The organism is Campylobacter sp. CFSAN122748, from assembly GCF_045277125.1.
Lineage (GTDB): Bacteria > Campylobacterota > Campylobacteria > Campylobacterales > Campylobacteraceae > Campylobacter_D > Campylobacter_D jejuni.
On the sequence record NZ_CP116953.1, the window covers coordinates 1,094,994 to 1,152,664 of the forward strand.

At 30.2% G+C, this 57,671-nt stretch carries 58 protein-coding genes and 5 pseudogenes (2 of these 63 cut by a window edge); 20 read left to right on the forward strand and 43 right to left on the reverse strand.

Translation table 11 applies throughout. From position 1 onward, the window contains the following. The 3 genes in view from pglK to OT390_RS05780 are tightly spaced (at most 58 nt apart) and all read right to left on the reverse strand, a layout consistent with a single transcriptional unit that may run on beyond the window. Nucleotides 1-1,185, reverse strand: partial view of an ABC-type lipopolysaccharide transporter PglK gene (pglK, locus tag OT390_RS05770; protein ID WP_002867213.1) — the 5' portion only. The gene continues 510 nt to the left of window position 1, outside the view; the window shows 1,185 of its 1,695 coding nt (coding positions 1-1,185); it begins with the start codon at nt 1,183-1,185; its stop codon lies off the left edge, out of view. After that, entirely contained in the window at nt 1,179-2,165 is a 987-nt protein-coding gene (gene galE, locus OT390_RS05775) for a UDP-glucose 4-epimerase GalE (protein ID WP_032587260.1), read from the reverse strand. Before galE ends, pglK begins: the two co-directional genes overlap by 7 nt. Before the next feature lie 58 nt (nt 2,166-2,223). Next, complete coding sequence (locus tag OT390_RS05780) at nt 2,224-3,018, reverse strand: 3'-5' exonuclease (RefSeq protein ID WP_002860221.1); 795 nt, start codon at nt 3,016-3,018, stop codon at nt 2,224-2,226. A 66-nt stretch (nt 3,019-3,084) separates the two neighbouring features. On the opposite strand from OT390_RS05780, the gene waaC reads away from it, so the two are divergent. From waaC to OT390_RS05805, 5 genes are all read left to right on the forward strand, one after another. Continuing rightward, complete coding sequence (gene waaC, locus OT390_RS05785) at nt 3,085-4,113, forward strand: lipopolysaccharide heptosyltransferase I (protein WP_002859241.1); 1,029 nt, start codon at nt 3,085-3,087, stop codon at nt 4,111-4,113. Further along, nucleotides 4,103-4,990, forward strand: coding sequence for a lipid A biosynthesis lauroyl acyltransferase HtrB (htrB, locus tag OT390_RS05790; RefSeq protein WP_002871713.1), 888 nt, complete (start codon nt 4,103-4,105; stop codon nt 4,988-4,990). The genes waaC and htrB overlap by 11 nt, the downstream gene beginning before the upstream one ends. Further along, entirely contained in the window at nt 4,987-6,534 is a 1,548-nt protein-coding gene (locus tag OT390_RS05795) for a glycosyltransferase (RefSeq protein WP_032586274.1), read from the forward strand. The genes htrB and OT390_RS05795 overlap by 4 nt, the downstream gene beginning before the upstream one ends. Before the next feature lie 3 nt (nt 6,535-6,537). Further along, the gene (locus OT390_RS05800; protein WP_032586271.1) at nt 6,538-7,707 is read left to right on the forward strand and encodes a glycosyltransferase family 2 protein; all 1,170 of its coding nucleotides are present in this window, start codon (nt 6,538-6,540) and stop codon (nt 7,705-7,707) included. Between the two features lie 69 nt (nt 7,708-7,776). Then, on the forward strand, nt 7,777-8,820 hold the full coding sequence (locus OT390_RS05805; protein WP_032586269.1) for a beta-1,4-N-acetylgalactosaminyltransferase: 1,044 nt from the start codon (nt 7,777-7,779) through the stop codon (nt 8,818-8,820). Here OT390_RS05805 and OT390_RS05810 read toward each other — a convergent pair. Further along, nucleotides 8,806-9,711 (reverse strand): glycosyltransferase family 2 protein, encoded by a 906-nt coding sequence (locus OT390_RS05810; RefSeq protein ID WP_002852740.1) that lies wholly within the window; start codon nt 9,709-9,711, stop codon nt 8,806-8,808. The genes OT390_RS05805 and OT390_RS05810 overlap by 15 nt on opposite strands. Nucleotides 9,712-9,799: 88 nt before the next feature. Between OT390_RS05810 and OT390_RS05815 the strand changes: the two genes are divergently transcribed. The 7 genes and pseudogenes from OT390_RS05815 to OT390_RS05845 all read left to right on the forward strand — a co-directional run bounded on the left by OT390_RS05815 (nt 9,800) and on the right by OT390_RS05845 (nt 15,260). After that, on the forward strand, nt 9,800-10,675 hold the full coding sequence (locus OT390_RS05815; protein WP_002878823.1) for an alpha-2,3-sialyltransferase: 876 nt from the start codon (nt 9,800-9,802) through the stop codon (nt 10,673-10,675). Next, the gene (gene neuB / locus OT390_RS05820; RefSeq protein WP_032587257.1) at nt 10,676-11,716 is read left to right on the forward strand and encodes an N-acetylneuraminate synthase; all 1,041 of its coding nucleotides are present in this window, start codon (nt 10,676-10,678) and stop codon (nt 11,714-11,716) included. It abuts the gene before it with no gap. Beyond that, a complete protein-coding gene (gene neuC / locus OT390_RS05825; protein WP_002859249.1) occupies nt 11,713-12,837 on the forward strand; it encodes a UDP-N-acetylglucosamine 2-epimerase in 1,125 nt (374 codons plus the stop codon). The genes neuB and neuC overlap by 4 nt, the downstream gene beginning before the upstream one ends. Beyond that, nucleotides 12,830-13,328 (forward strand): annotated as a pseudogene (locus OT390_RS05830) (beta-1,4-N-acetylgalactosaminyltransferase); the annotation flags it as partial. The gene neuC and the pseudogene OT390_RS05830, both read left to right, overlap by 8 nt. Nucleotides 13,329-13,395: 67 nt before the next feature. Beyond that, nucleotides 13,396-13,776 (forward strand): hypothetical protein, encoded by a 381-nt coding sequence (locus OT390_RS05835; RefSeq protein WP_186821394.1) that lies wholly within the window; start codon nt 13,396-13,398, stop codon nt 13,774-13,776. Beyond that, the gene (locus OT390_RS05840; RefSeq protein ID WP_002935341.1) at nt 13,773-14,438 is read left to right on the forward strand and encodes a cytidylyltransferase domain-containing protein; all 666 of its coding nucleotides are present in this window, start codon (nt 13,773-13,775) and stop codon (nt 14,436-14,438) included. Before OT390_RS05835 ends, OT390_RS05840 begins: the two co-directional genes overlap by 4 nt. Nucleotides 14,439-14,561: 123 nt before the next feature. Continuing rightward, nucleotides 14,562-15,260, forward strand: a complete 699-nt coding sequence (locus OT390_RS05845; RefSeq protein WP_228589016.1) for a CatB-related O-acetyltransferase — start codon at nt 14,562-14,564, stop codon at nt 15,258-15,260. On the opposite strand, the gene OT390_RS05850 is transcribed toward OT390_RS05845, so the two are convergent. Then, a complete protein-coding gene (locus tag OT390_RS05850; RefSeq protein ID WP_406611465.1) occupies nt 15,252-16,064 on the reverse strand; it encodes a glycosyltransferase family 2 protein in 813 nt (270 codons plus the stop codon). The genes OT390_RS05845 and OT390_RS05850 overlap by 9 nt on opposite strands. Before the next feature lie 58 nt (nt 16,065-16,122). Here OT390_RS05850 and OT390_RS05855 point away from each other — a divergent pair, with 58 nt between their 5' ends. Then, complete coding sequence (locus OT390_RS05855; RefSeq protein WP_002853794.1) at nt 16,123-17,073, forward strand: glycosyltransferase family 9 protein; 951 nt, start codon at nt 16,123-16,125, stop codon at nt 17,071-17,073. Here OT390_RS05855 and OT390_RS05860 read toward each other — a convergent pair. The 5 genes and pseudogenes from OT390_RS05860 to gmhB form a co-directional block, all read right to left on the reverse strand. Beyond that, a pseudogene (locus OT390_RS05860) lies at nt 17,059-17,822 on the reverse strand (glycosyltransferase family 25 protein). The gene OT390_RS05855 and the pseudogene OT390_RS05860 sit on opposite strands and share 15 nt — an antisense overlap. Next, nucleotides 17,822-18,382, reverse strand: coding sequence for a D-sedoheptulose 7-phosphate isomerase (gene gmhA, locus OT390_RS05865; protein WP_002787744.1), 561 nt, complete (start codon nt 18,380-18,382; stop codon nt 17,822-17,824). Before gmhA ends, OT390_RS05860 begins: the two are co-directional and overlap by 1 nt. Beyond that, entirely contained in the window at nt 18,379-19,764 is a 1,386-nt protein-coding gene (gene rfaE1 / locus OT390_RS05870; protein ID WP_002853608.1) for a D-glycero-beta-D-manno-heptose-7-phosphate kinase, read from the reverse strand. The genes gmhA and rfaE1 overlap by 4 nt, the downstream gene beginning before the upstream one ends. After that, nucleotides 19,757-20,710 carry an ADP-glyceromanno-heptose 6-epimerase gene (rfaD, locus tag OT390_RS05875; protein WP_002860242.1) on the reverse strand — a complete coding sequence of 318 codons (954 nt, stop codon included), beginning with the start codon at nt 20,708-20,710 and terminating at the stop codon, nt 19,757-19,759. Before rfaD ends, rfaE1 begins: the two co-directional genes overlap by 8 nt. Continuing rightward, nucleotides 20,711-21,273, reverse strand: a pseudogene (gmhB, locus tag OT390_RS05880) (D-glycero-alpha-D-manno-heptose-1,7-bisphosphate 7-phosphatase). Between the two features lie 80 nt (nt 21,274-21,353). On the opposite strand from gmhB, the gene OT390_RS05885 reads away from it, so the two are divergent. Further along, the gene (locus OT390_RS05885; protein ID WP_002852762.1) at nt 21,354-21,656 is read left to right on the forward strand and encodes a cytochrome c; all 303 of its coding nucleotides are present in this window, start codon (nt 21,354-21,356) and stop codon (nt 21,654-21,656) included. A 22-nt stretch (nt 21,657-21,678) separates the two neighbouring features. Here the strand turns inward: OT390_RS05885 and ccoS are convergent, their stop codons facing one another. After that, nucleotides 21,679-21,885, reverse strand: coding sequence for a cbb3-type cytochrome oxidase assembly protein CcoS (gene ccoS / locus OT390_RS05890; protein ID WP_002852798.1), 207 nt, complete (start codon nt 21,883-21,885; stop codon nt 21,679-21,681). Beyond that, on the reverse strand, nt 21,882-24,239 hold the full coding sequence (locus OT390_RS05895) for a heavy metal translocating P-type ATPase (protein WP_079346721.1): 2,358 nt from the start codon (nt 24,237-24,239) through the stop codon (nt 21,882-21,884). The genes ccoS and OT390_RS05895 overlap by 4 nt, the downstream gene beginning before the upstream one ends. Nucleotides 24,240-24,347: 108 nt before the next feature. Here OT390_RS05895 and rho point away from each other — a divergent pair, with 108 nt between their 5' ends. Together rho and OT390_RS05905 are read left to right on the forward strand one after the other, a co-directional pair. Further along, nucleotides 24,348-25,646, forward strand: coding sequence for a transcription termination factor Rho (gene rho, locus OT390_RS05900; RefSeq protein WP_002852852.1), 1,299 nt, complete (start codon nt 24,348-24,350; stop codon nt 25,644-25,646). A 3-nt stretch (nt 25,647-25,649) separates the two neighbouring features. After that, nucleotides 25,650-27,179, forward strand: coding sequence for a DNA polymerase III subunit gamma/tau (locus OT390_RS05905; RefSeq protein WP_002873531.1), 1,530 nt, complete (start codon nt 25,650-25,652; stop codon nt 27,177-27,179). Here OT390_RS05905 and OT390_RS05910 read toward each other — a convergent pair. From OT390_RS05910 to OT390_RS05945, 8 genes are all read right to left on the reverse strand, one after another. Next, nucleotides 27,176-27,403 carry a DUF2165 family protein gene (locus tag OT390_RS05910; protein WP_002873530.1) on the reverse strand — a complete coding sequence of 76 codons (228 nt, stop codon included), beginning with the start codon at nt 27,401-27,403 and terminating at the stop codon, nt 27,176-27,178. The two genes, OT390_RS05905 and OT390_RS05910, sit on opposite strands and share 4 nt — an antisense overlap. Before the next feature lie 118 nt (nt 27,404-27,521). Beyond that, the gene (locus OT390_RS05915; protein ID WP_394535903.1) at nt 27,522-27,695 is read right to left on the reverse strand and encodes a DUF2165 family protein; all 174 of its coding nucleotides are present in this window, start codon (nt 27,693-27,695) and stop codon (nt 27,522-27,524) included. A 71-nt stretch (nt 27,696-27,766) separates the two neighbouring features. Next, a complete protein-coding gene (copA, locus tag OT390_RS05920; RefSeq protein WP_061099818.1) occupies nt 27,767-29,866 on the reverse strand; it encodes a copper-translocating P-type ATPase CopA in 2,100 nt (699 codons plus the stop codon). Further along, on the reverse strand, nt 29,866-30,060 hold the full coding sequence (locus OT390_RS05925) for a heavy-metal-associated domain-containing protein (protein ID WP_002902625.1): 195 nt from the start codon (nt 30,058-30,060) through the stop codon (nt 29,866-29,868). Before OT390_RS05925 ends, copA begins: the two co-directional genes overlap by 1 nt. After that, nucleotides 30,050-31,000, reverse strand: a complete 951-nt coding sequence (gene czcD, locus OT390_RS05930; protein WP_002867391.1) for a CDF family cation-efflux transporter CzcD — start codon at nt 30,998-31,000, stop codon at nt 30,050-30,052. Before czcD ends, OT390_RS05925 begins: the two co-directional genes overlap by 11 nt. A gap of 75 nt (nt 31,001-31,075) precedes the next feature. Further along, complete coding sequence (locus tag OT390_RS05935) at nt 31,076-31,339, reverse strand: zf-TFIIB domain-containing protein (protein ID WP_002902628.1); 264 nt, start codon at nt 31,337-31,339, stop codon at nt 31,076-31,078. A gap of 69 nt (nt 31,340-31,408) precedes the next feature. Then, nucleotides 31,409-31,903 carry a threonine/serine exporter family protein gene (locus OT390_RS05940; protein ID WP_002853757.1) on the reverse strand — a complete coding sequence of 165 codons (495 nt, stop codon included), beginning with the start codon at nt 31,901-31,903 and terminating at the stop codon, nt 31,409-31,411. Beyond that, entirely contained in the window at nt 31,900-32,676 is a 777-nt protein-coding gene (locus OT390_RS05945; RefSeq protein WP_052800193.1) for a threonine/serine exporter ThrE family protein, read from the reverse strand. The genes OT390_RS05940 and OT390_RS05945 overlap by 4 nt, the downstream gene beginning before the upstream one ends. A 66-nt stretch (nt 32,677-32,742) precedes the next feature. On the opposite strand from OT390_RS05945, the gene OT390_RS05950 reads away from it, so the two are divergent. Continuing rightward, nucleotides 32,743-33,669 carry an L-lactate dehydrogenase gene (locus OT390_RS05950; RefSeq protein ID WP_052800192.1) on the forward strand — a complete coding sequence of 309 codons (927 nt, stop codon included), beginning with the start codon at nt 32,743-32,745 and terminating at the stop codon, nt 33,667-33,669. Here OT390_RS05950 and OT390_RS05955 read toward each other — a convergent pair. The 5 genes from OT390_RS05955 to OT390_RS05975 form a co-directional block, all read right to left on the reverse strand. Beyond that, a complete protein-coding gene (locus OT390_RS05955) occupies nt 33,666-34,268 on the reverse strand; it encodes a DedA family protein (protein ID WP_002822507.1) in 603 nt (200 codons plus the stop codon). The genes OT390_RS05950 and OT390_RS05955 overlap by 4 nt on opposite strands. Before the next feature lie 80 nt (nt 34,269-34,348). Next, entirely contained in the window at nt 34,349-34,576 is a 228-nt protein-coding gene (locus tag OT390_RS05960) for a hypothetical protein (RefSeq protein WP_002822505.1), read from the reverse strand. A gap of 10 nt (nt 34,577-34,586) precedes the next feature. Continuing rightward, nucleotides 34,587-36,035, reverse strand: coding sequence for a DUF3373 family protein (locus tag OT390_RS05965; protein ID WP_406611466.1), 1,449 nt, complete (start codon nt 36,033-36,035; stop codon nt 34,587-34,589). 154 nt (nt 36,036-36,189) lie between these two features. Further along, on the reverse strand, nt 36,190-36,672 hold the full coding sequence (locus tag OT390_RS05970; RefSeq protein ID WP_002825322.1) for a peptidylprolyl isomerase: 483 nt from the start codon (nt 36,670-36,672) through the stop codon (nt 36,190-36,192). A gap of 9 nt (nt 36,673-36,681) precedes the next feature. After that, nucleotides 36,682-37,389 (reverse strand): YebC/PmpR family DNA-binding transcriptional regulator, encoded by a 708-nt coding sequence (locus OT390_RS05975; RefSeq protein WP_002787769.1) that lies wholly within the window; start codon nt 37,387-37,389, stop codon nt 36,682-36,684. 108 nt (nt 37,390-37,497) lie between these two features. Between OT390_RS05975 and OT390_RS05980 the strand changes: the two genes are divergently transcribed. Together OT390_RS05980 and OT390_RS05985 are read left to right on the forward strand one after the other, a co-directional pair. Then, on the forward strand, nt 37,498-37,839 hold the full coding sequence (locus OT390_RS05980) for a multidrug efflux SMR transporter (RefSeq protein ID WP_002884435.1): 342 nt from the start codon (nt 37,498-37,500) through the stop codon (nt 37,837-37,839). Then, nucleotides 37,839-38,147, forward strand: coding sequence for a multidrug efflux SMR transporter (locus OT390_RS05985; RefSeq protein WP_002780599.1), 309 nt, complete (start codon nt 37,839-37,841; stop codon nt 38,145-38,147). The genes OT390_RS05980 and OT390_RS05985 overlap by 1 nt, the downstream gene beginning before the upstream one ends. A 17-nt stretch (nt 38,148-38,164) precedes the next feature. Here the strand turns inward: OT390_RS05985 and argS are convergent, their stop codons facing one another. The 17 genes and pseudogenes from argS to cetC all read right to left on the reverse strand — a co-directional run bounded on the left by argS (nt 38,165) and on the right by cetC (nt 55,710). Beyond that, a complete protein-coding gene (gene argS / locus OT390_RS05990) occupies nt 38,165-39,757 on the reverse strand; it encodes an arginine--tRNA ligase (protein ID WP_394535904.1) in 1,593 nt (530 codons plus the stop codon). A gap of 11 nt (nt 39,758-39,768) precedes the next feature. Continuing rightward, a complete protein-coding gene (locus tag OT390_RS05995) occupies nt 39,769-40,008 on the reverse strand; it encodes a twin-arginine translocase TatA/TatE family subunit (protein ID WP_002852866.1) in 240 nt (79 codons plus the stop codon). Between the two features lies 1 nt (nt 40,009). Beyond that, nucleotides 40,010-40,633, reverse strand: coding sequence for a guanylate kinase (gene gmk / locus OT390_RS06000; protein ID WP_002860253.1), 624 nt, complete (start codon nt 40,631-40,633; stop codon nt 40,010-40,012). Next, nucleotides 40,630-42,273 (reverse strand): hypothetical protein, encoded by a 1,644-nt coding sequence (locus OT390_RS06005; RefSeq protein ID WP_052800189.1) that lies wholly within the window; start codon nt 42,271-42,273, stop codon nt 40,630-40,632. Before OT390_RS06005 ends, gmk begins: the two co-directional genes overlap by 4 nt. A 56-nt stretch (nt 42,274-42,329) precedes the next feature. After that, nucleotides 42,330-43,097: a flagellar biosynthetic protein FliR gene (fliR, locus tag OT390_RS06010; RefSeq protein WP_002859266.1), complete on the reverse strand. Its 768-nt coding sequence runs from the start codon at nt 43,095-43,097 to the stop codon at nt 42,330-42,332. Next, nucleotides 43,084-43,719 (reverse strand): ABC transporter ATP-binding protein, encoded by a 636-nt coding sequence (locus OT390_RS06015; RefSeq protein ID WP_002867385.1) that lies wholly within the window; start codon nt 43,717-43,719, stop codon nt 43,084-43,086. Before OT390_RS06015 ends, fliR begins: the two co-directional genes overlap by 14 nt. 12 nt (nt 43,720-43,731) lie before the next feature. Beyond that, a complete protein-coding gene (gene tsf / locus OT390_RS06020) occupies nt 43,732-44,805 on the reverse strand; it encodes a translation elongation factor Ts (protein WP_038401480.1) in 1,074 nt (357 codons plus the stop codon). Further along, on the reverse strand, nt 44,805-45,596 hold the full coding sequence (gene rpsB, locus OT390_RS06025; protein ID WP_002853455.1) for a 30S ribosomal protein S2: 792 nt from the start codon (nt 45,594-45,596) through the stop codon (nt 44,805-44,807). Before rpsB ends, tsf begins: the two co-directional genes overlap by 1 nt. Nucleotides 45,597-45,711: 115 nt before the next feature. Next, nucleotides 45,712-46,873, reverse strand: a pseudogene (locus OT390_RS06030) (class I SAM-dependent methyltransferase). A 127-nt stretch (nt 46,874-47,000) separates the two neighbouring features. Next, nucleotides 47,001-48,125: a cytochrome c1 gene (locus OT390_RS06035; protein ID WP_002871683.1), complete on the reverse strand. Its 1,125-nt coding sequence runs from the start codon at nt 48,123-48,125 to the stop codon at nt 47,001-47,003. Continuing rightward, the gene (locus tag OT390_RS06040) at nt 48,122-49,372 is read right to left on the reverse strand and encodes a cytochrome bc complex cytochrome b subunit (RefSeq protein WP_406611467.1); all 1,251 of its coding nucleotides are present in this window, start codon (nt 49,370-49,372) and stop codon (nt 48,122-48,124) included. The genes OT390_RS06035 and OT390_RS06040 overlap by 4 nt, the downstream gene beginning before the upstream one ends. A 1-nt stretch (nt 49,373) precedes the next feature. After that, entirely contained in the window at nt 49,374-49,877 is a 504-nt protein-coding gene (gene petA / locus OT390_RS06045; RefSeq protein ID WP_002852880.1) for a ubiquinol-cytochrome c reductase iron-sulfur subunit, read from the reverse strand. Between the two features lie 90 nt (nt 49,878-49,967). Continuing rightward, entirely contained in the window at nt 49,968-51,254 is a 1,287-nt protein-coding gene (locus OT390_RS06050) for an arsenic transporter (RefSeq protein WP_052775754.1), read from the reverse strand. After that, nucleotides 51,255-53,114 carry a tRNA uridine-5-carboxymethylaminomethyl(34) synthesis enzyme MnmG gene (gene mnmG, locus OT390_RS06055; protein WP_011049896.1) on the reverse strand — a complete coding sequence of 620 codons (1,860 nt, stop codon included), beginning with the start codon at nt 53,112-53,114 and terminating at the stop codon, nt 51,255-51,257. An 87-nt stretch (nt 53,115-53,201) separates the two neighbouring features. Further along, nucleotides 53,202-53,699, reverse strand: a complete 498-nt coding sequence (gene cetB / locus OT390_RS06060; protein ID WP_002777340.1) for a bipartate energy taxis response protein CetB — start codon at nt 53,697-53,699, stop codon at nt 53,202-53,204. A gap of 17 nt (nt 53,700-53,716) precedes the next feature. Then, complete coding sequence (cetA, locus tag OT390_RS06065) at nt 53,717-55,096, reverse strand: bipartate energy taxis response protein CetA (RefSeq protein WP_002853772.1); 1,380 nt, start codon at nt 55,094-55,096, stop codon at nt 53,717-53,719. Nucleotides 55,097-55,215: 119 nt separating this feature from the next. Further along, a complete protein-coding gene (gene cetC / locus OT390_RS06070) occupies nt 55,216-55,710 on the reverse strand; it encodes an energy taxis response protein CetC (protein WP_002854044.1) in 495 nt (164 codons plus the stop codon). Nucleotides 55,711-55,979: 269 nt separating this feature from the next. On the opposite strand from cetC, the pseudogene OT390_RS06075 reads away from it, so the two are divergent. Continuing rightward, nucleotides 55,980-57,355 (forward strand): annotated as a pseudogene (locus tag OT390_RS06075) (cation:dicarboxylate symporter family transporter). On the opposite strand, the gene OT390_RS06080 reads toward OT390_RS06075, so the two are convergent. Then, nucleotides 57,352-57,671 carry the end of an inverse autotransporter beta domain-containing protein gene (locus OT390_RS06080; protein WP_002859274.1) on the reverse strand. The gene runs 487 nt beyond the window's last position, so the window shows 320 of its 807 coding nt (coding positions 488-807); its start codon lies beyond the right edge, outside the window; it ends in the stop codon at nt 57,352-57,354. The pseudogene OT390_RS06075 and the gene OT390_RS06080 overlap by 4 nt on opposite strands.

Here is a 57,671-nt window from a genome sequence, read left to right on the forward strand (position 1 = left end):
GATAAGATCTACTAAGGTACTTTTTCCGCAACCACTCTCCCCTATAAAAGCGATTTTTTCGCCTTTTTTAATGTTTAAGTTAAGATTTTTAAATAAATATTTTTTTCCCTCATAACCAAAGCTAAGGTTGTAAATTTTAAGCTCTTGATTAAAGCTTAATTTTTCCTCGCCCAAATTTTCTTCTTCTTGTCTTAAATTTTGATAAATAATATCCAAAGAAGAATGATAATAAAGCAAATCATGATAACTTGTAATAATACGATTTGCACTTGGCATTAAGCGATAAAGTGCTAAAACAAAAATAGAAATCGTGGATAAAATACCTGAAATATCACTTTCATTTTTCAACACCAAAAATACCACGATAAAAACAAGTACACAAAAACCTATTCCTTCAAGATAAATTCTAGGCACCGCAGCTACACTTTCGTTGGTAATATTTGCTTTAGAAAAAGCTTCACTTTGCGCTTTAAAAAGACTTAATACTCCATCTTCTTTGGTTTTAAGCTTAATAAATTTGAAATTATTTAAATTTGTATTTAAAATTTCAAAGAAATTTTTCATCGCTTCTTCGCGTCTTACTCCTGCTTTTTTAATGATAGGGCTTAAAATTTTCACTAAAATAAAGGCATTTAACACCATAAAAATACTTAAAAATAAAGTGATTTTATAATTAATCAAAAGCATTAAAGCATAAAGCAAAAGCACTACAAAAATTTCACTCATCAAAAGCAAAAATGATGAAATCATAGTGCTTAGATTATAAACTTCCCCTGTAATGGACTTTAAAATTTCAGATTGATTTTTTTGAGTAAATTTTTCATAATTAATATTTAAAAATTTAGAAAAAACCTTATAAGCGATCACATGATAACGCCCTTTAGAAAATCTTGCTAAAAGATGAAAATAATACGCATTTAACAAAGCTCTAAACACATAAAAAACAATAAGCCCCACCCCAAAATAAACAATGATTTCAAAAACAGGGATATTAAGATATTCTTTTAAGCTGATTAAATATTTATTACGATCAAAATAAGAAAAATCACTGGCCAAAGTGATAAAAGGCATCACCAAAGAAATCGCAAAAGTTTCTATAAAAGAAACAAATACTGAAAAAACAAGCAAAAAAAATAAAAAATTTTTATCTTCCTTACTTAAAATAAAAAAAAGTTTTTTTAACACTGTTTTTCCCAATCAAAAGCAGATTTGCAAATAAGCTCTAAATCATCATATTTAGGCTGCCAAGAAGTAAGATTTCTGATTTTACTTGCATCAGAAATCAACACACTAGGATCACCTGCACGGCGTGGGGCAAGTTCTACTTTAAAATCCACTCCACTAACTTTTTTCATCGCTTCAATCACTTCTTTGACACTAAAACCATGCCCATAACCTACATTAAAAATATTACTTTCATTCTCTTGTAAATAATCCAAAGCCGCTAAATGCGCACTTGAAATATCATCTACATGGATAAAATCTCTTATGCAAGTACCATCTTTTGTATCATAATCATCGCCAAATATGAAAAGTTTATCACGTTTTCCTGCGGCACATTCAGCTGCAACTTTTATGAGTAAGGTTGCTTTTGGATAGCGTTGTCCTAAAGTATAATCCATACAAGCACCTGCAACATTAAAATATCTTAAAATACAATGCTTAAATTCAGGATTTGCCATACTTGCATCACGCAAAACCTCTTCACTCATAAGCTTACTACGCCCATAAGGATTAATAGGTGCTAAAGGGCTTGTTTCGCTCACAACAGGAGTTTGTGGTTCGCCATAAGTGGCTGCCGTTGAAGAAAATATAAATTTATTTACTCCAGTTTGCAAACAAGTTTCGATGAGATTTGTCGTATTAACAGTGTTGTTCATATAATATTTTAAAGGATTTTGCATACTTTCAAAAACTTCAATGCTTGCTGCAAAATGCACAATAGCGTCAAATTTTTCTCTCTCAAACAATGCTTTTACGCCTTGAAAATCACTTAAATCTTGTTCGAAAAATTTAAAAGCTCTTATTTTTTGCAAATCTTCTATTGCGATTTTAGAACCCTTAGAAAGATTATCTAAAACACAAATTTCATGATCTGTTTTTAAAAATTGTCTTAAAGTATGAGAACCTATATAACCTGCACCACCGCTAATAAGAATTTTCATCATCATTCCTTTTTTTAAAAAATGTCAAAAATAAATTTTAATATATTTTCTTAAATACTTAAGATTGAACTTTTGAAATTTCACTCTCACAAGCTTTTGCAAAAACTTCTGTATAGGAACGATCTGATTTTTTTTCACGCAAAAAATCTCTCATATAAGAAAGAAAATCAACATAATCTTCTTCACTAACATTAGCTTTAATAAGTTCATATTTTAAAAAAAGCATATAGGTGTTTAAAACATCACTTTCACAATATTCGTGAATTTTTTCAAGTTCATTTTCATAAAAAAGTTTCATCACCTCATCGCCATGCACATCATATTTTCCTGGCAAACCCACCATAGAGCAAAGTGTATCAAGCTTTATTCCACGCCCATTAGATCCTAAGGATTCTAATAAATCACAATGTTTTAATTCTGAAAATCTTGTTTTATAATTATTCCATTTATCGCTTTGAGTATCTAAATAAGTTGCTGCTTTTAAATTGTATTTTAAAGCCCTTAAAACAAGAACAGGCATATCGAAATTTTTACCATTAAAGCTGACTAATTTTGGCTCATAATTTTCTATAAAATTGAAAAAATTCTCAATCATTTCTTTTTCATTTTGCCCATCAATTTTATTTACTTTGATAAATTTTCCAAAATTATCACTTAAAACCGCACAAATACTGATGATTTTATGATAAGGCAAAGGCAAAAACTCACTCCCGCTTTGTTCTTTTTGCCACTGAAGTGCTTTTAAACTTACCTCCAAATCACTTCCTTCAAAACCTAAAGTTTTGCGGATAAGCTCAACATCTGGCACACTCTCACAGTCAAAAACACAAATATAACCTTCATTTTTTGCCATTTTTTAACCTTTTTTTAAATAATTTCGCTAAAATCATAGCAAAAATTTTAAAATATTAGGCTTTTAATGAAAATAGCAATTGTTCGTTTGTCAGCACTTGGTGATATTATCCAAAGTGCCGTGGTTTTGCAATTTATCAAAAATTTTAAAAAAGATATAGAAATTCATTGGTTTGTAGATGAAAAATTTGAAGGCATACTTAAAAACCATCCTTTAATAGACAAACTCTATGCCCTGCCCTTAAAAGACAAAAAAATTTTAAAAAGCCTAAAAATTCTTCTTAAAGCAAGAAAAAACAACTATAATGCAGTAATAGATCTACAAGGGCTCATAAAATCTGCTATTGTAAGTCGAATTTTAAGTAGAAATAATTTTGGTTTTGATAAAAATAGTCTTAAAGAAAGTTTTGCTCATAATTTCTACAACCAAAAACTTGAGTTAGATTACAATGAAAATGTATTTGTAAGATACTTAAGTCTTACCTCCTTTATGTTAAATACTGATTTTAATGTCAAAAATTTAGCCTTTAAACAAGATATTTTTAGCGTAGATGAAAATTTAAAACAACTCTTAAATAATAAACTCAAACTCGACAAAAACGAAAAAAACATACTCATACATGTGGGCTCAAGTGTAGAAAATAAAATCTATCCTAAAACCAAACTTGCTATACTTTGCAAACTTTTAATCAATGAATTTCAACAAGCAAAAATTTGGCTCGCTTGGGGAAATGTAAAAGAATACGAATTTGCCAAAGAGGTTTTAAATCTTAGTGGTATTGATGAAACACATATAGAATTAGCACCAAAATTCAGCCTTGAAGAGCTAATGGCTTTTACAAAAATGATGAATCTTATCATAGGAAATGATAGTGGTCCAACACATTTGGCTTTTGCTTTAAATAAGGCATCTATTACGATTTTTGGTGCAACACCAAGCTACCGCAATGCTTTTCAAACTCATATCAATAAAATCATTGATGCAGGTAAAAAAATCCAAAATGCCAAGCATATCGATAAAAGTGATTTTTGTATCACGCGTATAGAAGAAGAAGATATCTTCAAACTTGCCAAAGGCTTACTTAATGAAAAATAGTGATAGAATATATCTTAGTCTTTATTATATTTTAAAATTTTTTGTTACTTTTATGCCTGAGTGTATCTTGCATTTTTTAGCTTTGATTGTAGCAAGAATCACTTTTTATCTTAATAAAAAACATCGCAAAATCATCGGTACAAATTTGCAAATCTGCTTCCCTCAATACACTCAAAAAGAACGCGATAAATTGTCTTTGAAAATTTATGAAAATTTTGCTCAATTTGGAATTGATTGTTTGCAAAATCAAAACACCACCAAAGAAAAAATTCTCAATAAAGTAAATTTCATCAATGAAAATTTACTTATAGACGCTCTAGCTTTAAAGCGTCCTATTATCTTCACAACTGCACACTATGGAAACTGGGAAATTTTAAGCCTTGCTTATGCAGCTAAATATGGTGCGATTGCCATAGTAGGGAAAAAGTTAAAAAGTGAAATTATGTATGAAATTTTAAGCCAAAGTCGCACCCAATTTGACATAGAACTTATCGACAAAAAAGGCGGCATAAGACAAATGCTAAGCGCTCTAAAAAAAGGGAGAACTTTAGGAATTTTAACCGATCAAGACTGCGCAGAAAACGAAAGCGTAAGATTAAAATTTTTTAACAAAGAAGTGAATTATCAAATGGGAGCAAGCCTTATCGCACAAAGAAGCAATGCTTTGATCATCCCTGTTTATGCCTATAAAGAAGATGGTAAATTTTGCATAGAGTTTTTTAAAGCAAAAGATTCTCAAAATGCAAGCTTAGAAGAACTGACACTTTATCAAGCACAAAGTTGCGAAGAAATGATTAAAAAAAGACCTTGGGAATACTTTTTTTTTCATAGACGCTTTGCAAGTTATAATAAGGAAATTTACAAGGATGCAAAATGAATCTAAAGCAAATAAGTGTTATTATCATCGTAAAAAATGCAAAACAAACCTTGCTTGAATGTTTAAATTCTTTAAAAGATTTTGATGAAATTATTTTACTTAACAATGAAAGTAGTGATAATACCCTAAATATAGCTAATGAATTTAAAAAAGATTTTGCTAATTTGCACATTTACCACAGTGCTTTTATAGGTTTTGGAGCTTTAAAAAACCTTGCTTTAAGTTATGCAAAAAATGATTGGATTTTAAGCATTGATGCTGATGAAGTGCTTGAAAATGAGTGTATTAAAGAGCTTAAAAATTTAGAACTTCAAGAAGATAATATCATCGCACTTAGTCGTAAAAATCTCTATAAAGGCGAATGGATAAAGGCATGTGGTTGGTGGCCTGATTATGTTTTAAGAATTTTTAATAAAAATTTCACTCGTTTTAATGATAATTTAGTACATGAAAGCCTTGTTTTGCCAAGTAATGCTAAAAAAATTTATCTTAAAAATGGATTAAGGCATTATGCTTTTAGAGATATTTCCCACCTAATTGACAAAATGCAGTACTACTCAAACCTTTGGGCAAAACAAAATATACACAAAAAAAGTGGTGTTTTAAAAGCAAATTTAAGAGCTTTTTGGACTTTTTTTAGAAATTATTTTTTAAAAAATGGCTTTTTATATGGTTATAAGGGTTTTATAATTAGCGTTTGCAATGCCTTAGGGACTTTTTTTAAATACATGAAATTATATGAACTTCAAAAGCAAAAGCCAAAAACTTGCGCTTTAATAATAACAACTTATAATCAAAAAGAACGCCTTAAATTAGTGCTTGATAGTGTTAAAAATCTAGCCTTTTTACCCAATGAAGTTTTAATCGCAGATGATGGTAGCAAAGAAGATACAGCAAGGCTTATTGAAGAATATCAAAAAGATTTTCCTTGCCCTTTAAAACACATTTGGCAAGAAGATGAGGGTTTTCGTACTGCAAAAAGTAGAAATAATGCTATTAAAGCTTCTAAAAGTGAATATATAATTTTAATTGATGGTGATATGATTTTAGAAAAAGACTTTGTAAAAAATCATTTAGAATTTGCGAAACGCAAAGTAATTTTACAAGGTTCAAGAGTAATTTTAAATAAAAATGAAAGCGAAGAAATCTTAAAAAACAATAATTATAGTTTAGCTTTTAATAAAAAAGATTTTAAAAGTTCTAAAAATTCTTTTTTAGCTAAAATTATCTATAAATTTTCAAAAATAGAGCAAAAATTTTTTGATACAAAGGAAATAGTAAGGGGCAGTAAAACCTGTAATATGAGTTTTTTTAAAACTGATTTTGATGAACTTGATGGTTTTAATGAAAATTTTATTGGTTGGGGTAGAGAAGATAGTGAATTTGTTGCTAGATTTTTATTTAATAAAGGCATTTTTAGACGCTTAAAATTTAAAGCTATTGCTTATCATATTTATCACGAAGAAAATAGCAAAAAAATGCTTGAAAGCAATCATCAAATTTATTTAGATACCATCAAAAATAAAAAGATTTCTTGGAGATAAAACATGAAGAAAATAGGTGTAGTTATACCAATCTATAATGTGGAAAAATATCTAAGAAAGTGCTTAGATAGCGTAATTAATCAAACCTATACCAACTTAGAAATCATGCTTGTAAATGATGGTAGTACAGATGAAAACTCACTTAATATTGCAAAAAAATATACCTTAAAAGATAAAAGAATAACTCTTTTTGATAAGAAAAATGGGGGTTTAAGTTCAGCTAGAAACGTAGGTATAGAATACTTTAGTGGAAAGTATAAATTAAAAAACAAAACTCAACATATAAAAGAAAATTCTTTAATAGAATTTCAATTGGATAGTAATAATCCTTATAATATATATAAAGCATATAAAAGCTCTCAAGCTTTTAATAATGAAAAAGATTTAACCAATTTTACTTACCCTAGTATAGATTATATTATATTCTTAGATAGTGATAATTATTGGGAATTAAATTGTATAGAAGAATGTGTTATAAGAATGAAAAATGTGGATGTATTGTGGTTTGACCATGATTGCACCTATGAAGACAATATAAAAAATAAGCACAAAAAAACAAGGATGGAAATTTTTAATTTTAAAGAAGAATGTATAATCACTCCAAAAGAATATGCAAATCGAGCATTAAGTGTAGGATCTAGAGATATTTCTTTTGGATGGAATGGAATGATTGATTTTAATTTTTTAAAGCAAATTAAACTTAAATTTATAAATTTTATTATCAATGAAGATATACACTTTGGAATAATTTTGTTTGCTAGTGCTAATAAAATTTATGTTTTATCACAAAAGTTGTATTTGTGCCGTTTAAGAGCAAACAGTATATCAAATCATGATAAGAAGATTACAAAAGCAAATGTGTCAGAGTATTTTAAAGATATATATGAAACTTTCGGGGAAAACGCTAAGGAAGCAAAAAATTATTTAAAAGCAGCAAGCAGGGTTATAACTGCTTTAAAATTGATAGAATTTTTTAAAGATCAAAAAAGCGAAAATGCACTTGCTATAAAAGAAACATTTTTACCTTGCTATGCCAAAAAAGCTTTAATGATTAAAAAATTTAAAAAAGATCCTTTAAATTTAAAGGAACAATTAGTTTTAATTAAACCTTTTATTCAAACAAAACTTCCTTATGATATTTGGAAATTTTGGCAAAAAATAAAAAATATTTAATAATAAAAATATAAAAAATTAATTAATTTTTAGGTATAATCACTATAATTATAGGAGAAAATATTTTATATGCTATTTCAATCATACTTTGTGAAAATAATTTGCTTATTCATCCCTTTTAGAAAAATTAGACATAAAATAAAAAAAACATTTTTACTAAAAAACATACAACGAGATAAAATCGATTCTTATTTACCAAAAAAAACTCTTGTGCAAATTAATAAATACAACAATGAAGATTTAATTAAACTTAATAAAGCTATTATAGGGGAGGGGCATAAAGGATATTTTAATTATGATGAAAAATCTAAAGATCCAAAATCTCCTTTGAATCCTTGGGCTTTTATACGAGTAAAAAATGAAGCTATTACCTTAAAAGCTTCTCTCGAAAGCATATTGCCTGCTATCCAAAGAGGTGTTATAGGATATAATGATTGTACCGATGGAAGTGAAGAAATAATTCTAGAATTTTGCAAACAATATCCTTCATTTATACCAATAAAATATCCTCATGAAATTCAAATTCAAAACCCAAAATCAGAAGAAAATAAACTCTATAGCTATTATAATTATGTTGCAAGTTTTATACCAAAAGATGAGTGGCTTATAAAAATAGATGTGGATCATATCTATGATGCTAAAAAACTTTATAAAAGCTTCTATATACCAAAAAACAAATATGATGTAGTTAGTTATTCAAGGGTTGATATTCACTATTTTAATGATAATTTTTTTCTTTGTAAAGATAATAATGGCAATATATTGAAAGAACCAGGAGATTGCTTGCTTATCAATAATTATAACTTAAAATGGAAAGAAGTATTAATTGACAGAATCAATAACAATTGGAAAAAAGCAACAAAACAAAGTTTTTCTTCAAATATACACTCTTTAGAGCAATTAAAGTATAAACACAGGATATTATTTCACACTGAATTAAATAATTATCATTTTCCTTTTTTAAAAAAACATAGAGCTCAAGATATTTATAAATATAATTGGATAAGTATTGAAGAATTTAAAAAATTCTATTTACAAAATATTAATCATAAAATAGAACCTTCTATGATTTCAAAAGAAACTCTAAAAAAAATATTCTTAACATTGTTTTAAAAATTTTTTATATTTAAATAAAATTTTTAAAGTTAAAATATTTATTTTAGCTAACAATGTAACCATTAATTTTGTTCTTTTTATTTTATATATTTGAATATATAGCAAATATTTAATTAGCACATAGAGAACGCTACAATACTTGTTTAAAATATAATTTTGCCTTAAATAGTTTAAAACCAACTGCAACTCTTGAATATTATTTTTAACAAGCACTTCATTCTTAGTATTACAAATTGAATTATTATTAGGCACGTAATGATATAAATTACAGTTCATATATGCTATTTTTTGAGCTTGACTTAACATTGGATAATATAACAATACATCTTCAGCCATATTGATTTTAACATCTTTCTCGAGTCTTAAACTCGCAAAAGCTTCTAAATACAATTTCTTTCTTATAAGTTTCCCCCACATAGTCCAATATAAATTTTTCTTTGCAATAATTTTTTTTACAAACTCTTTTTTGCTATAAAAACCAGAATTAAAGTCAAACTTTTTATATGAAATAACATTACTTTCAACAATAGCATTGAAAAACACTAAATCAACTTCATCCTGTTCATCTAAAATTTTTATACACTCTTCACAAGCATTTAGTTCCAAATAATCATCAGGATCTAAAAACATTATATAAGGAGAGTTTGCTACTTTCACACCTTCATATCTTGCTCTTAAAAGACCTAAGTTTTTTTCATTGTGGATTATTTTTATTCTTTTGTCTTTTTTAGAGTATTCTTTGGCTATATTTATACTATTATCATTTCCACAATCATCAACTACAATTATTTCTATATCTTTAAAAGTCTGATTGATACAGCTTTCTATTGCCCTTGCTATATATTGTTCCACATTATAAGTTGGTAAGATGATTGAAATTTTAAACATATTTATTCCTTATTTTATTATAATTTAATTATAACATAAAATCTATTTTGATAAAATCGTTAAAAATAAATCTTGATGGAAAATAATCATGAAAAAAGTTATTATTGCTGGAAATGGACCAAGTTTAAAAGAAATTGATTATTCAAGGCTACCAAATGATTTTGATGTATTTAGATGTAATCAATTTTATTTTGAAGATAAATACTATCTTGGTAAAAAATGCAAAGCAGTGTTTTACACCCCTGGTTTCTTCTTTGAGCAATACTACACTTTAAAACATTTAATCCAAAATCAAGAATATGAGACCGAACTAATTATGTGTTCTAATTACAACCAAGCTCATCTAGAAAATGAAAATTTTGTAAAAACTTTTTACGATTATTTTCCTGATGCTCATTTGGGATATGATTTTTTTAAACAACTTAAAGAATTTAATGCTTATTTTAAATTTCACGAAATTTATTTCAATCAAAGAATTACCTCAGGAGTCTATATGTGTGCAGTAGCCATAGCCCTAGGATACAAAGAAATTTATCTTTCGGGAATTGATTTTTATCAAAATGGGTCATCTTATGCTTTTGATACCAAACAAGAAAATCTTTTAAAACTAGCCCCTGATTTTAAAAATGATCGCTCACACTATATCGGACATAGTAAAAATACAGATATAAAAGCTTTAGAATTTCTAGAAAAAACTTACAAAATAAAACTATATTGCTTATGTCCTAACAGTCTTTTAGCAAATTTTATAGAACTAGCGCCAAATTTAAATTCAAATTTTATCATACAAGAAAAAAATAACTACACTAAAGATATACTCATACCTTCTAGTGAGGCTTATGGAAAATTTTCAAAAAATATTAATTTTAAAAAAATAAAAATTAAAGAAAATGTTTATTATAAGTTGATAAAAGATCTATTAAGATTACCTAGTGATATAAAGCATTATTTCAAAGGAAAATAAATGAAAGAAATAAAAATACAAAATATAATCATAAGTGAAGAAAAAGCACCCTTAGTCGTGCCTGAAATAGGCATTAATCATAATGGCAGTTTAGAACTAGCTAAAATTATGGTAGATGCAGCCTTTAGCGCAGGTGCTAAGATTATAAAGCATCAAACCCACATCGTTGAAGATGAGATGAGTAAGGCCGCTAAAAAAGTAATTCCTGGTAATGCAAAAATAAGCATTTATGAGATTATGCAAAAATGTGCTTTAGATTATAAAGATGAGCTAGCACTTAAAGAATACACAGAAAAATTAGGTCTTGTTTATCTTAGCACACCTTTTTCTCGTGCAGGTGCAAACCGCTTAGAAGATATGGGAGTTAGTGCTTTTAAGATTGGTTCAGGTGAGTGTAATAATTATCCGCTTATTAAACACATAGCAGCCTTTAAAAAGCCTATGATAGTTAGCACAGGAATGAATAGTATTGAAAGTATAAAACCAACTGTAAAAATCTTATTAGACAATGAAATTCCCTTTGTTTTAATGCACACGACCAATCTTTACCCAACCCCGCATAATCTTGTAAGATTAAATGCTATGCTTGAATTAAAAAAAGAATTTTCTTGTATGGTAGGCTTAAGCGACCACACAACAGATAATCTTGCGTGTTTAGGTGCGGTTGCACTTGGTGCTTGTGTGCTTGAAAGACATTTTACTGATAGTATGCATAGAAGTGGCCCTGATATAGTTTGTTCTATGGATACACAGGCTTTAAAAGAGCTTATTATACAAAGTGAGCAAATGGCTATAATGAGAGGAAATAATGAAAGTAAAAAAGCAGCTAAGCAAGAGCAAGTCACAATTGATTTTGCCTTTGCAAGCGTAGTCAGCATTAAAGATATTAAAAAAGGCGAAATTTTATCTATGGATAATATTTGGGTTAAAAGACCTGGACTTGGTGGAATTAGTGCAGCTGAATTTGAAAATATTTTAGGCAAAAAAGCATTAAGAGATATAGAAAATGATACTCAGTTAAGCTATGAGGATTTTGCGTGAAAAAAATCCTTTTTATAACAGGCACTAGGGCTGATTATTCTAAGATTAAATCTTTAATGTACAGGGTGCAAAACTCAAGCGAATTTGAACTTTACATCTTTGCAACAGGAATGCACTTAAGCAAAAATTTTGGCTATACAGTTAAAGAACTTTATAAAAATGGCTTTAAAAATATTTATGAATTTATAAATTACGATAAATATTTTTCAACCGATAAGGCTTTAGCCACTACAATTGATGGATTTTCAAGATATGTAAATGAGCTAAAACCTGATTTAATCGTAGTACATGGAGATAGAATCGAGCCTTTAGCAGCAGCTATTGTTGGAGCATTAAACAATATCTTAGTAGCACATATTGAAGGTGGAGAGATTTCAGGAACTATTGATGATAGCTTACGCCACGCTATATCAAAACTAGCACATATTCATTTAGTAAATGATGAGTTTGCAAAAAGGCGTTTAATGCAGCTTGGAGAAGATGAAAAATCTATTTTTATCATAGGTTCGCCTGATTTAGAACTTTTAAACGATAATAAAATTTCACTTAATGAAGCAAAAAAATATTATGATATAAATTATGAAAACTACGCTTTGCTTATGTTTCATCCTGTTACAACTGAAATTACAAGCATTAAAAATCAAGCAGATAATTTAGTAAAAGCACTGATACAAAGTAACAAAAATTATATTGTTATTTATCCAAATAATGATTTAGGTTTTGAATTAATCTTGCAAAGCTATGAAGAACTTAAAAATAACCCTAGATTTAAGCTTTTTCCATCGCTTAGATTTGAGTATTTTATAACTTTGTTAAAAAATGCTGATTTTATAATAGGTAATTCAAGTTGTATTTTAAAAGAGGCCTTATACTTAAAAACAGCAGGGATTTTAGTTGGCTCAAGACAAAATGGAAGACTTGGCAATGAAAATACACTAAAAGTTAATGCAAATAGTGATGAAATACTAAAAGCTATTAACACCATTCATAAAAAACAAGATTTATTTAGCGCTAAGTTAGAGATTTTAGATAGCTCAAAATTATTTTTTGAATATTTATTAAGCGGAGAATTTTTTAAACTCAGCACACAAAAAGTTTTTAAGGATATAAAACATGCTTAAAAAAATCATTTCTTTATATAAAAGATACTCGATTTCTAAAAAATTGGTTTTAGATAATGAGCATTTCATTAAGGAAAATAAAAACATCTATGGAAAAAAACATAAGGGCTTTTTTGACCTTGATGAAAAGGCTAAGGATGTGAAATCACCCCTTAATCCTTGGGGATTTATCAGGGTTAAAAATGAAGCTTTAACCCTAAGAATTTCTTTAGAAAGTATACTACCTGCTTTACAAAGAGGAATTATAGCTTACAACGACTGTGATGATGGGAGTGAAGAGCTTATTTTAGAATTTTGCAAGCAATATCCCAACTTCATTGCTAAAAAATATCCTTATAAAGTAGATCTAGAAAATCCTAAAAATGAAGAAAATAAACTTTACTCTTATTACAATTGGGCAGCATCTTTTATACCCTTAGATGAGTGGTTTATAAAAATCGATGTGGATCATTACTACGATGCCAAGAAGCTTTATAAGAGTTTTTATAGGATTGATCAAGAAAATAAAGCCTTATGCTACCCAAGAATTAATTTTTAATCTTAAATGGAAATATTTATGTGCAAAATAGTGGAAATTATGGATTCATAGGGGGGGGGGATCAACTCTTGATTAAAAGAAGAAATAGTAGCTTTATAGAAAGAAGGGTTTCAAAAAAAAGCCAATGGATAGATCCTAAGGGACTTATAGAAGAACTCTACTCCGAGCAACAAGTCTTATCTCAAGGAGTGAAAATACTACAAGCTCCCCTACTTCAGTGGCATTTTCCTGCCTTAAAATACCGCCGAAACGATTACCAACAATATTTAGATATCTTGAGTTTAGAAGAATTTCAGGCCTTTCATCGTAAGAGCAAAGAGGCTAAAAAAATAGACTTTGCCATGCTAAAACGCCCTGTAATCGAGCAAATATTAAAGAAATTTCAAGGAGAGATAAAATGAGCTTAGCAATAATCCCTGCTCGTGGTGGCTCAAAGGGTATTAAAAATAAAAATTTGGTTTTATTAAACAATAAACCTTTAATTTACTACACCATTAAAGCTGCACTAAATGCTAAAAGCATTAGTAAAGTCGTTGTAAGCAGTGATAGTGATGAAATTTTAAATTATGCAAAAAGCCAAAATGTTGATATTTTAAAACGCCCAATTAGCCTTGCGCGAGATAATACTACAAGCGATAAAGTGCTTTTACATGCTCTAAAATTTTACAAAGATTATGAAGATGTAGTTTTTTTACAACCCACTTCGCCGCTAAGAACAAATATTCATATTGATGAGGCTTTTAATCTTTATAAAAATAGCAATGCAAATGCCCTAATTAGCGTAAGCGAATGTGATAATAAAATTCTAAAAGCCTTTGTTTGCAATGATTGTGGCGATTTAGCAGGGATTTGTAATGATGAATATCCTTTTATACCAAGGCAAAAATTGCCTAAAACTTATATGAGCAATGGTGCAATTTATATTTTAAAGATAAAAGAATTTTTAAACAATCCTAGCTTTTTACAAAGCAAAACTAAGCATTTTTTAATGGATGAAAGCTCAAGTTTAGATATTGACTGTTTAGAGGATTTAAAAAAGGCTGAACAGATATGGAAAAAATAACCTTAAAATGCAATAAAAATATATTAAATTTATTAAAGCAATATAATATTTATACAAAAAACTTACATAGAAAATCCTAGAAGATTTTCAAGACTAAAAACCAAAGATTTTATAACCATTCCATTGGAAAACAATCAACTAGAGAGTGTGGCTGGGCTGGGGATAGAAGAATATTATGCTTTTAAATTTAGCAATATCTTGCATGAAATGGGTTCATTTTCTTTTAGCGGATCTTTTCTACCTCATTATACAAAAGTTGGAAGGTATTGTTCAATTTCTGATGGGGTTTCTATGTTTAACTTTCAACATTCTATGGATAGAATCAGCACTGCAAGTTTTACCTATGAAACAAATCATAGTTTTATTAACGATGCTTGCCAAAATCACATCAACAAAACATTTCCTATAGTTAACCATAATCCAAGCTCATCAATAACGCATTTAATTATACAAGATGATGTTTGGATAGGAAAAGATGTTTTGCTTAAACAGGGTATCACACTTGGGACTGGATGTGTCATAGGACAAAGAGCTGTACTTACTAAAGATGTACTACCTTATGCTATAGTTGCAGGAATTCCAGCCAAAATTATCAAATATAGATTTGATGAAAAAACAATAGAAAGATTATTAAAAATTCAATGGTGGAGATATCATTTTGCTGATTTTTATGATATTGATCTTAATTTAAAAATAAACCAATATCTTGACCTACTAGAAGAAAAAATCATAAAAAAATCAATTTCCTACTATAATCCAAATAAACTTTATTTTAGAGATATTTTAGAACTAAAATCAAAAAAAATTTTTAATCTATTTTAATCTATTTTTCACCCCTACTTCCTCTCTCTTTAAAACCTCAAATAATTTTTGATGAAAGGTATCATTTTCAAAGTCTAAAGAAAGCTTTCTTATAAGTTCATTGCTTTTCTTTTTATCTTGATAATTTTGATTTAAAATTTCTTTATTTTTGTTTTCATATCTTCCATTTGGATTAAATTCATAATGATAAATGCAAGTTTTAAAAACAGCTATTTTCTCACAAAACATAAAATAAACATAACAAAAAAGCACATCTTCGCCGTAACTTAAACGCTCATCTATTTTAATTTTCTCAAAACTTTTTAAGATGATATCTTTTCTAAAACACTTCGCCCAAACCGACCAGCAAAAATGCCTTTGTTTGCTTAAGAATTCTAAAAATTCCTTTTGATTAAAAACTCCATCTTGTTTAAAACGATAAAATTGTTTGGTTTTTACCCTATGTACAAAGGCATCAAAACAAAGCAAATCAAAACCTTTTTTCATCTCTTTAAACGCTATTTCACAAGCACCAGGTGTCAAAAAATCATCACTATCTAAAAACATTATAAAATCAGAACTAGAATGCAAAACTCCTATATTTCTACTTGCAAAAGTGCCTAAATTTTCTTCATTTTGAAAGATTTTTATTCTTGGATCTTTTTTAGCAAATTCTAAAACTATATTTAAACTATTATCTTTACTTTTATCATCAATAATCAAAATTTCAATATCTTTTAAAGTCTGATTTATACAACTTTGTAAAGCTCTTAAGATAAAATCACAAGAATTAAAAAGCGGGATTATGATCGAAAGTTGTGGCATATTTTTCCTAAATTTTGTTAAAATAATAAAAACAATTCTATCAAAGTTTAGGAAATTTATGAAAATTTTTATACACCTTCCCACTTGGCTAGGCGATGCAGTGATGGCTTCGCCTGCTTTATACGCTATAAAAGAACATTTTAAAAATGCTCAGTTTATCCTTTATGGATCTTTGGTTTCCACAGCACTTTTTAAAGAATTTCCTAATTCTAAAATCATCATAGAAAATAAACAATCTCGCTATAAACAAGCCCTATCTTTACGCAAAGAACTTGGCAAAATCGATTTTAGCTTTGCTTTTAGGTCTGCGTTTTCTTCTAAGATTATCTTACATATTCTTAAAACAAAGCAAAGATATTTTTTTGACAAAAACAAGCACAAAGAAGAACATCAAGTTTTAAAATACCTTTATTTTATAGAAAACTCACTTAGTATAAAAGCTCATTTTAAAGACTTAAAGCTTCCCTTTAAGCTAAAATTTCAAAACCCTCTTGTCTTAAAAAATGGTAAAAAAATTCTAGGACTCAACCCTGGTGCAAGCTTTGGAAGTGCAAAAAGATGGGATGTGAGTTATTTTGCTAAAGTGGCTTTAAATTTCAGCCAAAGTCATGAGATTTTAATCTTTGGCGCAGGAAAAGCCGAACAAGAACTTTGTAATGAAATTTATCAAATTTTAAAAGAACAAAACATAAAAGTAAAAAATCTTTGCAATAAAACTACCATCAAAACCCTTTGTCAAAATATCGCTTTTTGCGATCTTTTCATCACAAATGACAGTGGACCTATGCACATAAGTGCGGTTTATAAGGTAAAAACCGTGGCTATTTTTGGCCCTACGAAATTTACTCAAACTTCACCTTGGCAAAATGAAAATGCAACATTAGTGCATTTAGATCTAGCTTGTATGCCTTGTATGCAAAAAACCTGCCCTTTAAAACACCACAAATGCATGAAAGATTTAAAGCCTGAAGTGATTGTAAAAGCGATTCAAAATTTAACTAATATCTAATTTTTTCTTAATGTAAAAAGTATAAGATAGTTTTAAAATATTTCTATAAAGTCTAAAAATTTCTCTAATAATTTTTCTGTAAAATTTAGCCTTCAAAAATAAACGTCCAGCTTGAGAAATTGAACTTTCTATTCTACAATCATGTTTTAATAATAAAGGCTTTTTAACTATATTTAACACATTATGTTTATAAAACATATCCATATAATCATCTACGGCATAGATCCAATTTTTAGCATATTTAAGAAATTTCATTGCAGCACTTACTTGCAGTACATAACCTTGAGTTCCAGCAAGCTTTTCAAAACTTAAATAATATCCACCCTCGCTCAAAAAATACAATCTTTTATCGAACAAATAACAAAGTCTTATATATTCATATTTGCTCTTTAATAGCTCATCTATATATTCTGCCCCATTATTTAAAAATTCATCGCTAAATTCCACATCATCTTCTAGGATGATTATAGGCTCATCAAGCTTCACACATTCTTGCCAAAGTTTATAATGACTAGCAAAACAAGCTTTTTCTCCATCAGAAAGCTCTCTGCCCAGCACCCAAGAACCCCACCAAGGAAAATGATCTTTAAATTCCAAATGTTCTTTATTTTTAGCATCAATAGCCTTAAAGAAAATAAATTCTAATTTATTTTTAAACTAAGATTTTTTTCAAAAAGCTTTTGAATTTGTTTTTGTATATGCTCTTTTCTATCTAAAGAACACTCTAAGTTGATGATAAAAACTTTCATTAAAAACTCTCATCTATGATCTGACAAAGTGTGTGTATGATTAAAATGTGCATTTCTTGAATTCTAGCCGTATCATCGCTTGGCACAACAAGATTATGATCACAAAGCTTATTCATCATTCCACCGCCCTTTCCACTAAGCCCTAAACAAAGCATATTAAGTTCTTTTGCTTTTTTAAAAGCTTCTAAAACATTAGGGCTTTTTCCACTCGTTGAAATGCCGATTAAAACATCATTTTCATTTCCTAAAGCCTCCACTTGTCTTGAAAAAACAAACTCAAAACCATAGTCATTTCCTATAGCACTAAGCGCTGAAGTATCGGTTGTAAGTGCTATACCTGCTAAAGCCTTGCGTTCTTTTTTATAACGCCCACTAAGTTCAGCTGCAAAATGCTGTGCATCAGCTGCACTTCCACCATTTCCGCAAATTAAAATTTTACCACCTTTTTTAAGACATTCACATAAAAGCTCGCCTATTTTAGCGATTTGTCCTTTTAAAATTTCACTTTCTTGAACGATTTTTTGATGTTCTTGCCATTCTTTTTCTACTAAATTTATCATTTTTTATCCTTAATCTTTTCTATAATCTTACTCGTACTAAATCCTTCTTCAAAATCGATTAATTCAACTCTTGAAACCAAATTTGAACCTACAACAAGTTTATCTTTATAATCAGTTCCTTTAACCAAAATATCAGGCTTTAAAAAGCTTATAAGTTCTAAAGGTGTGTTTTCATCAAAAATCACTACAAAATCTACAAAATAAAAAGCTGCCAACATACAAGCTCTTTGAAACTCTGAATTTACAGGACGACTCTCGCCTTTGAGTCTTTTCACACTCGCATCTGAGTTCAAACCTACAATCAAAATATCGCCTAATCTTTTAGCTTTCTCAAGATATTTTATATGTCCAAAATGCACGATATCAAAACAACCATTTGTAAAAACAATCTTTTTATCATTTTGTTTCAAAAGCGTTAAAAGCTCTTCTTTATTTTTGATCTTTTTCTCAAAACTCATACTTTTAAAACTTCTAATCTCATCAAAACTCACACTCACACTACCTATTTTACCCACCACAACAGCTGCAGCTTCATTGGCAAGTTCACAAGCTTTAAAAATTTCAATCCCATTTGCCAAACAAAAAGCCAAAACGGCAATCACACTATCACCCGCTCCTGTTACATCATAAACTTCTAAGGCTTTAGCAGGTGCGATTTTTAAACCCTCATCAAAAAGCGCAATCCCCACTTCTGAAAGAGTGATGATAGAATAACGCAAAGAAAAATCTTCTTTTAATTTTTTAATCCCTTTTTCTAAATTTTCACCCTCTAAATTTTCAAATTTCAAAGCTTCTAAAGCTTCTTTTTTATTAGGCGTGAGTAAGGTTGCACCGCTATATTTACTAAAATCACTGCCTTTAGGATCAACTAAAACAGGAATATTTAAAGCCTTAGCCTTTTTTATCACAGCCTTGCAAACCTTAGGCGTTAAAATACCCTTAGCATAATCGCTTAAAACCACAGCTTTAAAATCTTTAATCTTTTCATCAAACAAAGCTATAAGTTCATTTTCAAGCAAAATCTCACTTGTATCTTCTTCATCTAGTCTTAAAACCTGCTGATTGTGTGCCATAATGCGATTTTTAAAAGGGGTTTTGCGTCCTTTTTGGATCAAAAATTCTCCTTTTAAATTTTCTTGTAAAAATTTCCCACTCTCATCATCACCCACAACACCAAGCGCAAAAACATCAGCCCCTAAACTTTTTAAATTTGCATAAACATTCGCAGCCCCGCCTAATCTTTTATCTTCCTTAAGAGTTTTAGCTACCAAAACAGGGGCTTCAGGACTGATACGCGAACAATCACACCAAGTATAATTATCCACCATAAAATCCCCTATAATCAAAATTTTAGGTTTTTGCTGGCTTAAAAACTCAAGCATTTACTTCCTTTTCAAAAAGTCTTTTTATCTCATCTAAATAATCTTTAATCCCCTCTTCAAGACTAAATTTTGGTTGATAATCCCAAGTTTGATCTAGTTTTGCTTCAGTATGGAATTGATAAGATTTTACATAAGGATTTGGGATATATTCACAAGGCAAATCAGTCTTTAACTCTTTTTGCAAAATATCGACTATATCTTGAAAGGTTCTTGCTTTACCACTGCCTACATTATACACCCCGCATTTTGAATCAAGGGCGATTAAATTGGCATTAATAACATCTTTAATATAAGTAAAATCTCTATAAATTTGATCACTTCTTTCAAACAAGCGTGGATTTTTTCCTGCTAAAATTTGATGGCCAAATTGTAAAACCATAGAAGCAGTTTTGTCTTTATAAAATTCGCCTTTTCCATAAACATTAAAATATCTAAGTCCTACCAAATGAGCTTTATCGTAATATTTTTTCGCTAACTTATCCATCATCAATTTTGAAAAAGCATAAGGATTTTTTGGTTCTTCATCCTTACCTACAGTTTGTGGACTTTTTGCATCACCATAAACCGAAGCTGAACTTGCATAAATAAGCTTTGCATTAAGATCTATGCTAAGTTCTATAAAATCTTTAAAAGTATTTAAATTGGTTTGCAAAACCTTAGTTTGATCAAAAACCGTAGTGTCTGAAATTGCTGCTTGATGAAAAATAATCTCTGGCTTAAAATCTTCAATCTTTTTTAAAACTTTTTCATCGTTAATATCGCCTGCAAAAAGTTCTCCATCAAATTCAAGTAAATTTTTAAAATGTCCAAAACTTTGTAAATTTCCATTTTCAAAAGTCGCACTGCTACGCATTTTATCAATGATTAAAATTTCATGTTTTTCTTGCAAATTTAAAGCCAGTTGCGAACCTATAAATCCTGCACCACCTGTGATTGCTACTCTCATTTAAATGTCCTTTTCTTTAAAAAAAACTCAAAATTTCTTTTAAATTTTTAAATTGTCTAAAAAAATCGCCTTCTTTTTTTTCTTCATTTACCAAAATCAAAGTGCCAATATTAGCATTTAACCCTGCTTGCATATCGCTTAGATTATCCCCGATAAAAATAGAATTTTTCATATCTAAATTAAACTCATCTTTTGCTTTTAAAAGCATTCCTGCTTTAGGTTTGCGACATTCACAACCTTCTAAATGCGGACAATGATAAATTTTATCAATTTTTATACCTTGTTTAGCAAATTCTTTAAGCATATAATCACAAAGCTTAAAAAAATCACTTTCCTTATAACATCCTCTTGCAATGCCTGATTGATTTGTCGCTATAAAAAGCAAATATTTTTTAGCTAAAAAATATCTACAAAGTTCAAAAATTCCATCACAAAATTCAAAATCTTCTATTTTATAGACATATTTTTTATCTATATTAATCACACCGTCTCTATCTAAAAATAATGCTTTTGTTTTCATAAAAAACATTATAATATAGCTTTTTTGAAAAGAAAATAAACATTATCTTTATTTTCTTAAGATTTTTATAAAAATAAAGATATATAATATCTGGCAATCTAATTTTTACTGAGGAGAAATCAAATGAAAAAATTATTAGTAGTTTCTGCTTTGGCATGTCTTGGTGTTTCTGCTTTTGCTGCAGATGGTGCTACACTTTTTAAAAAATGCGCAGTATGCCATGGTGCAAATGCTGACAAAGTTTACTTAAACAAAGTTCCAGCTTTAAAAACTCTTTCTTCTGCTGAAAGACTTCAATACATGAAAGAATATTCAGAAGGTAAAAGAAATGCTTATGGTCAAGGTGCGATCATGAAACTTAACCTTAAAGGTTTAACTGAAGAAGATTTTAAAGCTATCGAAGCTCATATTGAAACTTTAAAATAATTTCTAAAAAAGGCTTTCCTTTTCAAGAAAGCCTTTTTTTATCCAAAGCTTCTTTTTTACGTCTTTCTAATTCTATAGCATCACGCAAAGAATCCTCATCATCATTTAAAGTAGTAAATTTATAATCATCATCAAATTGCTTATTTTTAATCCCCCAAAGCAAAGTTGCCAAAATGATAAAAAACGCTAAGATAGAAACTCCTATCATCATCATGATTATACTATTCATTCTTTAATCCTTAAAGCATTTAAAACGACTATTATACTACTAAAAGACATAGAAATAGCAGCAAATAAAGGATTTATCATACCCAAAAAAGCCAAAGGTATGGTGCAAGCATTATAAAACAAAGAAAAAGCAAGATTTTGCTTGATAATTTTAAAGGTGTTTTTAGATAATTTGATGGCTTTTTTTAAAGAAAGCAAGTCATTTTTCAAAAGCAAAACATCACTACTTTCTATAGCTAGATCACTTCCTTCTCTTAAAGTCATTGAAACACTTGCGTATTTTAAAGCTAGTGCATCATTTACCCCATCACCTACAAATAAAACTTTGTAATTTTTACTTAAATTTTCTATAGTTTTCATCTTATCTTCAGGCAAACAAGAAGCTTGATAATTTTGAATTTCTAACTTTTTAGCGATTTTTTCCACTGCTTTTTGATGATCGCCACTGAGTATCATTAATTCTTTCTTTTCTTTTTTAAGATAAGCGATAAGCTCTTTTGCACCTTCTCTTAAAACACTATCAAACTCAAAAAAAGCTAAAATTTTACCTTCCTTGGCAAAAATAAAATGCGTATTATCAAATTCTTTAGCCACAATACCCTTTTCTTGCAAAAATTTAGAACTTCCGCCTAAAAGCAACCCTTCATTTAACTCAGCACTTAAACCTTTAGCTTGAATACTCGAATGCTTTTTAAAATCCAAATTTAAATCCTTAGCTCCTTTTTGCTTTAAATATAACACAATATTTTGAGAGATAGGATGTTTAGAAAGTTTTACAAAATTATAAAGCTCGTTTAAATCAAGCGCTTTATCTAAAAAAACCTCTTTAAGTTCAAGCTCTATTTTGGTTAAAATACCCGTTTTATCAAATACCACACAATCACATTTGCTTAAATCTTCTATCACGCTAGAACTTTTAAATAAAATATGTTTTTTTAAAGCTCTACCTAAAGCTACAAGATTGCTCACGGGCGTTGCTAAAGCCAAAGCACAAGGACAAGCGATAATCAAAACTGCAATCGCATTGACTAAAGAAATTTCAAAACTCTCTTCTTTATAAAAAAACCAAAAAGCAAAACAAATAAAAGCGATCAATAAAACCGTTCTAGAAAAATAAGCCGAAAGACTATTGACCAAACTTTCAAGTTTTGCTTTTTTAGAACTTGCAAGTTCTAAAAGCTGGATAATTTGACTGAGTTTTGAATCCTTGTAAAGCTTTGTTGCTTCATACTCCACACTTCCATCAAGCACTATACAAGCTGAAAAAATTTCATCTTCTTTTTGTATGAGTTTTGGAATACTTTCTCCGTTTAAAGAAGAAGTATCCATACTCATTTCACCACTTTTACAAATCCCATCGATTAAAATTTTATCTCCAGTTTTAAGCAAAATTCTATCCCCTAAACAAACCTTTTGAACTTCTTTAGAGACAAATTCTTTACCATTGAAAACTAAAACTTCATTTTGTAAAAAATCATTAAGCCCATCTATGGTATCTAAAGCACACTTTTTGCTAAACATCTCAAGATATTTACCTATAAAAACAAAGCAAATTATCATCGCCACAGAGTCAAAATACACTTCCCCTACCCTAAAAAACATGGCCCATAAAGAATAAACATAAGCCAAACTCGCTCCGCTAATCACCAATACATCCATATTTAAACTATGCATTTTTAAAGTTTTAAAAGCACTTTTATAAAAATGAGATCCCGTATAAAAAAGCACAGGAGAACAAAGGATAAATTCAGCAAAATTTAAAATATCCTTAGTGTCCTTATCCATACCGCTAAAAAATCCTGCGTATTTTGCCACTGCTATCCACATGATATTCATCACACAAGCTATAGCCACAACAAGCTTAGAATAAAATTCCCTTTTTAGTAAATCCGCTTTTTTTGAAGCCTTGCTCGCATCATAAGCACTCGCTTTATAGCCTATGCTTTCAATAAGTCTTAAAATTTGCACCAAAGAAATGCTTTGCTCATCAAAAACAATGCGTGCTTTATGGTTTAAATGATTAATATCAAGTTCTAAAATTCCTTCTTGTTTGGTTAAAATTTTCTCATTAAGCCACACACAAGCTGCACATTCTATACCGTGTATCATGAGATAAATTTCACTAAATCCTTCTTTGGTTTTAGTGATAAACTCATCATAATTTTTCATTTCATTTTGAAAATTTACAGGGCTTAAAGTTTGATTTCCAAGCTTTTCATAAAACTCATCTAATCCACTTTCATGTAAAATTTCCCAAACGCTCTTACAACCTTTACAACAAAAAAATTTACCCTTATACTCTATCATTTGGGCTTGTTTATAATCAAGTTTGCAATGTTCACATTTCATAATCATTCTTTAAAAAAATATTTTTTATAATTATAAACAAATTTGACAAAAAGTGCATTTTTTTATTAAAATCACATTTTACAAAAATTATTCTGCTAAATCTTACGAGGACTTATGGAAAAAGAAAAAAAACAACATCAAAGAACCCACGTTCCAGTGGAAGGTTATAAAATCGAAGAATTAAAATTATTAGATTTAGAAAATCTAGTTAAAATCGCCAATGAATGTGAAATCGAAAACCCAAGAGAATTTCGCCGCCAAGAACTTATTTTTGAAATTTTAAAAGCACAAACAAAAAAAGGCGGTTTTATACTTTTTACAGGGATTTTAGAAATTTCTTCCGAAGGTTATGGCTTTTTAAGAGGTATGGACTCTAATCTTAGCGATAGTGTTAATGACGCTTATGTTTCAAATTCACAAATTAAAAAATTTGCTCTGCGTGTAGGCGATATCGTTACAGGACAAGTTAGAGAACCAAAAGATCAAGAAAAATACTACGCTCTTTTAAAAATCGAAGCGATCAATTATCTGCCTTTACAAGAAGCCAAAGAAAGACCTTTGTTTGATAACTTAACCCCTATTTTTCCAACAGAAAAAATCAAACTCGAATACGATGCAATGAAGCTTACAGGTCGTGTTTTGGATCTTTTTACTCCTATAGGAAAAGGACAACGCGGGCTTATCGTTGCTCCACCACGCACAGGTAAAACAGAGCTTATGAAAGAACTTGCTACTGCCATTGCAAAAAACCACCCAGAAATGCATTTAATCGTACTTTTAGTCGATGAAAGGCCTGAAGAAGTTACCGATATGCAAAGATGCGTAAAAGGGGAGGTTTTTAGTTCTACTTTTGATTTACCTGCTTATAATCATGTGCGTGTAGCCGAACTCGTGATAGAAAAAGCCAAAAGAATGGTAGAAACAGGCAAAGATGTTATTATCTTACTTGATAGTATCACAAGACTGGCACGTGCTTATAACACCGCAACTCCAAGCAGTGGAAAAGTCCTAAGCGGCGGGGTGGATGCTAATGCCCTACACAAACCAAAACGCTTCTTTGGTGCAGCTAGAAATATAGAAAATGGAGGCTCTTTAACCATAGTTGCTACAGCTTTAATTGATACAGGTTCAAGAATGGATGATGTGATTTTTGAAGAATTTAAAGGCACAGGAAATAGCGAAATAGTTCTTGATAGAAATATCGCCGATAGAAGAATTTATCCTGCGATTAATATCATCAAATCAGGAACAAGAAAAGAAGAATTGCTCCAAGGCGTAGCAAATCTTCAAAAAATTTGGGCAATCCGTTCAGCGATTTCTCAAATGGATGATGTTGAAGCGTTGAAATTTTTATATTCTAAAATGCTTAAAACCAAAGACAATGTAGAACTTTTATCTATAATGAACGAGTAGAAAATGCTTCAAGCTTTAGCGATTAAATACAGACCAAAAACCTTTGATGAACTCATAGGACAAAAGACAGTTAGCGTAAGTTTAAAATACGCCCTAAATCATAATCGCTTAGCTCATGCTTATCTTTTTTCAGGACTTAGAGGAAGTGGAAAAACTTCAAGTGCTAGAATTTTTTCTCGTGCTTTAGTTTGCGAACAAGGACCAAGTGATACTCCATGTGGCACTTGCAAACATTGTCTTGCAGCACTTGAAGGCAAACATATAGACATTATAGAAATGGATGCTGCAAGCAACCGTGGGCTTGAAGATATACAAGCCTTAATCGAACAAACCAAATACACCCCTTCTATGGCAAGATTTAAAATTTTCATCATTGATGAAGTACATATGCTTACCCCACAGGCTGCAAATGCGCTTTTAAAAACCTTAGAAGAACCCCCAAGTTATGTTAAATTTATACTTGCAACCACAGATCCTTTAAAACTTCCAGCTACTGTGCTTTCAAGAACACAACATTTTCGCTTTAAACAAATTCCACAGAGTGAAATTTTAAATCATCTTAAAGAAATTTTACTTAAAGAAAATGTTAAATTTGAAGAAGAAGCTTTAAAATTTATAGCAAGAAGCGGCAATGGATCTTTAAGAGATACTTTAACCTTGCTTGACCAAGCTATTATTTTTTGTCAAAATGAAATCAGCATTAGTAAAATTACAGATATGCTAGGATTTTTAGATCCTCAAAAAATCAAAGCCTTTTATCAGGCTATCTTAACAAAAGACAAGGAAAAAGTTTTTGTGTATTTAGAGGAATTACAAGACTATGAAGCCTCAAGCGTGATTGATGAAATGCTTTTTTATTTAAAAGAAAGTTTTTTTGCAAAAAGCACAGAATTTTCTACTTTAATTTATGAAAGATTTTTCCGTATTTTATCAAAAGCTAAGAATATGCTTTGCGATGATGATGGCTTTACGCTTTGTGTTATGGCTTTTATGATGATGGAAGCAAGTCATTTAAAAGAAATTGACGCACAAATCCAAGAAATCAAACAAGAAAATACAACAAATATTATACCTAGGATCACACCTTCTCCTATCATACCTCATCTTGAGAAAAAAACAGAAAAAAATGCTTATGAAATCTTGCTTGATAGTATTTATGATAGGGATTTTGATCTTGCAGAATGCTTTAAACAAAGCACAAAATTTATTAGTTTTGAAAACAATACCTTAAATATAAGCTCAAACGCACAAGGACAAAATCGCGATACACTCAATAAAGGTTTTAAACTCATACAAGAACTTTTTAAAGCTAAATTTGGAGAAAATGCTAAAATTAATGTGCAAAAAGCACTAACAATTGATGAAAATAAGCTTCAATCCTTAACTCAAGAATTACCAAACAATGAAAATAAAAACATAGATATTCAAAGTTCTATTAATATGCTTAAAGAAGGGGCCAAAAAATTTGACCCACAAGAAGATCTTAAAGAGGCTCTTAAAGATTGTTTTGGAGAGCCTAGTATAGAAAATTAATCATCATTTTTAAGAGAGATGAAAATCAAAGCTAAAAACATATAAGTTACCAATCTTGTAGTATCAGGTAAACCGTTCCAAACCTTACTCATCCACATTCCAAACCATTCTGCAACAACTACTTGGAAGGCAAAAAACCATAAAATACACAAGTTAAAGAAATAATCCCAAAAAATCTTAGCATTATGAAAGCTTTGAGCATCTAAATTTCTAGCTTTAAACATATCATAAGCACCTTTTTTAGAGCTGTTAAGGCAATAAAAGTTTCAAAAAGAATAATTGCTATATAGCCTATATGATGAATCACGGGAGAAGTAATAGCCATATAAACTATAGCATTACCTAAATAACAGGCTTTGTATCCATACTCATCACATGCGAAACAAATTGGAAATTAGAATTGTAATCTGTCACATTTCCAAAAACCACTATACCTGCTAACGATACAACGGTAAGCAAAATAATAATTTTTGAAAATCTAATCATTTTGCTTATGCAAAAACATTTTTGTTGCATTTATACTCTTTTAATAATATATTTTAGTAATATTAATTATATATAATATATTATTAATAAAAATTAAATTTTTAAATTCTTTTAAGTCTTAAAGAATTAAGCACTACAGTAATAGAACTAAAACACATTGCAAGTGCTGCTATATGAGGACTTAAAGAGATAAAAGGTATAAATCCTGCCGCGATAGGAATGCAAAGCACATTATAAATAAAAGCCCAAAAAAGATTTAGCTTAATAATACCGCGTGTTTTTTTAGCAAGTTTAAAACATTTAAAAATCGCTGATAAATCATCTTTTATCAAGATAAAATCTCCTGTTTTTTTAGCAAGTTCATTTGCCTTTGAAAAACTCATACTCACACTTGCAGCAGATAAAGCCGCCGCATCATTGATCCCATCTCCTACAAAAAGAGTTTTTTTAAATTTTTGAATGATTTGTAGTTTTTCTTCACTCTTAAGCTGAGCGTGAAATTCGTCTATTTGTAATTCTTTGGCTATTTTTTCTACATTTTTTACATGATCGCCGCTTAAAATAAAAGTTTTAAGATTTTGCTTTTTTAAATTTAACACAAGCTCTTTGGCTCCATCTTTTAAAGCATTGCTTAACAAAACACCGCCTAAACACTTTTTATTCTTAGCAAAATACACCCTAACATATTCTTTAAAAGAGTCAAAAAAGATATCACTTTCTTTTGTGTCAATTTCATTTTCGTGCAAAAACTTCGCACTACCTGCGAGATAAATATCATTATCTTCTTTGTATTTTATACCAGAACCCACAATCACTCTTCCCTCACCCTTTAAAACAAAAAAATGATCTTTATGTAAAGCCTTAGCTATAGGATGAGAGCTTAAACTTTCAATTTGACATAATTTATCAAAATCATCTTTAGAAAGATTGTGTTTAAAAATACTCAAATTTTCCTTTGTTAATGTACCCGTTTTATCAAAAAAAGCATACTTAACTAAGGCTAATTTTTCTAAAGCAGCAGGATTTTTAATAAGAATGAAATTTTTTGCCGCATTTGCACTTGCCACAACCAAAGCTATAGGCGTTGCAAGACCTAAAGCACAAGGACAAGAGATCAAAAGCACAGCACAAGAGTGTAAAAAAGCTGTATTTAAATCTGCTTTTAGCACCCAAAAAACAAAAACTAAAAAAGCAAAAAATATTATACCCCCTACAAAGTATTTAGAAATTTGATCTGCTAAATTTGCCAAAGGACTTTTGATACTTCCTGCTTCAAAAACTAGATTTTTGATTTGTTCTAAAGTACTATCCATGGCCTTTTTGTTTGCTTTGATCCTTAAAGCACCATTTAAAACTACTGCTCCTGCTTGAACTTCATCGCCTTCTTTTTTTAAAACAGGCAAAAACTCCCCATTTAAAAAACTCATATCAAGCTCTGCACTCCCTAAAAGCACTACTCCATCTGCAACAATGCTTTCTCCTTCTTTTACCAAAAGTACATCGCCACTTTTGACAAAAGAACTTGAAATTTCTTTGATACTTTCATCTTCAAGCAAAATTTTTGTCTTTTTTGTGTCTATATTTTCTAAAATTCTTTGATAATCTTGTGCCTTAAATTTAGCCTTACTTTCAAGATATTTTCCTAAAAGCACAAAGAAAATAATCATCATTGCACCACTAAAATACAAATCTTCTTCTTTGAAAATTTGCAAATACACCAAAAAAGAATACACAAAAGCACTCAAAGTCCCCAAAGCTACAAGGGTATTCATATCTAAATTTTTGCTTTTAAAGCCTAAAAAAGCATGAGAAAAAAAGTCTCTCCCACAATAAAATATCCCAAAAAAACTCAAAGCCATTTGGATATTTTGAGAAAAAGAACTTTTAACAAACATTTCAAAATACATAATAATCACACTCAAAACTATACTTAAGAGCAAATTTTTTCTTAATTCTAAGTGTTTTTTTGCCTTGTATGCGTTCAAGCTTTGTTCATCTTCTAAAATTTCAAAGCCTAAATTTTTAATTTTTGCGATGATATCCTTGCGTTTTTTTTGATCTTCAAGTAAAAAAATCCCGCTAGAATTCACATAAGAAACACTAGCATCTTTAACACCATCAATTTTTTTACAAGCTCTTTCTATAGCATTAGAACAATTAACGCAAGTCATTTTGCCTATTTTTATACGCAATTCTTCCATTATAAACGCTCTACGATCTCAAAACCTAAATCTTGAAATTCTTTTGTAAAATTTGATACTTGATTTTCTTCTAAATTTAAACTTAAAATTTTTTGCTCCAAATCCACTTCTACATTTCCAAATTCATCTTCAAGAGAATTTTTGATCAAATTTACGCAATTCATGCAATTAACATTTTTTACTTTAAATTTCATTTTCACTCCTTATAGGTTGTATGGTAATGTGCCCGATTTCAAATTCATGCAACAACTTATGAGATAAATCCTGAGATAGTTTTTCAAATTCCTTTAGATTGCAAACTCTTACTTTTAAATGCATAGAGGCTACTAGCATTTTATTAGTGATTTGAGTAATATGCAAATCCACTACCTCATCCACACTAGGATTTAAAAGCAAAACTTGTCTTACTTTTTCTATATCCACAGGAGAACTTTCAAGCAAGACATTAGCGCTTTGTTTAAGCAAGATAATCGCCCATCTTAAAAGCAAGATTGATAATACAATAGCTAAAATCGTATCTATATAAACAATACCACTAAAATACACCACGATCCCACCTATAATAACCGCTAAAGAACCCAATAAATCGCTCATCATATGCAAAAAAGCGGACTTCATATTGACATTTTCTAAATTTGCACCCTTAAACATCATCAAAGCATTAATCCCATTTACCAAAAAGCCCAAAATAGCTACAATTATCATGGTTTTAGCGTCAATTTCTTTTGGATTGATAAATTTTTCTATAGCCTCATAAATGATAAATAAAGCCGATAAAATAATGGTTAAAGCATTGATAAAAGCCACTAAAACTTCAAGACGAAAATACCCAAAGGTCTTTTGATGATCTTGCCATTTTTCTACAGCTATAATGGCTAAAAAACTAAGAGCTAAGGCAAAAACATCAGAAAACATATGCAAAGTATCGCTTAAAAGTGCCAAAGAATTTGAAAGGATTGAATAAATAAATTGCACAAGCATCATAGAAAAAGTCATTAAAAGAGAAATTTTTAAAATCTTTTTATCCACACTCCTTGCATCGGCATGGGAATGATGATGTTCATGAGAATGTTCTTCGTGATTATGATGACAAGATTTGTTAGCTAAAGGCTCGTGTGATAAAAATTTATACATCTTATATCCTTTTTTGCTTGACATTTTAAGATATTAAGCTAAAAAGGATATAAATATTTGTTATTTTTATAAAAATTAAAAGTCAAAAAGCTCGCCTAGCCAACTTTCTTTCTTTTTCTTTTTATAATAGTCATTGTACTGATGATAAGCTGAGTCATTATATCTTGACTCTTGTCTTGGAGCTTGGTTAAAATTTGCTGTATTAGGGACACTGCGTTCTATGATTTTGTCAAGCTCTCCACGATCAAGCCAAACGCCACGACACTTTGGACAATAATCAATCTCAACTCCACTCCTATCACTCATAACCAAATCTACATTACAAACTGGACATAACATACAATACCTTTTTTTAAATTTTTGATTTAAAATTATAAAAAGAAATATTAAACAAATTTACAACAAGTTTTAATGTTTTTTTGCATGTCTAGTCATCATAAAACTTTGTTCAAAAAATATAAGCAAAGTAACACTCACTCCTATAGCTAGAGCCAAAGTCACAGAAACAGTTGTAAAAAAATAATCAAAAAATTGAACCAAAAATTCAGACTTAGCCTTCAAATCATCACTGCGTATAAAAGAAATAAGATACAAAATCGCTTTATAAGCATAAATTCCAGGTATCATAGGAATAAGAGCAGGAAAAGCGATAATTTCAGCAGGGGTTTTGATGATTTTTGCTAAAGCAATTCCTAAACATCCTATGCAAAATGAAGCAACAAAAGTTGCGATTGCTAAAGTTTGAAAATGAAAATATTCCACCAAGGTAAAACGAAGCCCATGTGCAATTGCCGCTAAAAGAGCAGATAAAATAAGGGTTTTTAAGGGTGGATTACAAGCATAAGCAAAGCCAAATCCCGCCACAGCAGCAAAAAACATATCTCTTAAAATAAATTCAATCATCTTAAAATCCCAAAATCCGAAATACTAAGCGTCATGTAAATTCCAAGTGCTATACAACAAATCAAAATAGCCACGCTGATAATACGGCTAAGTCCCATTAAAATATGATCTTTTAATATATCAATCACAGAATTTATAAAAAATACCCCTGGTATAAGATACAAGATACTAGAACCCAAAGCCACATCAGAAGTATTGGTATATCCCATATCCAGTCCAAAAAATACAAACCACGATGAGATAAAAGAACAAAGGATGTATTGAATTCTTAAATCAATCTTTGCTTTAGTTAAAATATATCTTAATAACAATCCCACAAAAGTTGCAAAAAACACCAAATTTCCAGCACCAAAATCACCACCAAAAAGCCTACAAAAAGCTGAATTTGCCATAGAAACAAATAAAAGATTAAGCAAATAAGAATGCTTTTTTTGTTGAGAAATTTGCTCAAAAACGACTTTTGCTTTTTCAAGATCGTATTTGTGATCATATATAGCCCAGCTTAAAGCACTTAAATCAAAAATAAGTTTAAAATTAACATGGGCATGATGATTGGGTATAACATAAGTTCTTTGAATGGAGTTATCATCCATATCTACAACATTTAAAGTAATATGATGAAAAAAGAAATTGATATTTATCTCATAGCCATAAACCTCAGCTATTCTTCCTACGCATTTTGCCACCCTAGCTATATAAGTTCCAGCACCTAGCAAAGTTTTAGTATATACGATTAAAAAATTAGTTAATCTTTGTATATCAGGTTTTTCCATATTTTAATAATCTTTGATTGAATTTGTTATAATTATAGCAAATTTTAAAATAAATAAGGAGAAAAAATGGCAAAAATCGGTATAGTTGGTTTAGGTTATGTAGGAGCTGCTAGTACTTATAGCATAGTTACTCAAGGAATTTGTTCAGAACTTTACTTATATGATATAAAACAAGATTTAGCTCTAGCTCATGCAAGAGATTTGGAAGATATGTCAGCCATTCATTTTTCTTATACAAAAATTTTTCATGTGCCAAATTTAGAAAATTTAGCTTCTTGCGATATTATCATTTTAGCTTTTAGAAAAGAAAGCTTAAAAGAATTACCTAGTCGCTTAGTAGAACTTCAAAACAATATCCTCGAACTTAAAGACATTGTCTTAACCTTAAAAAATGCTAATTTTAAAGGCAAATACATCGTCGCAACAAATCCAAATGACACCATAACTTACTACACTCAAGTATTAAGCCAATTACCTAAAAATCATGTTTTTGGTAGTGGAACAAATTTAGATAGTTCAAGACTTAAGAAATTTTTAGCCAAAGATTTAAACATAAATTCAAAAGATATTTTTGCTTGTATGATTGGTGAACATGGAGATTCTCAGTTTGCAGCACTTTCTAATGCAAGCGTTTTAGGACAAAATTTATTAGATTTTTATAAGCAAAAATTAGGCAAAGATTTAGACATACAAGAACTCGAAAAAGCCGTGATTAGCGAGGGATATTTCATCTATGAACGCAAAGGAAGGACAGAATTTGGCATAGGAACTTCTTGTGCAAATTTAGCCAAAGCCATCCTAGAAGATAGAAAAAGTTTACATCCTGTAAGTGTGGTTTTTGATGATATAGCTTTTTCAATGCCCGCTATCATAGGAAAAGATGGTATAGAAAAGGTTTTTGAATTAAAATTCAATGAAAAAGAAAAAACAAAATTAGAAAATTCAAAACAACAAATCAAAAACGCCATACAAAGCGTAAAAGATAAAATTTAAGCCTTTTTAAAAGGCTTTTTGATTTTGATATAAATTAAACTTGCTAAAATCACAAAAACAATTATAATAATTAAAATTTGAGTTAAATAAGTTTTAATCAACTCTTCATTTTGTCCTATATAATAACCCAAAAATACAAGTATAGCCACCCAAATAGCACTACCAAGTGCAGTAAAAAGTATAAAATTTACAAGTTTCATTTTTACCAAACCTGCGGGCATAGAGATGTACTGACGAATTCCTGGTAAAAGACGACAAGTAAAGGTTGAAAATTCTCCGTGTTTGTTAAAAAATTCTTCGAATTTAGCAAATTTGACTTCATTTATACCAAAATACTTACCCCATTTTAATACAAAATTTTTACCCCAAAAAAAGCAAATATAGTAATTAATCAAAGCCCCTAAAACAGAACCTAAAGTCCCACTAAGTATACAAAGAGTGATATCAAGTTCGCCTTTATGTGCCAAATATCCAGCAGGTATCATAACAACTTCACTTGGAAAAGGTATAAAACAACTCTCTAAGGTCATTAAGATAATAATACCCAAATACCCCCAAGCACTAGCCGTCTCAACAATAAAAGAAATGATTTCTTGCATATTAGCCTTATTTGAAGAAAATTTTAAAAAATTGTAGCTTAAAAGATTAAACAGTAAAAAGCGGCTTTACACCGCTTTTTTTATTTACCTGCAACTGAAACTTGATTTGGATTGTCTGCTGCACGAGCGATCATGCACTCTTTTAAAACAGCAGCATCAGCTGGATCGCTAACTTTTTTATTAATCCAGCGTTCAACTTGTTTCATTGTTTTTGACTCTGGCTCTGGAGCTTCGTATTTTGCCATCAAACTTGCACAATCAGCCAAAGCAATGATAGGTAATAAACTTGCAAAAAGTATTTTTCTCATCTTTTGCTCCTTAGAATTTTACATTATACATTAACATGATATTATCAGCTCTTGCTTTATCTTTTTTCGCTCCACCAAATGGTAAGCCACGATTACCCCAAATGTTTTGGATATTAGTATAGCTTAAGCGTAAGAATTGATATCTATCAAGTTGATAAATCACATAAAAATCATGTGCCGTTCCTCTTGTCATTCTTATATTAAGTGGATCATTGATACTTGGACGGCTCATAGTATACCAGTATCTACTTCCCCAAAAGAACTCATACCCTACTTTTAAAGCCTTGGTAAAATCATAGCGTCCGCCTACATGCACAGCATAGCCGTCTTCTTCATTAAATTTACCATTACCATAACCTTGCTTTTGAAGAATTTCACTTAATGTAGAGCTTAATTGATTGTTGTTCCCGTGAGAATAACCTAAAGATATAAAATAATTAAAATTCGTTCCAAAAGCTTTGTAATTTTCAAAATGAAGATTTGCTATAGTTAAATCTCCTAAATTTACCACCCCATCATCATCAAGAATAGTAGTAGTAACACCATTACCAGGTAAACCAATTGGACCATTGTTAAGTGGTAAAGCAAAATCACTTAAATATGCAATATTAAATAATATTAAATTATCTCCCATACCTTCTATAGGAAGCTCTCCTTCTACTGCAGCATAGTAAAGATTTGCATCAGCATCTTTTTGATCGCTCATCCAGTCTCTTACCTTGCCTTCTTCATCCCATTGATAGGTTTTACCATAAGCTGCACGGATAGCTACCTTATGATCTTGCAAACTTTCAGGCTTATAAGTGATCACTGCTGCATCACCTAGAGCATTAATCGCTAAGGCTGGATAAGTTGATTGTCTTAAAGCATTGTTTCTAAGATTACTTCCCGGACCATCGGTTCCTGGCTGTCTTCCTACGGTTGCAATCCACTCAGGTGTGATATAGTAGTCAAGATAAGCTCTATCTACATAAAGTACAGGCCCACTTGATCTTGTGTTTCTTCCTGCATCTAAGTCATAAGGGCTTCCACTCCAACCCATTTGAGACCAGTTTTTAGCCATAGATAAACGACCATAGAATTTGGTTTTATCGTTAATATCAGCATTCATATTTAAATGAAGCTCATTCATCCATTTGTTATTAGCGCTATAATCTTGTCCGCTAACTTTATAGTTTGTATTTGAAACCGCTGTTGAAAACTCAAGTCCAAATTTAACCTTGCTCAAAGCAGCTTGAAATTCTGTTTCATCGGCTCTATCATTAAGATCGGCAAGTTCAGCTTTTACAGCTTCATTTTGCTTAGCTTGAACTTCCCTTTCTTTTCTGATTTGTGCAAGTTCAGCTTGAATTTGTGCAAGCTGTTTTTGAAGCTTGGTTATCTCATCATCTGTATTTTTAGCAAAAAGTGAAGATGAAAGAAGACAAGCACTTAAAATAAGTGAAAACTTAGTTTTCATAATCATAACTCCTTGTAATTTTGTTACATTTAGCAAATTAAAATTGTGATTATAGAAAAAAAGTTTAAAAAAAAATTATACATTAATCATTTTTAGCTAGTCAAACTTATGACTAGCTTTGTAAATATTGTAGTTTCAAAAAAGTTTTAAATTTTTAAATTTTATCGCAAATTTTTATGTCTAAAATTTTATCTCCTTGGCGTATAGAGTCTAAAACTTCCAAACTTTCTTCATCTTTTGGATCAATTTGCCCAAAAACAGTATGAACCCCATCTAAATGAGCTTGAGGGCTGTGACAAATGAAAAATTGAGAACCACCCGTATCGCGTCCTGCGTGTGCCATAGATAAAGTTCCACGCTCATGTTTATGCTCTTGATCATCACATTCGCAAATGATTTCATATCCAGGCCCACCTACACCATTGCCGTGTGGACAACCTCCTTGTATGACGAAATTTGGGATCACACGATGAAAATTTAAATCTTTATAAAATCCCTCATTAGCCAAAGTAGCAAAATTACAAACCGTTTGTGGAGCCTCATTACCAAAAAGTTTTAATTTCATTGTGCCTTTTTCAGTTTCTATAAGAGCAAATTTGTATTCATTTACTTTGCTTGTGTCGATTGTTTTTATCATTATTTCTCCTTAATCTATATTTGTATAAACAGCTTGAACATCATCATCATCTTCTAACTTATCTAAAAGTTTTTCTATATCGCTAAGCTGTTCTTCGCTAAAGCTTACAGGATTGTTTGGTATATACTCAAGTCCTGCTTTTTTAAGAACTAAACCCTTAGTCTCTATAGCAGAACTTAGCTCACCAAAGGCAGTATAATCACCGCTAATTACTAACTCTTCTTCATTTTGTTCTAATTCTTCAAGCCCTGCATCGATCAAATCAAGTTCTAATTCTTCTAAATCTCCTGCAAATTTTTCAAGATGAAAAACCGCTTTTCTAGTAAACATAAAGCCTAAAGATCCATTTTGTAAAACTTCTCCACCATTTTTGCTAAAAATGGCTTTAACATTAGCCACGGTGCGCGTAGGGTTATCGCTCATACATTCAACTATAACCAAAGCTCCATGTGCAGCTTTTCCTTCATAATGAATGTTTTTAATATCTGCGCTATCTTTTCCACTCGCACGCTTAATAGCCGCATCTATATTATCTTTTGGCATATTATTTGCTTTTGCTGTGGCTATAGCACTTCTTAATTTTGGATTCATATCAGGATCAGTGCCACCTTCTTTAGCAGCTACTTGTATGGCTTTAGCAAGCTTAGGAAAAAGCTTACTCATTTTATCCCATCTAGCCTCTTTAGAAGCTCTTCGGTATTCAAACGCTCGTCCCATAAATTCTCACTTTCTTTAAAGATTTTTAAACTTAAAAGTATAAACTAAAAAGGCTAATTAAAGCTTTAAATGGTATGATTTTACCATTTATTTTTGGGGAGAAGCTTTTTGAATATCGCAAAAAAAGAACTTTTTGTTGCTTGGTTTTTCTTGATTGCTGCTATTGTATTTGAAGTTTTAGGCACTAGTTTTTTAAAAATGGAAAATCAAGTTTTAGGCTATATATTTATGGCTTTATTTATAGCTTTTTCTTATTTTTTTATGGGCAAGGCGATTAAAAAAATTCAAGTAGGTATAGCCTATGCTGTATGGGAGCTTTTAGGGATTATTCTTATACTTTTAGTTTCTTTTATAGTTTTTAAAGAGAGTTTAACCTTAACTCAAATTCTAGGCATTATTCTTTCTATCGTTGGAATTATCATGATTAATATAGGCGAGGTTAAAGAATAATGTATATTTTTATCATTGTTTTATCAGCATTGTTAGATATCGTAGCAAATTTATTGCTAAAAAAATCAGATGGTTTTAAGCATAAAATTTGGGGCTTGGCTGCGATTGTCAATGCTATACTTGCTTTTTTTCTACTTTCTTTTTCTTTAAAATATGTTCCTTTAAGCATAGCTTACTCAACTTGGGGTGCTATAGGCATCATAGGAACTTGTCTTGGTGGATGGATTTTATATAAAGAAAAATTAAACAAAATAGGAATTTTAGGTATCATTATCGTAATAATAGCAGTATTTTTGCTAAATTATTAAAACAGCAAAATGCGGTTTTAATGTTCCATTTTGTTTTTTGCTTCAATACCCATTAAAGAAAATGCGGTTTTAATACTAAGAGCAACCAAAGAAAATAATTTAAGCAAATCATTTTCATTTGCAGAGCCTACAACTTTATTTTCATTGTAGAATTTATGAAAATTTGCAGCTAAATTTTTAAGATAATCAGGAATTTTTTGCAAAGCTCTAGCCTCAAAAGCATCGTTTAAAACAGCCTTTAAATTCAAAGCTTCAAAAAGCAAATTTACGCCATCTTGATTTAAACTTTGTAAATCAGCTTTCATTACATCATCGATTTTTTTACCAGCTTTAGCAAATACTTGATGAATTCTAGCGTGTGCATAGTTGATATAATACACAGGATTAGAACTATCTTCTTTTTGCAAATCACTAATATCAAATTCCAAATGCGTATCGCATTTTTTGCTCAAAAAGATATAACGCAAAGCATCACTTCCTATCTCATTAACCACATCGCTCATCAAGATAAAATTTCCTGCTCTTTTACTCATTTTATAAGGTTCTCCATCTTTAAGTAGGGAAACCATTTGTGCTAAAATAATCTCAAGATTATTAGAGTCAAATCCCAAAAATTCCATCGCAGCTTTCATTCTAGGGATATAACCATGATGATCTGCTCCCCAAATATTAATACACTTTCCATAACCACGACTCATTTTATCTTTATGATAAACAATATCTGCCGCCAAATAAGTCCCGCGTCCATCTTCACGGATAATTACCCTATCTTTTTCATCGCCTTTTTGCGAAGAAGCAAGCCAAATTTTACCTTCTTGCTCGTAAATTCCTTTATGCTCTTTTAAAGATTCTAAAGTTGCATTTAAAGCATCATAATACGATCTTTCGCTTACATAGCTGTCAATTTTAATCTTTGCTTGTTCTAAATTTTGTTTAATCAAAACAAGCATTTTATCTTTTGCCCAATCAGCCAAACTAGGGATATTTTCTTCGCTAAAAAATTCTTTACCAAATTTTTCAAAAGCTTCTTTTGCTAAATCCGCTATATACTCGCCTTTGTAATATTGCTCTGGATATTCAACATTTTCATGAAGTATACTTTCTTTCACACTTAGTAAAATAGAAAGCCCTAGTAAATAAATTTGATTACCCGCATCATTGACATAGTATTCTGTATTAAATTTATAGCCCAAATGTCTTGCAAGTCTTGTTAAGGTGTCTCCAAAAACAGCGCCTCTTGCATGTCCTATGTGTAAAGGCCCAGTAGGATTTGCACTCACATATTCAAGCAAAAAACTTTCTTGTTTTTTTTCTCCTTTAGTAAAATCATTTGGATTTGTTAAAGCCTGATTTGCAAGTTCATTTAAAAAAGTTTTGGAAATTCTAAAATTTAAATACCCATTTACAGCTTCAACTGATTCAATACAATCATGATTTTGAAATTTGCTCGCTAAGTCGCTAGCGATCAACATAGGGGATTTTTTTAATTCCTTAGCCAGTGAAAAAGCCAAAGGGGTAGCAAAATGTGCTAAATTTTTATCCTTTGGATTTTCAAGCGCAAAATCACACTCTAAAATCTTTTTAATTTCATTAAAAATAATACTTTTCAAAAGACTAAACCTTAAGCTTTTTTTGTTTCGTCTATACTTGCATCAGCATTTGTATTGTTAGTTGTGTTTTTGTTTTCTTCTATTTTTTGAGTATTTTTTGCTACTTCATCATCATTATTCATTTCATCTTTAAAAGTTTTAATACCTTTGCCTAAACCCTTTGCAAGTTCTGGAATTTTTTTTGCTCCAAAAAGCAATACAACAATCAATAAAATAATCAACCAATGACTTGGACTTGACCAACCACCCATTTTATTCTCCTTCATTCCAAATATTTTGAATTTGCCCTAGATTCTGCCCTTTGGTTCTAAATTTATGGGCGATTAAAATCGCTCGCAATGCTTCATAACTTTGCTTTAACTCATCGTTAATGATAAGATAATCATACTCGCTAAGCTCTTTCATCTCATCACTAGCGTTTTGTAATCTTTTTTCTAGTTGTATTATTGTATCAGTATTTCGCTTAATAAGTCTTTTTTTTAACTCATCTTTATTTTTTGTAGTAATAAAAACAGAAACAATCTTATCAGCCATTTTTTTTCTGGCTATTTTAAATCCTTGCACATCAATATCAAAAACAACTATTTTTCCATTATCTAAAGCATTTTGAGTGTGCTTTAAAGAAGTACCATAAAAATTTTCATGCACTCTAGCCCATTCTAAAAAATGATCACTATCTATACCTTTTTGAAATTCTTCATGGGATATAAAATGATAATGTATTCCATTTTTTTCACCCTCTCTTGGTTTGCGAGTTGTTGAAGAAATAGAAAAATAAAGCTCATCTTCAAATTCATCAAAAAGTTTTTTTAAAAGAGTTGATTTTCCAGCACCACTAGGACCTGAAATCAACAAAACAAAACCTTGCAATTTCAATCCTCTTTAAAACTAATGTTTATATTTATATTCATATTCATACCCTTAAGAGCAGCTTTTAAGGTATCATCTTTAATACTTGAAGTGATCGCTCCTGCTATGCTTTGGCTAAGCTCATTAACTATCTCTTCGCTATTATCATCTTTAGTTACATCACTTACTATAGGCTCTTCATTTTTTTCTAAGATTTCCTCTCCAAGAGCTTCTTGTATATCACTTTCTTTCAATGTATCAAAATCACTTATATTTAAATTTGGCACAACCACTTCCTCTTCATTTGTTCCTAATTCTTTATCGTCTAAAATTGGTTCATCTTTAAAATCTTCTAAGACCTTGCTACTATTGTCACTATCAATACCATAATCAAGCTCATCAAGTTGAGCTAGTTCTTCTTTGATTTGATCTTGAGTACTCAAATTTGAAGCAAAATCATCTATTTCATCTTGAACATCTTCTTCCACAACAGGAGCAAACTCCTCTAAATTTTCCTCTGATTCTTCATTATATTTTGCTTGACCTAAAAATTCAGCATCCTCAGGAAGATCATCAAAATCCATTTCTTTTTCTTGCTCTTCAACCTCAGGAAGATCATCAAAATCGCTTATATTAGCTTGTAATTCTTTATTATCTTCTAAATCTTCATCATTTTTATCATCTAGCTCATCTAAACTAGGCTCAGTATCCAAAGCTGTATGTTCTTGGCTTAAGTCTTCTTTTTCACTTTCGCCATCTTCTAAAGTTAAATCTAAATCAATTTGAGTGTCTTCTTGAGTCTGTTCTTTAATTGTTTCTTGTTCTAAATTGTCATGTTCTAAATTTTGAGTTTCTAAAGTTTTGTTTGAATTATCATCTTGAGATTCGCTAAGCTCTTCTTGCATTTCTAATGTATTTGTTTTAGAATCGTCTAATAATTCTTGCTTTTCTATTTCTTCATTTTTATCATCTTCTTTGATTTCTAAATCTTCATCATTTTTATCATCTAGCTCATCTAAACTAGGCTCAGTATCCAAAGCTGTATGTTCTTGGCTTAAGTCTTCTTTTTCACTTTCGCCATCTTCTAAAGTTAAATCTAAATCAATTTGAGTGTCTTCTTGAGTCTGTTCTTTAATTGTTTCTTGTTCTAAATTGTCATGTTCTAAATTTTGAGTTTCTAAAGTTTTGTTTGAATTATCATCTTGAGCATCATCATCAAAACTCAAATCTTCCATTCCCTCTGAATTTATATCTAAAGAATTTTCATCAGGCAAATCATCTAAATTTAAATTATCTAAATCCAAGCTTATATCAGCATAAGGATTTTCATCATTGCTTAACATTGGCAAATCAATAGATGTATGCTTGTTCGCATCTTTATTATTAAGCAAATTTAAAAAATCTGTAGGTAAAAAAGGTTTTTGTAAAATTTGCGCATCTATATCTTCTACATTTTGATTTCGCGGGGCTAAAAAAATCAATCTATCGCATTTTTCTTTAAGAATTTTTAAAGGTGCTGGAGTATCACTATCTACAACAATCACATCATAATTACCCAAATTTTCACTATAAGCATTAAGTTCTTCAAAATCATAAGACATTTTTTTAGCACTAAGGCTTACAAGTCTTGAAACTACAGGGTTTTCATTTAAAAGTAAAATTTTCATCACTTTAATCCTTAAAAAATAATCGCTATTTTACGATAATTTCATTTATCCTTTCCTTAGGAGAAAAAAAGAGTTTGCATATGAGTAAAAAGTTCTAAAATTAAATTTTTAAAATATTGCATCATAACTAGTAAAATAGCAATCAAAACTACAAAACCTAGAGCTATCTTTATAGGATAGCCAATAACTAAAAGATTAAATTGTGGCATTGTTTTCATCAAAAGTCCAAAAATAACATCGGCTAAAAGTGAAATTCCAAGTATAGGAAAGCTCATAGTAAAACCTATGATGAAAATATTAAACATACCCATATTTAAATAATGCATTAAATTCTCATGCGGATAAAATCCACCTAAACTAATATAACCCAAAGAATGACTTAAAAACAAAAGCATTAAATGATGGCCATCAAAAGCAAGAAAAAACATCAAAGCAAGTAAATTTAAAATTTGTGCCGTAATAGGCATACTCGTTCCAGAACTTGGATCTAATATACTTGCCATAGTAAATCCCATAGTAAAAGCAATCTGCTCACCTGCCATCATAATAATAGCAAAAATAATTTGAAGCATTAATCCTGCTATCATTCCAAAAATCACTTCACTGATAAGCTGTAAAACAAAAAAACTATCTAAATGCAAAGATTCTAATCTAGCCAAAGGATATAAATACATAGTCAAAAATAAAACTATAGTACTTTTTATTACCATAGGAATAGAATTATGTGAAAAAAAAGGAAAAAAAACTATAAGACCACTCATTCTAGCAAGAAGCAACATAAAAGTTACAACATTTTTATCGCCTAAATAATTAACAAATTCCATTGACGTTTATAGTATAAATTTTATCACAAAAACTTGCGAGCTTACTATCGTGAGTTACAAAAAATAAAGCCGCATCATTTTCTTTAACATAAGAAATTAAAAGTTCGATAACATTTTTAGCATTATCAAAATCCAAATTTCCAGTTGCTTCATCAGCAAAAATAATCTTTGGTTTTTTACAAAGCACACGTGCGATACTCACACGCTGTTGTTGTCCGCCGCTAAGCTTTCCTATTTTTTGATGCAAAAGTGTATCAATACCTAACCTTTTTAAAATTTTCTCATCTAAATCTTGACCCGATAAAACACTAGCAAGTTCAATATTTTCTAAAGCTGAAAAACCTTTAAAAAGATAATGTGTCTGAAAAATAATACCAAAATCATAGCGGCGAATTTTTAATCTTTCGTTTTCATCCATCTGATAAAGATTAGAACCTTTAAAAAAAACTTCACCTTTTTTTGGAATTAATAAAGAAGAAAGTATATGCAAAAGAGTAGATTTACCACAACCGCTACTCCCTTGAATAGCAATGCAATCTTTAGTATTTAAAGTAAGATTTAAACCCTCAAAAAGCGGATAATCAAAACTATGGCTTAAATTTTCCGCTCTTAAGAGTTCCATTTTTAACCGTTTTTAAAGTTGTGCAGCAACTTCAGCCGCAAAATCTTCAGTTTTCTTTTCTAAACCTTCACCAACTTCAAAGCAAATAAATTCTACAATTTTAATTTTTCCACCAAATTCTTTTTCTTTTTCGGCAATTACTTGTTCTACAGTTTTTTTGTCATCCAGTACATAAAACTGACCCATTAAAGTAAGTTTGCTATCGAGTTGAGAATTATCGGCTATAAAGCTATTCATTTTACCTGGAATGATATTATCCCAAATTTTTTCAGGTTTACCTTGAGCTTTAAGTTCTTCTTTGATTTTTTCTTCAGCTTCTTTTAAAATTACATCGCTTAATTGTTTGCGACTTGCAAATTGAGGAATTTTATGTTCAGGTTTATTTGGATCTTTCAGTCTGCGTCTTTCTTCATTTTCTTTTTCAAGTTCAGCAACCAAAGCTTTGTATTCATTTTCAACAAAAGTCATATCCAAATCTTCATAACTTAAATAACTTGGTCTCATTGCTGCAATATGCATACAAATTTGTCTTAACAAATCTCTTGATTTTGAAGCCACTTCAGTGCTATCACAAGCTGCAGCGATCACAACGCCCACACGGCCATTTGTATGGATATAACCATTTACAACGCCGTTAGCACCTGCTTTTAAAGTTGCAAATCTTCTTACAACTAAGTTTTCTCCTATAGTTGCAATTTGACTTTTTAAATATTCTTCAAATTTTACACCATTAATCGTACTTGAGTGAAGCTCTTCCACACTTTGCAAGCTATTGCTTTGAATATGAGCTGTAGTATCTTTTGTTAAAGCGATAAACTGATCATTTTTTGCCACAAAATCTGTTTCGGAATTAATCTCACTTACAGTTGCGCTTGTAAAATCATCACTTACTTTTACACTTACTAAACCTTCTGCAGCAAGTCTATCTGCTTTTTTAGCAGCCTTACCTAAACCTTTTTCTCTTAAAAGTTGTACTGCTTTATCAAAATCTCCATTAGTTTCACTCAAAGCATTTTTACAATCCATCATCCCCGCGCCTGTACTTTCGCGGAGTTCTTTTACCATTGCAGCAGTAATTTCAGCCATTATTCTTGCTCCTCACCGAAGTCTTCTTCGCTCATCGCTTCATCTAAAACTTCTTTTTTCTCTTCATCGGTGATTTCTTTTTCTTCATTTGCTAAAGCTTCGCCATCTTGTTCTCTTAAAGCTTTTCCTTCATTAATCGCTTCAGCCATTTCTTGGCAGAAAAGTTGCACTGAACGAATTGCATCATCATTTCCTGGAATAGGATAAGTTACCAAGTCAGGATCGCAGTTTGTATCTAGTGGAGCTACAACAGGAATTCTTAATCTATTTGCTTCTTGAACAGCAATTTTTTCTTTTACTGTGTCAATAACAAAAATCATATCAGGTTGAGTTTTCATATAACGAATTCCACCTAAATAAGCTAATAATTTTTCTTTTTTTCTTGTAAGCATTAAAGCTTCTTTTTTAGTTAAAAGTTTAATACTTCCATCTTCTTCCATTTTTTCAATTACTTCTAATTTTCTAATTGATTGGCGAATGGTACCAAAATTTGTCATCATACCGCCAAGCCATCTATGATTTACATAAGGCATACCACATTTTTCAGCGTATTCTTTAATCGCTCCACCTGCTTGTTTTTTTGTCCCGACAAAAAGTATAGTTTTTCCTTCGGCAGCAGCGTCACGAACGATATTATAGGTATATCTAAAATATCTTAAAGTTTTTTGTAAATCAATTACATAAATACCTTTTCTCTCGCCAAAAATGAATTTTTTCATCTTTGGATTCCAGCGTCTTGTTTGGTGTCCAAAATGCACACCGCATTCTAATAAATCTCTCATACTAACCATGAGTTTCTCCTTATAAATTTAGCTTTATTCCTCCACATCCCTTAATTTACACAAGCTAAAAAGGATTGATGCGTGTGAAATGAAGCTAAGATTTTATCAAATTTAAGTTTAGTTTTTACTTATATATGTAGTCCTTGGTAAGACTTAGATTATTATTGATTTCTTTTGTGATTAAAAATTGAAACAAATCCACGCTTCCAACACGAAAAGCAGAGGCACAAGAACGAAGGTACAAATCCCACATTCTTATAAATTCTTCATCATATTTTTCCCTTACCTTGTCCAATACTTCGTTAAAATTTTCATCCCATAAATCTAAAGTTTTTGCATAGTGCATTCTTAAACTTTCTGCTAAAAGAAGATGAAAATCCCACTCACTCATAGCACTTACAACCTCTCTTAAAGAAGGTAAATATCCTCCTGGAAAAATATTTATCTATCCAAGCATTTGTTTTTCCTTCAAACATGGCTAAAATAGAATGTAAAAGCATAGAACCTCCAGGTTTTAACACTTGTTTTACTTTCATGAAATAAAGTCCTAAATTCTCTTTGCCTACATGTTCAAACATACCCACAGAAACAACTTTATCAAAATAATTTTCAAATTCTAAATCTTGATAATTTTGAAGTCTTATTTCTATTTTATCTTCAAGACCAAGTTCTTTTACTCTTTCCTTAGCTTTTTTACACTGCTCCTCTGAAATAGTAATTCCAACAACCTTAACTCCATACTTTTGAGCCGCCATAATAGAAAGCCAACCCCAGCCACAACCTATATCTAAAAGCTTTTCTCCTTCTTTTAAATCAAGTTTTTTAAGAGTATGTTCTATTTTGTTAATTTGAGCTTCATAAAGAGTATTATTAGGCTCTTTAAAATAAGCGCAAGAATAGCTCATAGTATCATCAAGCCAAAGCTTATAAAAATCATTACCTATATCATAATGACTTTTGATATTTTTACTTTCCTGTTTTTGGGCTATTTTACTCAAGATATCCTCTGTATTTTTTAAAAAACGCTTATTTGAAAAATAATACAAAACTTTAGCTATTTCATCATAATCACCTTCTATTTCTAGTTTAGACTCCATATAATGTTTTGCAAAAACTAAACTCGTATCACTAAATAATTTTAAAAAAGGTATTTTTTCTTTGAAAATTAAAGAAAATTTAGCAGGCTGATTACCCACATGAAATTCTTCTTGATCCCAAAATACAATTCTAAAATTTCCATAATTCCATTTTGAAAGAATAAATTTAATCATTTGTTTTTCAAGCATGACATACTCCAACTAATAAAAATTATTATTTGATAGTATCTCTTAATTATGTTTAAAATTTGATAAAATTGAAGAAAAGATAGAATTTTTGCCACAGATATAAAATAGTGGCAAAAATTTTATAATATTAATGTAATTTAGACCAAACAGAACGCTTCCAACCTATAGCAAAAATACTTAAAATTACAAAGAATATCATTACATAAATTCCTGTAGTTTTTCTTTCTTCTTTTTTGCTATCACCCACTTGATCAATATAAGATACAACCTTAGCCTGTGCAGCTTCTGTTAAACCTACCCTTGGCATAGCGGTTCCTGGAAGAAGTTTTTGAGTATTATTAATAAAATCATGTAAATATTGCTCACCACGAGATCTTATCATCATAGAAAGATCAGGTGGAACAGAACCTAAATAAGTTTTTAAATCATTTTGATTTGATGGAGTAAAAAAGCTATCGTATTTCATATCATGACAACGTCCGCAAGCCTCAATAAAAGTTGCTTTATCTTTAGCAAATTTTATATCTTTTTCCATTAAAGCTGCTTTTTGAGCACTATTTTCCATTTTAGCATATTTTGCCTCAACATCTTTCTTAATAGTAGCATCTTCATTGGCTTCAAATTTAACACTCACATCTTTAAGATAAGCAATTACATTGGCTATATTTGCATTTGTAGCTTCTTCACTTTCTCCTGAAGTATCTTTATTGTAAGCTGTCATAATAAAAGCATCACCAAATTTATGATCTACTTTTAAAGCAAGCGCAGGATGAATAATCAAAGCTGCTAAAAATTTTTCATCAAAAATAGCACCAGCTGCACTAAGATCAGGCGGTATTACTCCCATAGAAGAATCAGTAATATTAGCTGCTATTCCATCTTCTTTTACACCATGACATGCAAAACAGTTATTTTCAAAAAATTCTTTACCTTTTTTTGCATCACCCTTAGCAAAATCGATCTTTGCAACATCTGCCCAAAGTGTTTCAACCTTGCTTAATTCTTCTTTTGCTTTTTCAAGTTCTTTGTTTGCACTCTCTATTCTTTTAGCATCTCCTGAAGCTTGTGCATCTTTTAGAGCTAATTCTTTAGCTTCAACTATACCTTTTGCAAAAGTAGTATCTTCAACAGCAAAATCAAAATTTGCAGGAGCAACATGAGGCTTCATCACTGAATGAGCATAAGGCTCTACCCCCCAATATACAAGTGCAGTAAAAACTACTACAACTAAAAATATTTTTATTTCTCTCATTGTTTAGCTCCTTTTCTCTCCATAATAGTAATAACCGGTAAAACTACAATAAGTAAAAGTAAAAATACTATAGAAGCGTAAAATCCTACCCAAGCATTTACACCTGTTGGAGGTAATTTTCCATAAACTGTTAAAACAATTAAATCGATAAGCAATATCCAAAACCAAATGAAAAATAAAGGTCTTTCATGAGCTGGTTTTACCACATCACTTCTATCAAGCCAAGGAAGCAAGAAGAAAATCACTTGAGCAATACCAAATGCAGCCAAACCTATATCAAAAGCTTTAATACCTGCAATATCAAAGAAAAATCCTCTTAAAACTTCATAACTCCATAAGAAATACCACTCAGGATAAATATGAGCTGGTGTTTTAAGCGCATTAGCTGGATCAAAATTAATTGGATCCATTGCAAATTCAAATTTAAAACAGACCAAATAAAAGAAGAAAATCATAAAAAAGCTTATATACATAAAATCTTTTGATAAAAATCCTGGCCAAAAAGGAATCACTTTAGAACCCTTTGTGTCACCTGTCATGTATTTTTCAGCCTCTAAATCAAAGTCAAGTTCTTCAGAAATTTCATTATTAACATGAGGAATTCTTAAAGAATAGAAGTGAAATGCTATAATAGCAATGATAACTATAGGAAGCAAGCACACATGAAGCATAAAAAATCTTGTTAAAGTTGGATCAGAAACCGCATAATCTCCACGAATCCAAATCACAAGCTCAGAGCCAATAAATGGTATCCCTCCAAAAAGATTAGTGATTACTTGAGCTGCCCAATAACTCATTTGTCCCCAAGGAAGCATATACCCACTAAAAGCTTCAGCAGAAAATACAACAAACAAAAGCATACCGCTAACCCAAATCATCTCACGACCTTTTTTATAAGAACCGTAATAAATTCCTGTTAGCATATGTATGTATATAATCAAAAATACAACAGAAGCGGCAACACCATGCATGTGACGCCAAAGCCATCCATAGTCCACCTCTTGCATAATAGTCTTATTCACACTATCAAAAGCAAGTGCAGTATCTGGTTTATAATACATCACAAGTAAAAGTCCTGTAACAAAAAGCACTGCAAAAAGAGTGGTTAAAATAACCCCCATTGCCCAAAGAAAGTTAATTTGCTTTGGTATCCAATACTTTACCATTAAAACATCAAGCAGTTTATGTACCGCAAGTCTTTGATCAAGCCAATCTACAAGACCATTAGCTTTTCTAATTTGTGCCATCTTAAGCCTCCGCTATCATTTTTTTATATTCAGGACCCTCTTCACCTAAAACAAGCTTGGTTCCATCAATTTTAAAAGGAGGAATTTCAAGAGGCTTTGGAGGAGGTCCAAAGACATTTTTTCCACTTGTGTCAAATTCTCCACCATGACAGGCGCATTTAAACAATTGCTCACTTGGTTGGTAAGCAGGTATACAACCCAAATGCGTACAAAGTCCTATAACCACAGTATAAGCTGCGTTATCTACCACAACATCACGTTTTTCATCTTTTGGCATACTCGCATCTTTTTTTAATATAAAAATAGGCTTTTTACGCCATTCTATAGTTCTAAGCTCTCCATCTTGCATTCCTGATAAATCTACTGTAGTAAAACCTGCAGCTTTAACACTTGGAAGCGGATCCCAAGTTTTTTTCATCGCAACAAGTGAGAAAACACCGCCTACAGCAGCTACGCTTCCAAATGCAAAGCCCATAAAGCTTCGTCTACTCTCAGATGTAGCCATAACTTGCTCCTTTCGATTTTATTTTTTAACCAAGTTGAAAGTTTATCGAAATTAAAATAAATTTTTTCTTTGTTTAACAAGTTTTGATATTTAGACAATAAGAGCAAAAAGAGAAAAAACAAGCACAGGTAAAGTTATCAAAAAGCCAAATTTACAATATTGCCAAAAAGAAATATTAATGCCTTTTCTAGCCAAAACTCCAAGCCAAAGCAAAGTTGCTAAAGAACCTATTGGCGTAAGTTTTGGACCTATATTTACACCTAAAAGATGTGCATAAATCATCAAAGAATCAAAAGAAAAATTCTCAAAATATTCTTTTAATGCCAAATCTCCGATTAAAACCATAGGCAAATTATTAAACACAGAAGATCCAAAAGCTGAAATCAAAGCCACACCAAAAATTCCACTCTTATCTTGCATCAAAAAAGCATAGCTTTTAACCAAAATTTCACTCACACCTATTTTATGTAAAGCAAAAACCACCATATAAAGCCCAAAACTAAAAAGCAAAACTCCATAAGGTGCTTCAAAAAGAATTTTAATACTTTTTTTACCTTGAATTTTTAAAATAATAAGCCAAAAAATTCCCGCCCAAAGCAAAGTAAAAAAACTTATTTTAATATTAAAAATTTCACCTATAAAAAAACTGATAACAAAAAGAAATAAAAATACTATGCAAAGAAAAAACAATTTCAATGAAATTTGCTCTTTTTTGATTAATTTAAATTCAAGCCTTTTAGGTAAAACTCTCACATAAAGCACAAAAACCGTAACTATAGTAGAAAGTAAAACAAAAAAATTTGGCAAAAACATATTTTTAGCAAATTCTAAAAATTCTATCTTAAAATAATTTGCTGTGATGATATTGGTTAAATTTGAAATAACCAAAGCGTTTGAACTTGCATCACATAAAAAAGAAAGGCTAAGTAAAAAAGAACTTAAAATAAAAGCATGATTTTTACAATCTTTAAGAGTTGAAAATAAAGCTATAATAATAGGTGTAATGATTAAAATCGCTCCATCGTTAGCAAAAAATGCAGAAAGAAAAAATACAAAAATCAACAAAAATAACATCATTTTTTTTGTACTGATATAAATTTTTTCTTGATTTTTCTCTCTAGAAAAATACAAAATTTTACTCGCAATAAAATCAAAAAATCCCAAAGCTTCCAAGCTAAAAGAAAGGATAATCAACCCAACCAAAGTTAAAGAACTATCCCAAACCAAAGAAAAAACAAAACAAGCATCTTTAAAATCTACCAATTGAAAAATAAAAACAAAAAAAGCCCCCAAGCTAGAAAATACCCAAATAGGTAAATTCCATGGACGCCAAAAAAGTAAAACTAAAGTAGATAAAAAAATAAAAAAAGCAAGCATTTAAACTTTTTTCTTTTGCATTTTGATATAAATTTGTAAAATATCTAACGCTGCAGGAGTGATTCCACTGATTTGACTTGCAGCAAAAATGGTTGGCGGTTTATGATGATTAAGTTTTTCTACAACCTCATTACTCAAACCACTTACACTTTTAAAATCAAAATTTTCAGGAATTTTAAGCTCACTAAGATTTTTCATTTTTTCTACTTGAGCTTTTTGCATACTAATGTAATGATAATACTTTGCCTCATTTAAAATCTCTCTTAAGGAGTAATGATCCATAGTTTCAAATATAGGGTCAAGTTTTTTTAATTTTTCTATATCAAAACTTGCTCTTGCGACAATTTTTTGAAGATTGACTATAGAAGAAATTTTATCTTCTCCCAAACTCTCTAAAAAAGCATTGTTTTGGTTATTGGGCGTGAATTCTTTAGAAAGTAAAAATTCAAGTCCTTTTTGAAGATTGTTTGCGATATTTTGTATATAAGTAAAATCTTGCTCGCTTAAAAGCCCCAAATCATAGCCATATTTTCCAAGTCTAAGTATAGCATTTTCTTCCCTTAAAAGCAGTCTAAATTCTGCTCTTGAAGTAAACATTCTATAAGGTTCTTTTGTACCTTTTACTACTAAATCATCGATTAAAACTCCTATATAAGCTTCATCACGCCTTAAAATCAAAGGCTCTTTCATATCTATGCTTAAGCTTGCATTGATTCCCGCCATAAAGCCTTGTGCTGCAGCCTCTTCATAACCCGTAGTTCCATTAATCTGTCCTGCACAATAAAGATTTTTAATCTTTTTAAGTTCTAAAGTATGCTTAAGTTCAGTTGGCTCTATATAATCATATTCTATAGCATAACCAAAACGGGTTATTTTAGCATTTTCAAAACCTTTTACAGAGCGCAACATTTGAGTTTGTACTTCATAAGGTAAAGAAGTAGAAAAACCGTTAATATAATACTCCGTCGCATCGATAGTTTGAGGCTCTATAAAAAGATGATGACTTTCTTTGTCGCTAAAACGATTGATCTTATCTTCTATAGAAGGACAATACCTTGGCCCCACACCTTCAATCTGTCCCGTAAAAAGTGGAGCACGATAAAAATTATTCTTAATAATCTCATGTGTAGTTGTATTAGTGCGTGCAATATAACAAGGAAGTTGAGTAGGATTAAAATTTCTTGAACGAAAACTAAAAGCTTTAGGATTTACATCACCATCTTGAATTTCAAGCACACTAAAATCAATGCTTTTTGCATCTACTCTTGGGCAAGTTCCTGTTTTTAAACGTCCCATTTTTAAACCCAAAGTTTGCAGATAATTTCCTAAATTTACCGAAGCAAGCTCCCCTACCCTTCCTGCTTGAAGTTTATTTTCACCTACGTGAATAAGTCCATTTAAAAAAGTTCCTGTTGTTAGGATGACTTTTTTGGCAAAATATATATTTTCTAAATTTGTTTTTACGCCTTTAACTTCATCATTTTCTACGATTAAAACACTCGCTTGTTCTTGAGAAATTTCTAAATTTGGAAGTTTTAAAAGTTTATTACGTGCAATGATACGGTATTTATCCATATCAATTTGTGCCCTACTTCCTTGAACGGCTACACCCTTACTTTCATTTAAAATGCGAAATTGTATCCCTGCTTCATCGGTGATTTCACCCATAAGACCACCCATGGCATCAAGTTCTTTTACCAAATGCCCTTTAGCAAGTCCACCTATGGCTGGATTACAACTTGCCGCTCCTATTTGCTCAATCAATGTAGTTAAAAGTAAGGTTTTTTTACCCATTCTAGCAGCAGCAGCACTTGCTTCAACACCTGCATGTCCACCACCTATAACAATGACATCAAACATATTTTGCCTTGAAAAATGTGAATTTTTAAAAGAAAGATTATATAATACTTAGACTTAAAACAAACTCGTTTTAAGTCTAACAAAAATTTATTTAGCTTCTTGAAGAGAAAAGATTAGCTCATTATAAGTTTTATCTGCATCTTTGCAGAAATTTTTAAGCATCTCAACACCCTTATTTAAGCCTTGTTGCTGTTCTGCTCTTAAAAGATCGCTATAAAGACTTTCTATTGTAGAAATAGCGCTTTTATTTGGCATACGACGAACGGAATAATAGCCTATGATATTATTATTAACATCTATTGATGGGGTTACATTTGCAAAAACCCAATAGTAATTGTTATCTTTGGTTTTATTTTTTACGTAAGCAAAAATTTCTTTGCCTTCTTTCATATAATCCCATAAATATTTAAAAACAGTTTTTGGCATCTCTTCATGTCTTACTATGTTATGAGGTTTATTTAAAACTTCACCCATGGTATAACCTGCATATTTTAAAAAATCATCATTTGCATAAACTATTTTACCTTTTAAATCTGTTTTAGAAGTAATTAAACTATCTTCTTGTAAAAAAATTTCTCTTGACATTTTCCCACCCTCTTAATTTATATTTTTAATTTTGCTAAGATTTCAGCACTTCTTTGCTCTAGTGATTTAATATCATTTACAATCGCATCATAAGCTTTTTGATCGATATAATCTTGACTTGATTCTTCTATTGCTTTTTTAGCATTATCTTTTATAAATTCTTTAGCTAAATTTAACTCAGTTTCAGAACTAAGCTCATTAATAACACCTTGAGCTCTCTCATCTTGACAAAGATTAGAAATTGGATCTACACTTTCAAGATTGAAATTTTGAGCCCCATTTAAATTTAAATATATATTTGATTTATAAAGAATATGATCGATTTTAACCACAGACAAAATCAATCTCTTTGCAAAGGATCCAAAATTAACACCAAGAGCGCTACTATTTTCTTCTAGACGTTTAAAAGCTTGAGAAAATTTATTAATTCTTTCTTCAGATTCACTAACAATGTTAAAAACTTGCTCACTGCCACTTTGGATATTTACAAAATCTTGTTGCATAGTCTGAATTGCAATAGAAATTTCGCTTGTAGATCTTTGAGTTCTTTCTGCTAACTTTCTAACTTCATCAGCCACAACCGCAAAGCCCCTACCATGCTCTCCTGCACGCGCAGCTTCAATAGCAGCATTTAAAGCTAGAAGATTGGTTTGATCGGCTATATCACGTATTACTTCAACCACTGAAGTGATATTTTGTGAATTAGCCACAAAAGTTTGTACTGTCTCCTTGCTCGAATTTACAACATCCATTAAAGAACCCATAGCACTTTGAAGAGAATCCACCTCTGAACCATTTTCTGTAGCTGTATGAGAAATGGCATCCACTGTATCATATACATTTTTCATCATGCTAATATCTTGATTTAATGAGCTAGAAATTTGAGACATGTCTTTATTTTGATTTCCAAGGCTTAAATCCATTAAAGTTCTTGATAAAGCATTTTTAAAAGTAGATCTTGCTGTCACTTCTATGTTTGCTAAAGCTTTATTTATAAATTCGATATTATGAGCAAAAATTCCTTTTAAACCTTCAGGCAAAGCCTTGCGATAAAATTCACCTTTTTGAGAACAAGAAATAGAAGTATTAATTTCCCTTAAGTAAGCTTCTAGCCCATCAATAGTATTGTTAAGATTATCTGCTATTTCGGCTAATTTTTTGCTTTTTGTTTTTACATAGATGATTCTATTGTCAAAATTTCCTTCTTTTAACTCTCTACAAAGAACCAAAAGTTTATCTATCATAATTTGCTCATCTTTGTGTTGTCTAAGCAAATAAACCATTAAAACAGCGATTAAAACAAAAATTATCGCTCCAACAAAAATATGAATAAAAATGACACCTAAAACACCGATAATACTTAGAAAAATAGTTAATAATAATCCATTTTTCACCATAAATTTACCCCTTTTATTGAAAATTTTTTGAAATCATAAATCAAAACAATACTTTAACAATATATTACTTTAATTTCTAGGTGAAAATTATACAATAAAAAAGATTAAATATATCTTATTTAATTATTTTCTTGTAGCTTAAAAATAAGTTCATTATAAGTCATTTTATAAGAACTTACAATATCCATTAAAGCTGAAACTCCAGCATTAATACCTGATTTTTTCTCTTTTTCAAGTAAAATTTTATAAACTTCTTCAATTATAGAAAGAGATTTTCTATTGGGTGCACGACGAACAGAATAATAATTGATGATATCTCCATTAGTATCAAATGAAGCACTTACATTTGCAAAAACCCAGTAAAAACTACCATCCTTAGCTTTATTTTTAACAAATGCAAAAATTTCTTCTCCTTTTTGAATATAATCCCAAAGACATTTAAATACAGTACGTGGCATATCTTCATGTCTTACTATATTATGAGGTTTATACAAAAGTTCACCAACTTTATAACCTGCGTATTTTAAAAAGTCATTATTGGCATAAATGATATTCCCCTTAAGATCTGTTTTAGAAGTAATTAAAGCATTTTCAGACAAAACTATTTCTTTCATAATTTAAAACATCCCAATAAAACAAATAAATCAAAAATAGAATTATTACCAATAATAAATAACAAAAAGCAAACTGAATTACAAAATTATAAAATTTTCAAAAATATTTTAAATTTTATAATACAAATAATGAGAAATTTTGTAACATTTATATAAAAAATTGTCATATCATATTAAAAGAAATTATTTCTAGATTTGTTTTTTTGTTAAAATTTACAATACGCATTGTTAAAATTATATTTTACAAAGATCAAAAGGAGTGAATAAACTTGGAAACTTTAAGTCAAACTTTAGCTGAAAGAAAACCGCCTTTATATAAACGTATTATCAAAAGTCTTGGATTTTGGGTGATTATAGGCATTATTGCAGTATTGCACTTGGCTATACAGATAAAGAATTAGCCATTGCTAGCAAACCAGGAGTTGATTATTTTATAGGTGCTTTAAAGGTTCTTATAGGCCCTATTATTTTTGTTACTTTGGTTTTGGGCATCATTAGTCTTGAAAGTTTAAAAAAGTTAGGTAGTATTGGTGCTAAAGCGGTTATTTACTTTGAAGTTGTAAGTACTTTAGCACTTGCCATAGGTATTTTTATGGCAAATGTTATGCAACCAGGTCATGGAATGAATCTTGATCCAAGTCAACTTGATACAAAAAGCGTTCAAAAATACATTTCTCAAACCACAGAAGTAAGTGCGAGCTCTGAGATTATGCATATTTTAAAAGATGCTATGCCTACTGATATTATCACGCCTTTTACAGAAGGAAAAACCATACAAGTTTTAGTTATTGCTATAATTACTGCTTTGATTATTTCTTTAATGAGAATAGAAGACAAACAGGCAATTCAAAGAGTTTTTGAAGTGGTACAAAATTTTGTTTTTAAAATTCTACAAATCATTATGTATTTTAGTCCTATTGCCGCCTTTTCAGCAATGGCTGTACTCATAGCTCAATACGGAATTGGCTCTTTGATCAACTTAGCATATTTACTTTTAGTAATGCTGATTTCATGTCTTATTTTTATATTTGGAATCTTAGGTCTGATTTGTTATTTTGCAAAAGTAAATATCTTCAAATTTATGAGATTTATCTCAAGAGAAGTATTGATCGTTTTTGCAACCAGTTCAAGCGAGTCTGCACTTGCTCCTTTAATGAGAAAACTAGAAAAAGCAGGACTTTCTAAAGCAACAGTCGGACTTGTTTTACCAACGGGATATAGTTTTAATCTTGATTGTACAAATATTTATCTAGCTATGAGCTTAATCTTTCTAGCACAAGCTTTCAATGTAAATTTAAGCTTAGCACACGAAATCAGTATTTTAATAGTATTAATGATAGCTTCAAAAGGTGCAGTAGGTGTAACTGGATCAGGTTTTATAGTGCTTGGAAGTACGCTTGCGGCTCTAGGAAATATGGAAATTTCAGAAGCAAATGCAACCTTAGCACAAGTTCTACCAGTAGCTGCTATAGGTGTTCTTTTAGGTGTTGATAAATTTATGTCTGAAATGAGAGCGGTTGGAAATCTTTGCGGAAATTCAGTAGCAGCTTTAATCGTTGCTATCTGGGATAAACAAATTGATTGGGAAAAATTCCGCTACGCTATGGACAATCCAGAAAAATTTCATAATGCTGGAATGAACTAATGAGTTCTTTGGAGGAAATCATATCGATTAACCTCCTCTAAAGTATTATCTTTTTTTCTAAATTGCTTTAAAAAACTTTCATTGAAATTAAAACTAAATCCAACTTGAACAACAGTATCATCAACAGTCTCTCTTGCACTATAATCACGACGCAATAAATTTAAACTAAATACACTATAAGGAGAGTAAGATACTTGATAATTAGTTTTATCATTATCCTTACTTATATCAAAAGCAAAAGCGGTATAAGTTGGAATTACAAAACTCATTCCAAGCTGTAATTTTTTTTCTGCTTCATTGGGTATATAATAATTAC

Coding starts and splice junctions, on each gene's coding strand:
- OT390_RS05955 (WP_002822507.1), bottom strand. CDS start 34,268: ATGCAAGAAATCATTTCTTTTATTGTTGAGACGGCTAGTGCTTGGGGG.
- cetC (WP_002854044.1), bottom strand. CDS start 55,710: ATGAAAGAAATAGTTTTGTCTGAAAATGCTTTAATTACTTCTAAAACA.
- OT390_RS05905 (WP_002873531.1), top strand. CDS start 25,650: ATGCTTCAAGCTTTAGCGATTAAATACAGACCAAAAACCTTTGATGAA.
- OT390_RS05995 (WP_002852866.1), bottom strand. CDS start 40,008: ATGGGTGGTTGGTCAAGTCCAAGTCATTGGTTGATTATTTTATTGATT.
- OT390_RS06015 (WP_002867385.1), bottom strand. CDS start 43,719: ATGGAACTCTTAAGAGCGGAAAATTTAAGCCATAGTTTTGATTATCCG.
- OT390_RS06050 (WP_052775754.1), bottom strand. CDS start 51,254: ATGCTTGCTTTTTTTATTTTTTTATCTACTTTAGTTTTACTTTTTTGG.
- OT390_RS05800 (WP_032586271.1), top strand. CDS start 6,538: ATGAAGAAAATAGGTGTAGTTATACCAATCTATAATGTGGAAAAATAT.
- OT390_RS05970 (WP_002825322.1), bottom strand. CDS start 36,672: ATGATAAAAACAATCGACACAAGCAAAGTAAATGAATACAAATTTGCT.
- OT390_RS05810 (WP_002852740.1), bottom strand. CDS start 9,711: ATGTTTAAAATTTCAATCATCTTACCAACTTATAATGTGGAACAATAT.
- OT390_RS05850 (WP_406611465.1), bottom strand. CDS start 16,064: ATGCCACAACTTTCGATCATAATCCCGCTTTTTAATTCTTGTGATTTT.
- OT390_RS05915 (WP_394535903.1), bottom strand. CDS start 27,695: ATGCAACAAAAATGTTTTTGCATAAGCAAAATGATTAGATTTTCAAAA.
- OT390_RS06005 (WP_052800189.1), bottom strand. CDS start 42,273: ATGAAAATTTTACTTTTAAATGAAAACCCTGTAGTTTCAAGACTTGTA.
- waaC (WP_002859241.1), top strand. CDS start 3,085: ATGAAAATAGCAATTGTTCGTTTGTCAGCACTTGGTGATATTATCCAA.
- OT390_RS05965 (WP_406611466.1), bottom strand. CDS start 36,035: ATGAAAACTAAGTTTTCACTTATTTTAAGTGCTTGTCTTCTTTCATCT.
- OT390_RS05885 (WP_002852762.1), top strand. CDS start 21,354: ATGAAAAAATTATTAGTAGTTTCTGCTTTGGCATGTCTTGGTGTTTCT.
- htrB (WP_002871713.1), top strand. CDS start 4,103: ATGAAAAATAGTGATAGAATATATCTTAGTCTTTATTATATTTTAAAA.
- OT390_RS05795 (WP_032586274.1), top strand. CDS start 4,987: ATGAATCTAAAGCAAATAAGTGTTATTATCATCGTAAAAAATGCAAAA.
- tsf (WP_038401480.1), bottom strand. CDS start 44,805: ATGGCTGAAATTACTGCTGCAATGGTAAAAGAACTCCGCGAAAGTACA.
- OT390_RS05855 (WP_002853794.1), top strand. CDS start 16,123: ATGAAAATTTTTATACACCTTCCCACTTGGCTAGGCGATGCAGTGATG.
- OT390_RS05950 (WP_052800192.1), top strand. CDS start 32,743: ATGGCAAAAATCGGTATAGTTGGTTTAGGTTATGTAGGAGCTGCTAGT.
- OT390_RS06035 (WP_002871683.1), bottom strand. CDS start 48,125: ATGAGAGAAATAAAAATATTTTTAGTTGTAGTAGTTTTTACTGCACTT.
- cetA (WP_002853772.1), bottom strand. CDS start 55,096: ATGGTGAAAAATGGATTATTATTAACTATTTTTCTAAGTATTATCGGT.
- rho (WP_002852852.1), top strand. CDS start 24,348: ATGGAAAAAGAAAAAAAACAACATCAAAGAACCCACGTTCCAGTGGAA.
- OT390_RS05945 (WP_052800193.1), bottom strand. CDS start 32,676: ATGGAAAAACCTGATATACAAAGATTAACTAATTTTTTAATCGTATAT.
- rpsB (WP_002853455.1), bottom strand. CDS start 45,596: ATGGTTAGTATGAGAGATTTATTAGAATGCGGTGTGCATTTTGGACAC.
- OT390_RS05960 (WP_002822505.1), bottom strand. CDS start 34,576: ATGAGAAAAATACTTTTTGCAAGTTTATTACCTATCATTGCTTTGGCT.
- petA (WP_002852880.1), bottom strand. CDS start 49,877: ATGGCTACATCTGAGAGTAGACGAAGCTTTATGGGCTTTGCATTTGGA.
- OT390_RS05910 (WP_002873530.1), bottom strand. CDS start 27,403: ATGTTTAAAGCTAGAAATTTAGATGCTCAAAGCTTTCATAATGCTAAG.
- rfaD (WP_002860242.1), bottom strand. CDS start 20,710: ATGAGAGTAGCAATCACAGGTGGTGCAGGATTTATAGGTTCGCAACTG.
- OT390_RS05935 (WP_002902628.1), bottom strand. CDS start 31,339: ATGTTATGTCCAGTTTGTAATGTAGATTTGGTTATGAGTGATAGGAGT.
- OT390_RS05940 (WP_002853757.1), bottom strand. CDS start 31,903: ATGATTGAATTTATTTTAAGAGATATGTTTTTTGCTGCTGTGGCGGGA.
- OT390_RS05975 (WP_002787769.1), bottom strand. CDS start 37,389: ATGGGACGAGCGTTTGAATACCGAAGAGCTTCTAAAGAGGCTAGATGG.
- OT390_RS05815 (WP_002878823.1), top strand. CDS start 9,800: ATGAAAAAAGTTATTATTGCTGGAAATGGACCAAGTTTAAAAGAAATT.
- OT390_RS05780 (WP_002860221.1), bottom strand. CDS start 3,018: ATGGCAAAAAATGAAGGTTATATTTGTGTTTTTGACTGTGAGAGTGTG.
- neuB (WP_032587257.1), top strand. CDS start 10,676: ATGAAAGAAATAAAAATACAAAATATAATCATAAGTGAAGAAAAAGCA.
- galE (WP_032587260.1), bottom strand. CDS start 2,165: ATGAAAATTCTTATTAGCGGTGGTGCAGGTTATATAGGTTCTCATACT.
- czcD (WP_002867391.1), bottom strand. CDS start 31,000: ATGTATAAATTTTTATCACACGAGCCTTTAGCTAACAAATCTTGTCAT.
- OT390_RS05895 (WP_079346721.1), bottom strand. CDS start 24,239: ATGATTATGAAATGTGAACATTGCAAACTTGATTATAAACAAGCCCAA.
- cetB (WP_002777340.1), bottom strand. CDS start 53,699: ATGTCAAGAGAAATTTTTTTACAAGAAGATAGTTTAATTACTTCTAAA.
- OT390_RS05925 (WP_002902625.1), bottom strand. CDS start 30,060: ATGAAATTTAAAGTAAAAAATGTTAATTGCATGAATTGCGTAAATTTG.
- OT390_RS05840 (WP_002935341.1), top strand. CDS start 13,773: ATGAGCTTAGCAATAATCCCTGCTCGTGGTGGCTCAAAGGGTATTAAA.
- OT390_RS05805 (WP_032586269.1), top strand. CDS start 7,777: ATGCTATTTCAATCATACTTTGTGAAAATAATTTGCTTATTCATCCCT.
- rfaE1 (WP_002853608.1), bottom strand. CDS start 19,764: ATGCTTGAGTTTTTAAGCCAGCAAAAACCTAAAATTTTGATTATAGGG.
- copA (WP_061099818.1), bottom strand. CDS start 29,866: ATGGAAGAATTGCGTATAAAAATAGGCAAAATGACTTGCGTTAATTGT.
- mnmG (WP_011049896.1), bottom strand. CDS start 53,114: ATGTTTGATGTCATTGTTATAGGTGGTGGACATGCAGGTGTTGAAGCA.
- fliR (WP_002859266.1), bottom strand. CDS start 43,097: ATGGAATTTGTTAATTATTTAGGCGATAAAAATGTTGTAACTTTTATG.
- gmhA (WP_002787744.1), bottom strand. CDS start 18,382: ATGATAAATTTAGTAGAAAAAGAATGGCAAGAACATCAAAAAATCGTT.
- OT390_RS05985 (WP_002780599.1), top strand. CDS start 37,839: ATGTATATTTTTATCATTGTTTTATCAGCATTGTTAGATATCGTAGCA.
- OT390_RS06040 (WP_406611467.1), bottom strand. CDS start 49,372: ATGGCACAAATTAGAAAAGCTAATGGTCTTGTAGATTGGCTTGATCAA.
- ccoS (WP_002852798.1), bottom strand. CDS start 21,885: ATGAATAGTATAATCATGATGATGATAGGAGTTTCTATCTTAGCGTTT.